The sequence below is a fragment of the Alloyangia pacifica genome, from assembly GCF_900116195.1.
GTDB lineage: Bacteria > Pseudomonadota > Alphaproteobacteria > Rhodobacterales > Rhodobacteraceae > Salipiger > Salipiger pacificus.
The window spans coordinates 1-57,299 of record NZ_FOZW01000009.1 but is presented as its reverse complement, the minus strand read 5'-3'; the positions used below and the strand labels follow the sequence as shown (position 1 = coordinate 57,299).

49 protein-coding genes and 1 pseudogene (1 of these 50 running past the window's edge) are annotated in these 57,299 nt (G+C 65.0%); 13 read left to right on the top strand and 37 right to left on the bottom strand.

The genetic code is table 11. The annotated features are described in order from the left end of the window. The 3 genes in view from puuE to BM397_RS18280 are tightly spaced (at most 52 nt apart) and all read left to right on the top strand, a layout consistent with a single transcriptional unit that may run on beyond the window. Positions 1-1,031, top strand: partial view of an allantoinase PuuE gene (gene puuE, locus BM397_RS18290; RefSeq protein ID WP_245696282.1) — the 3' portion only. 406 nt of this gene lie to the left of the window's left edge; only the last 1,031 of its 1,437 coding nucleotides appear in the window; its start codon lies off the left edge, out of view; it ends in the stop codon at positions 1,029-1,031. Further along, entirely contained in the window at positions 1,028-1,516 is a 489-nt protein-coding gene (locus BM397_RS18285; protein WP_092431454.1) for an ureidoglycolate lyase, read from the top strand. Before puuE ends, BM397_RS18285 begins: the two co-directional genes overlap by 4 nt. A 52-nt stretch (positions 1,517-1,568) precedes the next feature. After that, positions 1,569-3,032, top strand: a complete 1,464-nt coding sequence (locus BM397_RS18280; RefSeq protein WP_092431452.1) for a uracil-xanthine permease family protein — start codon at positions 1,569-1,571, stop codon at positions 3,030-3,032. A gap of 385 nt (positions 3,033-3,417) precedes the next feature. Here the strand turns inward: BM397_RS18280 and bhcD are convergent, their stop codons facing one another. The 4 genes from bhcD to bhcA form a co-directional block, all read right to left on the bottom strand. Next, positions 3,418-4,383: an iminosuccinate reductase BhcD gene (gene bhcD / locus BM397_RS18275; RefSeq protein ID WP_092431450.1), complete on the bottom strand. Its 966-nt coding sequence runs from the start codon at positions 4,381-4,383 to the stop codon at positions 3,418-3,420. Positions 4,384-4,494: 111 nt separating this feature from the next. Beyond that, positions 4,495-5,658 (bottom strand): 3-hydroxy-D-aspartate aldolase BhcC, encoded by a 1,164-nt coding sequence (bhcC, locus tag BM397_RS18270; protein WP_092431448.1) that lies wholly within the window; start codon positions 5,656-5,658, stop codon positions 4,495-4,497. Between the two features lie 3 nt (positions 5,659-5,661). Next, the gene (gene bhcB, locus BM397_RS18265; RefSeq protein WP_092431445.1) at positions 5,662-6,633 is read right to left on the bottom strand and encodes a beta-hydroxyaspartate dehydratase BhcB; all 972 of its coding nucleotides are present in this window, start codon (positions 6,631-6,633) and stop codon (positions 5,662-5,664) included. Further along, positions 6,633-7,823 (bottom strand): L-aspartate--glyoxylate aminotransferase BhcA, encoded by a 1,191-nt coding sequence (gene bhcA, locus BM397_RS18260; RefSeq protein WP_092431443.1) that lies wholly within the window; start codon positions 7,821-7,823, stop codon positions 6,633-6,635. The genes bhcB and bhcA overlap by 1 nt, the downstream gene beginning before the upstream one ends. Before the next feature lie 168 nt (positions 7,824-7,991). Here bhcA and bhcR point away from each other — a divergent pair, with 168 nt between their 5' ends. Beyond that, on the top strand, positions 7,992-8,834 hold the full coding sequence (gene bhcR, locus BM397_RS18255) for an HTH-type transcriptional regulator BhcR (RefSeq protein WP_092431441.1): 843 nt from the start codon (positions 7,992-7,994) through the stop codon (positions 8,832-8,834). Here bhcR and BM397_RS18250 read toward each other — a convergent pair. From BM397_RS18250 to xdhA, 6 genes are all read right to left on the bottom strand, one after another. Next, complete coding sequence (locus BM397_RS18250; RefSeq protein ID WP_092431438.1) at positions 8,815-9,690, bottom strand: bifunctional allantoicase/(S)-ureidoglycine aminohydrolase; 876 nt, start codon at positions 9,688-9,690, stop codon at positions 8,815-8,817. The genes bhcR and BM397_RS18250 overlap by 20 nt on opposite strands. 174 nt (positions 9,691-9,864) lie before the next feature. Further along, positions 9,865-11,202, bottom strand: coding sequence for a guanine deaminase (guaD, locus tag BM397_RS18245; RefSeq protein WP_092431436.1), 1,338 nt, complete (start codon positions 11,200-11,202; stop codon positions 9,865-9,867). A gap of 92 nt (positions 11,203-11,294) precedes the next feature. Next, a complete protein-coding gene (locus BM397_RS18240; protein WP_092431434.1) occupies positions 11,295-12,878 on the bottom strand; it encodes a permease family protein in 1,584 nt (527 codons plus the stop codon). A 67-nt stretch (positions 12,879-12,945) separates the two neighbouring features. Next, positions 12,946-13,773: a xanthine dehydrogenase accessory protein XdhC gene (gene xdhC / locus BM397_RS18235; RefSeq protein WP_092431431.1), complete on the bottom strand. Its 828-nt coding sequence runs from the start codon at positions 13,771-13,773 to the stop codon at positions 12,946-12,948. Continuing rightward, a complete protein-coding gene (xdhB, locus tag BM397_RS18230; RefSeq protein ID WP_092431429.1) occupies positions 13,770-16,094 on the bottom strand; it encodes a xanthine dehydrogenase molybdopterin binding subunit in 2,325 nt (774 codons plus the stop codon). The genes xdhC and xdhB overlap by 4 nt, the downstream gene beginning before the upstream one ends. Positions 16,095-16,106: 12 nt before the next feature. Beyond that, positions 16,107-17,558, bottom strand: coding sequence for a xanthine dehydrogenase small subunit (xdhA, locus tag BM397_RS18225; protein ID WP_092431426.1), 1,452 nt, complete (start codon positions 17,556-17,558; stop codon positions 16,107-16,109). Positions 17,559-17,730: 172 nt separating this feature from the next. Between xdhA and BM397_RS18220 the strand changes: the two genes are divergently transcribed. Further along, the gene (locus tag BM397_RS18220; RefSeq protein WP_092431423.1) at positions 17,731-18,633 is read left to right on the top strand and encodes a LysR family transcriptional regulator; all 903 of its coding nucleotides are present in this window, start codon (positions 17,731-17,733) and stop codon (positions 18,631-18,633) included. A 235-nt stretch (positions 18,634-18,868) separates the two neighbouring features. On the opposite strand, the gene BM397_RS18215 is transcribed toward BM397_RS18220, so the two are convergent. Further along, positions 18,869-19,276, bottom strand: coding sequence for a P-loop nucleotide/nucleoside kinase family protein (locus BM397_RS18215; protein ID WP_092431421.1), 408 nt, complete (start codon positions 19,274-19,276; stop codon positions 18,869-18,871). Between the two features lie 34 nt (positions 19,277-19,310). Here BM397_RS18215 and BM397_RS18210 point away from each other — a divergent pair, with 34 nt between their 5' ends. After that, positions 19,311-20,243 (top strand): IS5 family transposase, encoded by a 933-nt coding sequence (locus BM397_RS18210; RefSeq protein WP_092567405.1) that lies wholly within the window; start codon positions 19,311-19,313, stop codon positions 20,241-20,243. 377 nt (positions 20,244-20,620) lie between these two features. Here BM397_RS18210 and BM397_RS18205 read toward each other — a convergent pair whose 3' ends face one another. The 5 genes from BM397_RS18205 to BM397_RS18185 form a co-directional block, all read right to left on the bottom strand. Next, positions 20,621-22,291 carry a flavin monoamine oxidase family protein gene (locus BM397_RS18205; RefSeq protein ID WP_092430247.1) on the bottom strand — a complete coding sequence of 557 codons (1,671 nt, stop codon included), beginning with the start codon at positions 22,289-22,291 and terminating at the stop codon, positions 20,621-20,623. Beyond that, on the bottom strand, positions 22,288-23,634 hold the full coding sequence (locus BM397_RS18200) for an NAD(P)/FAD-dependent oxidoreductase (protein WP_092430246.1): 1,347 nt from the start codon (positions 23,632-23,634) through the stop codon (positions 22,288-22,290). Before BM397_RS18200 ends, BM397_RS18205 begins: the two co-directional genes overlap by 4 nt. A gap of 282 nt (positions 23,635-23,916) precedes the next feature. After that, on the bottom strand, positions 23,917-25,680 hold the full coding sequence (locus BM397_RS18195; protein ID WP_092430244.1) for a thiamine pyrophosphate-binding protein: 1,764 nt from the start codon (positions 25,678-25,680) through the stop codon (positions 23,917-23,919). A 56-nt stretch (positions 25,681-25,736) separates the two neighbouring features. Then, positions 25,737-26,564 carry an aspartate dehydrogenase domain-containing protein gene (locus tag BM397_RS18190; RefSeq protein ID WP_092430242.1) on the bottom strand — a complete coding sequence of 276 codons (828 nt, stop codon included), beginning with the start codon at positions 26,562-26,564 and terminating at the stop codon, positions 25,737-25,739. Next, entirely contained in the window at positions 26,557-27,276 is a 720-nt protein-coding gene (locus BM397_RS18185) for an aspartate/glutamate racemase family protein (protein WP_092430240.1), read from the bottom strand. Before BM397_RS18185 ends, BM397_RS18190 begins: the two co-directional genes overlap by 8 nt. Positions 27,277-27,416: 140 nt before the next feature. Here BM397_RS18185 and BM397_RS18180 point away from each other — a divergent pair, with 140 nt between their 5' ends. Further along, positions 27,417-28,382: a LysR substrate-binding domain-containing protein gene (locus tag BM397_RS18180; protein ID WP_092430238.1), complete on the top strand. Its 966-nt coding sequence runs from the start codon at positions 27,417-27,419 to the stop codon at positions 28,380-28,382. Between the two features lie 32 nt (positions 28,383-28,414). Here the strand turns inward: BM397_RS18180 and BM397_RS18175 are convergent, their stop codons facing one another. The 9 genes from BM397_RS18175 to BM397_RS18135 all read right to left on the bottom strand — a co-directional run bounded on the left by BM397_RS18175 (position 28,415) and on the right by BM397_RS18135 (position 37,708). Further along, positions 28,415-30,349 (bottom strand): TRAP transporter permease, encoded by a 1,935-nt coding sequence (locus BM397_RS18175; RefSeq protein ID WP_176806884.1) that lies wholly within the window; start codon positions 30,347-30,349, stop codon positions 28,415-28,417. A gap of 78 nt (positions 30,350-30,427) precedes the next feature. Next, positions 30,428-31,390: a TAXI family TRAP transporter solute-binding subunit gene (locus BM397_RS18170; protein ID WP_092430234.1), complete on the bottom strand. Its 963-nt coding sequence runs from the start codon at positions 31,388-31,390 to the stop codon at positions 30,428-30,430. A 477-nt stretch (positions 31,391-31,867) separates the two neighbouring features. After that, on the bottom strand, positions 31,868-32,638 hold the full coding sequence (locus BM397_RS18165) for a sulfite exporter TauE/SafE family protein (RefSeq protein ID WP_092430232.1): 771 nt from the start codon (positions 32,636-32,638) through the stop codon (positions 31,868-31,870). A gap of 103 nt (positions 32,639-32,741) precedes the next feature. Further along, positions 32,742-33,713, bottom strand: a complete 972-nt coding sequence (locus tag BM397_RS18160; RefSeq protein ID WP_092430230.1) for an ornithine cyclodeaminase family protein — start codon at positions 33,711-33,713, stop codon at positions 32,742-32,744. A gap of 6 nt (positions 33,714-33,719) precedes the next feature. Then, positions 33,720-34,640, bottom strand: coding sequence for an aminotransferase class IV (locus BM397_RS18155; protein WP_092430228.1), 921 nt, complete (start codon positions 34,638-34,640; stop codon positions 33,720-33,722). A 9-nt stretch (positions 34,641-34,649) separates the two neighbouring features. Continuing rightward, positions 34,650-35,435 (bottom strand): amino acid ABC transporter ATP-binding protein, encoded by a 786-nt coding sequence (locus BM397_RS18150; RefSeq protein WP_092430226.1) that lies wholly within the window; start codon positions 35,433-35,435, stop codon positions 34,650-34,652. A 15-nt stretch (positions 35,436-35,450) separates the two neighbouring features. Beyond that, on the bottom strand, positions 35,451-36,116 hold the full coding sequence (locus BM397_RS18145) for an amino acid ABC transporter permease (protein WP_092430224.1): 666 nt from the start codon (positions 36,114-36,116) through the stop codon (positions 35,451-35,453). Between the two features lie 7 nt (positions 36,117-36,123). After that, entirely contained in the window at positions 36,124-36,786 is a 663-nt protein-coding gene (locus BM397_RS18140) for an amino acid ABC transporter permease (RefSeq protein WP_092430222.1), read from the bottom strand. Between the two features lie 88 nt (positions 36,787-36,874). Next, on the bottom strand, positions 36,875-37,708 hold the full coding sequence (locus BM397_RS18135) for a transporter substrate-binding domain-containing protein (protein WP_092430220.1): 834 nt from the start codon (positions 37,706-37,708) through the stop codon (positions 36,875-36,877). 153 nt (positions 37,709-37,861) lie between these two features. On the opposite strand from BM397_RS18135, the gene BM397_RS18130 reads away from it, so the two are divergent. Together BM397_RS18130 and BM397_RS18125 are read left to right on the top strand one after the other, a co-directional pair. Further along, positions 37,862-38,545, top strand: a complete 684-nt coding sequence (locus BM397_RS18130; RefSeq protein ID WP_092430218.1) for a GntR family transcriptional regulator — start codon at positions 37,862-37,864, stop codon at positions 38,543-38,545. A gap of 50 nt (positions 38,546-38,595) precedes the next feature. Next, complete coding sequence (locus BM397_RS18125) at positions 38,596-40,353, top strand: chloride channel protein (protein WP_092430216.1); 1,758 nt, start codon at positions 38,596-38,598, stop codon at positions 40,351-40,353. Here the strand turns inward: BM397_RS18125 and BM397_RS18120 are convergent. Next, positions 40,335-41,282 carry a LysR family transcriptional regulator gene (locus BM397_RS18120; RefSeq protein WP_092430214.1) on the bottom strand — a complete coding sequence of 316 codons (948 nt, stop codon included), beginning with the start codon at positions 41,280-41,282 and terminating at the stop codon, positions 40,335-40,337. The genes BM397_RS18125 and BM397_RS18120 overlap by 19 nt on opposite strands. A gap of 318 nt (positions 41,283-41,600) precedes the next feature. Between BM397_RS18120 and BM397_RS18115 the strand changes: the two genes are divergently transcribed. The 4 genes from BM397_RS18115 (at position 41,601) to hglS (ending at position 46,604) form a co-directional block, all read left to right on the top strand. Beyond that, positions 41,601-42,179, top strand: a complete 579-nt coding sequence (locus tag BM397_RS18115; protein ID WP_143187068.1) for a hypothetical protein — start codon at positions 41,601-41,603, stop codon at positions 42,177-42,179. A gap of 20 nt (positions 42,180-42,199) precedes the next feature. After that, positions 42,200-43,711, top strand: a complete 1,512-nt coding sequence (amaB, locus tag BM397_RS18110; RefSeq protein WP_092430210.1) for an L-piperidine-6-carboxylate dehydrogenase — start codon at positions 42,200-42,202, stop codon at positions 43,709-43,711. A gap of 7 nt (positions 43,712-43,718) precedes the next feature. Further along, entirely contained in the window at positions 43,719-44,951 is a 1,233-nt protein-coding gene (locus BM397_RS18105) for a pyridoxal phosphate-dependent aminotransferase (RefSeq protein ID WP_092430208.1), read from the top strand. A gap of 273 nt (positions 44,952-45,224) precedes the next feature. Then, complete coding sequence (gene hglS / locus BM397_RS18100; RefSeq protein ID WP_245696227.1) at positions 45,225-46,604, top strand: 2-oxoadipate dioxygenase/decarboxylase HglS; 1,380 nt, start codon at positions 45,225-45,227, stop codon at positions 46,602-46,604. 146 nt (positions 46,605-46,750) lie between these two features. On the opposite strand, the pseudogene BM397_RS29530 reads toward hglS, so the two are convergent. The 11 genes and pseudogenes from BM397_RS29530 to BM397_RS18050 form a co-directional block, all read right to left on the bottom strand. Further along, positions 46,751-46,849: pseudogene (locus BM397_RS29530) on the bottom strand (ATP-binding protein); the annotation flags it as partial. A 346-nt stretch (positions 46,850-47,195) separates the two neighbouring features. Continuing rightward, on the bottom strand, positions 47,196-47,945 hold the full coding sequence (locus BM397_RS18090; RefSeq protein ID WP_092430204.1) for a hypothetical protein: 750 nt from the start codon (positions 47,943-47,945) through the stop codon (positions 47,196-47,198). 440 nt (positions 47,946-48,385) lie between these two features. Next, a complete protein-coding gene (locus BM397_RS29525; protein WP_218124930.1) occupies positions 48,386-48,487 on the bottom strand; it encodes a DUF2474 domain-containing protein in 102 nt (33 codons plus the stop codon). Next, a complete protein-coding gene (gene cydB / locus BM397_RS18085; protein WP_092430202.1) occupies positions 48,487-49,494 on the bottom strand; it encodes a cytochrome d ubiquinol oxidase subunit II in 1,008 nt (335 codons plus the stop codon). Before cydB ends, BM397_RS29525 begins: the two co-directional genes overlap by 1 nt. 1 nt (position 49,495) lies before the next feature. After that, positions 49,496-50,890 (bottom strand): cytochrome ubiquinol oxidase subunit I, encoded by a 1,395-nt coding sequence (locus BM397_RS18080; RefSeq protein ID WP_092430200.1) that lies wholly within the window; start codon positions 50,888-50,890, stop codon positions 49,496-49,498. A 376-nt stretch (positions 50,891-51,266) separates the two neighbouring features. Beyond that, positions 51,267-52,628, bottom strand: coding sequence for a sensor histidine kinase (locus tag BM397_RS18075; protein WP_143015432.1), 1,362 nt, complete (start codon positions 52,626-52,628; stop codon positions 51,267-51,269). Positions 52,629-52,825: 197 nt separating this feature from the next. Next, entirely contained in the window at positions 52,826-53,797 is a 972-nt protein-coding gene (locus BM397_RS18070) for a sulfotransferase family 2 domain-containing protein (protein WP_092430196.1), read from the bottom strand. A gap of 559 nt (positions 53,798-54,356) precedes the next feature. Further along, entirely contained in the window at positions 54,357-55,442 is a 1,086-nt protein-coding gene (locus tag BM397_RS18065; protein WP_176806882.1) for a glycosyltransferase family 61 protein, read from the bottom strand. Next, the gene (locus tag BM397_RS18060; RefSeq protein WP_092430192.1) at positions 55,435-56,166 is read right to left on the bottom strand and encodes an FkbM family methyltransferase; all 732 of its coding nucleotides are present in this window, start codon (positions 56,164-56,166) and stop codon (positions 55,435-55,437) included. The genes BM397_RS18065 and BM397_RS18060 overlap by 8 nt, the downstream gene beginning before the upstream one ends. A gap of 283 nt (positions 56,167-56,449) precedes the next feature. Beyond that, the gene (locus tag BM397_RS18055; protein WP_092430190.1) at positions 56,450-57,178 is read right to left on the bottom strand and encodes an anti-sigma factor; all 729 of its coding nucleotides are present in this window, start codon (positions 57,176-57,178) and stop codon (positions 56,450-56,452) included. Next, on the bottom strand, positions 57,175-57,285 hold the full coding sequence (locus BM397_RS18050) for a sigma factor-like helix-turn-helix DNA-binding protein (RefSeq protein ID WP_256218766.1): 111 nt from the start codon (positions 57,283-57,285) through the stop codon (positions 57,175-57,177). Before BM397_RS18050 ends, BM397_RS18055 begins: the two co-directional genes overlap by 4 nt. Positions 57,286-57,299 lie beyond the last annotated feature (14 nt).

The following is a 57,299-nucleotide window of genomic DNA, read 5'->3' as shown; positions in this document are numbered from 1 at the left end:
TCGAGCACAAGGACATGCCCGAGGCAGAGGAGCGTGCGCAGATCCGCGAGGCGATCCGCCTGCACACCCTTGTCACCGGCGCGCCGCCGCGCGGCTGGTACACCGGGCGCTGCTCGATGAACACCGTGCAACTGGCGGCCGAGGAGGGCGATTTCGCCTATATCGCCGACAGCTACGCCGACGATCTGCCTTATTGGAGCCGGATCGCGGGCAAGGACCAGCTGATCGTGCCCTATACGCTCGACGCCAATGACATGCGCTTCGCTTCGCCGCAGGGGTTCAACTCCGGCGACCAGTTCGAGAGCTACCTGCGCGACAGTTTCGATACGCTCTACGAAGAGGGCGTGGCGGGGGCTCCGAAGATGCTGTCGATCGGGCTGCATTGCCGCCTGGTCGGTCGCCCGGGGCGGGTTGCGGCGTTGAAGCGGGTGCTGGCGCATATGGCCGCCCACGAGGGGGTCTGGTTCGCCACCCGTGCGCAGATCGCCGATCACTGGGCGGCGGAGCACCCCGCGCCGACAGGTCCGCGCCCGTCCGAGTTGGACCGCGGCAGCTTCATAGAAGCCTTCGGCGGCGTCTTCGAGCACAGCCCGTGGATCGCCGAGGGCGCGCATGCGCTGGAACTGGGCGAAACCCATGACACCGCCCGCGGCGTTCATTCGGCGCTGGCGCGGGTGTTCCGCGCCGCCTCCGACGAAAAGCGTCTTTCGGTGCTGACGGCCCACCCAGACCTCGCGGGCAAGCTGGCGCAGGCGAGGCGGCTGACGGCGGAGTCGACCGCCGAGCAGGCGGGCGCGGGGCTGGATGCGCTGACCGACGCCGAGCGCGCCGCCTTCACCGAGCTGAACGCGGCCTATACCGAGAAATTCGGCTTTCCCTTCATCATCGCCGTGCGCGACAACGACAAGGCCTCGATCATGGCGGCCTTCCGACGCCGGATCGAGAACGACCGTCCCACCGAGTTTGCCGAGGCCTGCCGTCAGGTCGAACGCATCGCCGAGCTGCGCCTGCTGGACAAGCTGGGCGCATGAGCCGGATCGACGCCGCGCCGCTGACCGCCGGAGCCTTCGCCCCCTATGGCGAGGTGCTGGAGGCCGAAGGCGCGCCCGACCGGATCATCAACCAGGGGCTGTGCGGACGTTTCCACGACCTCGCCACGCTCGACGTTCTCGACGGCCGCGCCGGGATCAGCCTGTTCAAGGCCGAGCCGCGCAGCCTGCCGCTGCGCCTCGAGATGGTCGAGCGGCATCCGCAGGGCAGCCAGGCCTTCGTGCCGATGAGCCATGACCCGTTTCTGGTGGTGGTCGCCCCTGACGAAGGTGGCCGCCCCGGCACGCCCCGCGCCTTCCTGACCCGCGCAGGGCAGGGCATCAACTTTCATCGTGGCACGTGGCACGGGGTGCTGACCCCGCTCTACGCGCCCGGGCTCTTTGCCGTGATCGACCGGATCGGCGCGGGGCCCAACCTCGAGGAGCATTGGTTCGAAGAGCCCTACCTCGTTCACGCCACCGCGTGAGGACGCCGGCAGCAAGACCGGCCCTGCGCCTCAACAGGGAGCTGACCCAGACATGACCGACACCCGTATCGGAACGCCCGAGCAATTGCGCGATCCCAACTTCACCCCCGCCCTGCAGACGGCAATCCCGCTCGGCATCCAGCACGTGCTGGCGATGTTCGTCTCGAACGTGACGCCGGCGATCATCGTCGCCGGCGCGGCGGGCTTCGGTTTCGGCTCGAACAGCCCGGACTTCCCGGAGCTGCTCTACCTCATCCAGATGTCGCTGCTGTTCGCCGGCGTCGCGACGCTCCTGCAGACGATAACCGTCGGCCCCGTCGGTGCGGCGCTGCCGATCGTGCAGGGCACCTCCTTTGCCTTCATTCCGATCATGATCCCGCTGGTCGCGGGCAAGGGCGTGGACGGTCTCGCCGCCATGTTCGGCGGCGTCGTGGTGGGCGGCCTCTTCCACGCGCTGCTCGGCACGGTGATCGGGCGCATCCGCTTCGCCCTGCCGCCGCTGGTCACCGGTCTCGTGGTGACGATGATCGGCCTCGCGCTGGTCAAGGTGGGCATCGAATACGCGGCCGGCGGCGTGCCGGCCAAGGCCAGCGGCGCCGAGAGCTACGGCTCCTGGCTGAGCTGGTCGGCGGCGCTGGTGGTGCTGGCGGTGACGCTGGGGCTGAAGTTCTTCGCCCGCGGCATGCTGAGCATCTCGGCGGTGCTGGTCGGCATTCTCGTCGGCTACGCCTACGCGATCTTCGCCGGGCTGCTCTCGGTCGACGCGATCACCGCCTCCTGGCAGAACGCCGCCGCCTTCTCGCTGCCGCAGCCGTTCCGCTACGGGATCGAGTTCTCGGTGGCCTCGATCATCGGCTTCTGCCTGATGGCCTTCGTCTCGGCGGTCGAGACGGTCGGCGACGTTTCGGGCATCACCAAGGGCGGCGCGGGCCGCGAGGCCACCGATCGCGAGATCGCCGGGGCCACCTATGCCGATGGCGTCGGCACGGCCATCGCGGGCATCTTCGGCGGCTTTCCCAACACCTCGTTCAGCCAGAACGTCGGGCTGATCGCCATGACCGGCGTGATGAGCCGCCACGTGGTGACCATCGGCGCGATCTTCCTGATCGTCTGCGGGCTGGTGCCCAAGGTCGGCGGGGTGATCCGCACCGTCCCGATCGAGGTGCTGGGCGGCGGCGTCATCGTGATGTTCGGCATGGTCGTGGCCTCGGGCATCTCGATGCTGTCCGACGTGGATTGGACGCGCCGCAACATGGTGATCTTCGCCGTCGCGCTGTCCATCGGTCTGGGGCTGCAGCTCGAGGTGCTGAACGTGGCGCCGGGCGCACCCAATGCGCTGCAGCACCTGCCTGACACGCTGCGCATCCTCGGGGCCTCGGGGATCCTGCCCGCGGCGCTGATCGCCATCGTGCTCAACCTCGTGCTGCCGGAGGAACTGGCCGAGGAATCCACCGAAGAGGTCTCGGGCGGCATGGCCGGCCATCGCGGAGAGGAGCCGCGCGGCGAGAGGGTCTGACCCGATCGATCCTTGGTGGAAGCTGCGGCGCGTCCCTTCGGGGGCGCGCCGTTTGCATTGATGGCCTTGTGGATGATTGGCTCTGCGCTTCCGGCCGGTGAACGGTGCGCAACTGGCCCGGAAACAAGACCGAGGGCCGCCGGGCGCGCGGTCGTTCTTCGGTTCAAGCTCTAAGGTCGAAGCCGTCCCAGCGGGCTGGCGCTTCGTCGTCCTTTCGCGGGGAGGGTCATCCGGACCGGGTTCGAATAGAGTGAGGACCTCATGGGGCGGAGCGTCATCCCACGGGCAGCTGCTCACCCTGCGCGCGTTGCGCCTATTGGCCGGTCAAAGAGAAAGGGCGGAGGCTTTCGCCTCCGCCCTTGGCGTCAATAATTAAACGCGCGCGTCAGAAATCTACCTCGATCGCGATGCCCTTCTCGACCGCCAGATCGACCACCGCCGCGGCAACCGCGAGGTCCTGCAGGCCCACGCCGGTGCCGTCGAAGAGGGTGATTTCCTCGGCCGATCTGCGCCCCGGGTGCGCGCCATTGATCACCGCGCCAAGCTGGGTGATGGCGCTCTCGTCGATCAACCCCTGCGCCACCGCGTGCTGCGCCTCGCCGATCGAGACCGATTGCGCCACTTCGTCGGTGAACACCGTGGCCTTGGCCAGCAGCGCCGGGGAGACTTCCTGCTTGCCCTTCGTGTCGGTGCCCATGCAGGCGATGTGGCAGCCGGGCGAGACATGCTCGGCCATGAGGATCGCGTCGAAGGAGGAGGTGATCGAGATGATCACGTCGGCCTCACGCATGCCGGTCAATTCCACCGCCTCGAAGGGCACGCCAGCCTCGGCGGCCACCTTCTCGAGGTTGGGCAGCATTTCGGGATGCAGGTTCCAGCCGATCACCTTGTCGAAGTCGCGCTGCTCGAGCGCGGCGCGCAACTGGAAGGTGGCCTGGTGGCCCGCGCCGACCATGCCGATCACCCGCGCGTCCTCGCGGGCAAGGTGCCGGATCGAGACCGACGAGGCAGCGGCGGTGCGCAGTGCGGTAAGCAGGTTGCCGCCAACCATCGCCCTGGCCTTGCCGGTGTCGGGATCGAACAGGAAGACCGTGGACTGGTGGTTGATGATCCCGCGCTTTTCCAGATTGTTCGGCCAATAACCCCCGGCCTTTAGCCCCAGCGTCAGACCGGAGCGGTCGAACCCGCCCTTGAAGCCATAGAGCGCGTCTTCATGGCCGATCGCTTCGCGCACGACGGGGAAATTGTAGGCGTCGCCCGCGGCCATGGCGGCAAACACCTTCTCGACCGCGGCAAAGGCGGCCTCGCGGGTCATCAGGTCGGCAATCTCGCGCTCGGGAACGATGAGCATCGGAACTCTCCTTTCAAAGAAAAGACGCCCGCGCGCAGGGACAGAGGAGCGCGCGGGCGAGGCGTGCCCGGAAGGTCGGACCGGGCAGGGGCAACGGGAAACGGGGAAGGATCAGTAGGCCTTGCCGCGCGCGGAGACCGGCCAGAGCGTCTCGACCTTGCCGCCGCGAACGCCAACGTACCAGTCGTGGACGTTGGCGGTGGGATCGCAGTGGCCGGGCACCAGCTTCAGCTTCTCGCCGACCTTCAGCACGCCGTTCGGATCCGCGATTACGCCATGCTCGTCGGAACATTTGACGTATTCCACGTCGGTGCGCCCGTAGATCACCGGCAGGCCGCTGTCGACCGACTGCGCCTTGAGGCCAGCGTCGCAGATCGCCTTGTCGGATTTGGCGTGGCTCATCACCTGCGTGAGAATGAAGAAGGCATTCTCCCATTCGCCGTTGTCGATGCGGTTGCCGTCCTTGTCGCGGATCCGGCCGTAGTCGGCATCCATGAAGGCATACGAGCCGCACTGGAGCTCGTTGTAGACGCCGGAGTTGCTCTCGAAATAATAGCTGCCGGTGCCGCCGCCCGAGACCAGCTCGGGTTTCAGACCCACCGCTTCCAGCGCCGCCACGGCCTCTTCGACCTGAGCGATGGCGACGGCCAGTTTCTCGCGCCGTGCCTCGTAGCTGTCGAGGTGCTGCATCGCGCCCTGATAGGCTTGGATGCCGGTGAACTTGAGCCCCGCGGCGGCGTTGATGGCTTGCGCGATCTGCACCACCGCCTCGGCGGTGGTCACACCGCAACGGCCCGCGCCGCAATCGATCTCGACAAAGCATTCGAGCGTGGTGCCGTGGCGCTGCGCGGCCTCCGACAGCTCGGCGACGTTGGCGAGGTCATCGACGCAGACAATGATCTTCGCGCCCAGCTTCGGTAACCGCGCCAGCCGGTCGATCTTGCGCGCGTCGCGCACCTGGTTCGAGACCAGCACGTCCTTGATGCCGCCGCGCACGAAGACCTCGGCCTCCGACACCTTCTGGCAACACACGCCGATGGCCCCGCCGAGCCGCATCTGCAGCTTCGCCACGTCCACCGACTTGTGCATCTTGCCGTGCACGCGGTGGCGCATGTTGTGGGCGCGGGCGTAGTCGCCCATCTTGCGGATGTTGCGCTCGAGCGCATCGAGATCGAGCACGAGGCAGGGCGTCTGGATGTCTGACGCGTCCATGCCGGGCAGCGCCGGCACGTCATAGCCGACCTCGAGTTGGTCGAAAGTCACGGGTGCGTTCATGGCTCAGGCTCCTTGCGTCCAGGGCAGGCGGTCGAGATCGACATTGCCGCCGGTGATGATGAGACCGACGCGCTTTCCGGCGAAACGGTCGCGGTTCTTGAGGATGGTGGCAAGCGGTACCGCGCTGCTGGGCTCCATCACGATCTTCATGCGCTTCCAGATCAGCTTCATTGCCTCGATGATTTCCTCTTCCGAGGCGGTGAGGATGTCGCTCACGTGGGTCGAGACGAAATGCCAGGTCAGATCCTTGAGCGGCACCTTCAGCCCGTCGGCCACCGTCTCCGGCGCGTCGTCGGCGATGATGTGCCCGGCCTTGAAGCTGCGGTAGGCATCGTCGGCCTGTTCGGGCTCGGCGGCGATGACCTCCACCTCGGGGGCGAGCGTGGAGAGCGTCAGGCAGGTGCCCGAGATCATTCCGCCGCCGCCGATCGGGGCGAGCACCATGTCGAGCCCATCCGTCTGTTCCATGAACTCGCGCGAGCAGGTGCCTTGCCCGGCGATGACGCGGGGATCGTTGTAGGGGTGGACGAAATCGCCGCCCGTGGCCGCCTGCACCTCGGCAAAGACCGTCTCGCGGGACGAGGTAGAGGGCTCGCATTCTGTGATAATGCCGCCGTAGCCGCGCACCGCGTCCTTCTTGGCCTGCGGCGCGGTGCGCGGCATGACCACGTTGCAGGGGATGCCGCGCCGCCCGGCGGCGTAGCTCAGCGACAGCGCATGGTTGCCGGAACTGTGCGTGCAGACGCCCCGGGCCGCCTCGGCATCGGTGAGGCCGAAGACGGCGTTCGAGGCGCCGCGCACCTTGAAGGCCCCGGCCTTCTGGAAGTTCTCGCACTTGAAGAACAGCTGCGCGCCGGTGAGCTCGTTCAGGAAGGACGAGGTCAGCACCGGGGTGCGATGGATGTGCGGCGCGATGCGGGCGTGGGCCGCCAGCATGTCGTCATAGGTGGGGATGTTCAGCGCAATATCCTTCATCACGCGGCCTCCTTCCGGGCGAGCGCGGGGTTGGCGCGGTAGAAGTCCTGCGCCGCTGCGACGCCCGAGCCAAGCGCGATGTCGAGCCCGAGATCCTTCATGCACATCTCGGCGCAGGCAAGGCCGGAGAGGGTCATGACGTCGGTGAGGCTGCCCAGGTGCCCTATGCGGAACACTTTTCCAGCAACCTCGCCGAGCCCGGTGCCGAAGGCGACGCCGTAGGTCTGCGCCGCGTGGCTGACGATGTCGGTGGCGTTGAACCCTTCCGGCGTGCGGATCGCGCTGACCGTGTCCGAGTAGACCTCGGGCGAGGCGGCGCAAAGCTCCAGCCCCCAGGCGCGCACCGCGGCGCGCACCCCCTCGGCAATGCGGTGATGACGGGCGAAGACATTCTCCAGCCCCTCGTCCAGCAGCATCCGGCAGGACTCGTTCAGCCCGTTCAGCAGGCCGACGGCGGGGGTGTAGGGATAGGCGTTGTTGGCATAGCCCTTGGCCATGTCGGTCACGTCGAAGAAGGTGCGCGGCAATTTCGCGGTTTTCGTGGCTGCCATGGCCTTTTCGCTGAAACCGACGATGGCGAGACCCGGCGGCAGCATGAAGCCCTTCTGCGAGCCGGTGACGGCGCAGTCGACGCCCCAGTCGTCGAACCGGAAATCCATCGAGGCAATCGAGCTGACGCCATCGACAAACAGCAACGCCGGGTGGTCCGCCTCGTCGAGCGCGCGGCGCACGGCGGCGATATCCGAGCGCACGCCGGTGGCGGTCTCGTTGTGGGTGGCGAGCACGGCCTTGATGCGGCGGCTTTTATCGGCGGCGAGGATCTCGGCGTAGCGCTGCGCGGGCAGGCCTTCGCCCCACGGGGTCTCCACAACTTCGACGGTCAGCCCGTGGCGCTGGCACATGTCGATCCAGCGGTGGCTGAACATGCCGTTGCGCGCCGCCAGCACGGTATCGCCGGGCGAGAGCGTGTTGGTCAGCGCCGTCTCCCAGCCGCCGGTGCCGGTCGAGGGAAAGATGAAGACCTCGGCGCTGGCGCTCTTCAGCACGTGGCGCACGCCCTCGCGCGCCGGGTGCAGGATCTGCCCGAACAGCGGTGAGCGATGGTCGATCGTCGGCATGTCGCACGCCTTGCGCAGGCTCTCGGGGATGTTGGTCGGGCCCGGGATGAAAACGGGGTTCTGGAAGCTCATGGCCACCTCCTCTGGTCGCTGAGAGGCACCGTAGACCGGCTCATTGTACGAGGAAATTTTTTTGAAATCGTTTTTCAGAAATGAGATGATTAATAATATCAAGCGTTGTCAGATGCTTGATTTTTTCATATCGTGAATTCGGCTTTCAAATATAATGAAAGAAATTTGATGGATTCTCCGAAAGATGCCGAAACCAGCCCCCGCCGCGCCCGCGGCAGGCCGCGCGGTTGGGAGGACAACAGCGCGCAGAACACGATCAAATCGCTCGACCGGGCGATGGCGGTGCTGGACTACCTGAGCGCCCATCCCGGCCTGACCCTCTCGGAACTGGCGGGCGATCTGAAGCAGTCCCCGGCGACGGTCTACCGCATCCTGGTCACCCTCGAGGGGCGGCGGCTGGTTGAATTCGACTCCGCCGAGCAGCTTTGGCACATCGGCCCACAGGCCTTCGTCATCGGCGCACGCTTCCTGCGCCGCACCAGCCTCGTCGAACGGGCACGACCGGTCCTGCGCGGGCTGATGGAAGAGACAGGAGAGACAGCAAACCTCGGCATCGTGCGCGAGGCTTCGGTGCTGTTTGTCAGTCAGGTCGAGACGCATGAGAGCATCCGCGCCTTCTTCCCGCCGGGCACGTTGTCGCCGCTGCATGCTTCGGGCATCGGCAAGGCGCTGCTGGCCGAGATGGCGGGGGAGCGTTTGGAGAAGCTGCTGGCGCGGAAGATGGAGCGGTTCACCGCGCATACGCTGGCCGAGCCGGAGGCGTTGCGCGCCGATCTTTCGGCGATCCGGGCGCGGGGCTATTCCATTGATGCCGAGGAAAAGACGCTCGGGATGCGGTGCATCGCGGCGGCGGTCTTCGATGCCTCGGGCGAGGCGGTGGCGGGGATTTCCGTGTCCGGCCCGACAATCCGCATGCGAGAGGACATGACAGACACAACGAGCCGCGCGGTGATGCGCGCGGCTCAGGAACTCACGGCGGCGATTGGCGGGGTTACCCCGCCGGTGCGGTGACTTTTCTCGGGGCGGGCATGGGCTGCGTCGCGCCGGAGGGACGCAGCGCCATGTGCCGGTTCACGTCCTTGTAGAGCAGGTAGCGGAAGCGTCCCGGACCGCCTGCATAGCAGGCCTGCGGGCAGAAGGCGCGGAGCCACATGTAGTCCCCGGCCTCGACCTCGACCCAGTCCTGGTTAAGCCGGTAGACCGCCTTGCCTTCCAGAACGTAGAGCCCGTGCTCCATCACATGGGTCTCGGCGAAGGGGATCACCGCGCCGGGCTCGAAGGTCACGACGGTGACGTGCATGTCGTGGCGCAGGTCGCTGGGGTCGACGAAGCGGGTGGTCGCCCATTTGCCGTCGGTGCCGGGCATCGGGGTGGGGGCGATGTCCTGCTCGTTGGCGATGATCACCTCGGGGTGGGGCAGGCCGGGCACGGCCTCGTAGGCCTTGCGGATCCAGTGGAAGCGCAGGGTCTCGTCACCCTTGTTCCGCAGGGTCCAGAGCGTGGCGGGCGGCAGGAAGGCATAGCCGCCCTCGCGCAGCACATGGGTCTCGCCCTCGACGGTGAGCGTGGCCTCGCCCTCCACGACGAAGAGCACGCCCTCGGCGCCCGCGTCGGTCTCGGGATGGTCGGAGCCGCCGCCCGGCTGCACTTCCATGATGTATTGCGAGAAGGTCTCGGCAAAACCGCTGAGCGGGCGCGACAGCACCCAGAGCCGGGTGCCCTCCCAGAACGGCAGGAAGCTGGTGACGATGTCGCGCATCGTGCCCTTGGGGATGACGGCGTAGGCGTCGGTGAACACCGCGCGGTCGGTCAGCAGCTGGGTCTGCGGCGGGTGGCCGCCGGTGGGGGCGTAGTAATTGGTGGTCATTTCTGGTTCCGGTCGGAGAGGTCTTTGTGGTGAGTATGGGCAGCGGTCGCGCCGGGTGCGACAGGGCGAGAGCCGAAAACACTTTCTTGGATTCCGGTATAATCGCGCTCAGTCTTTCGGCATTCATGGAAAGACTGGCCGCAACGGCGGTGTCCACGCGGCAGGGCAGTCGCGTCAGGCCAGCTGCAACTCCGGCGCCTGTGCCGCGCGCCTTCCGTGCTTTTGCGGCACACCCGCCACATAGGTTTCGGCCACGGCGCGGTCATCGCCCAGCATCTGCAGCACGAAGAGCTCTTCGCTCAGCGTCCCGGTCCGCTGCATCCTCAGCGCCATGGGCTCGGTGGCCGAGGAATCGAGCACCACGATGTCCGCCTCGGTCCCCGGCTCGAGCGTGCCGATCTTGTCTTCCAGCCCCAGCGCCACGGCGTTGCCGCGGGTGATCCAGTGGAAGGCGTTAAGCGGGTGCAGCTTCTGGCCCTGTAATTGCAGCACCTTGTAGGCCTCGTTCAGCGTCTGCAGCATCGAGTAGCTGGTGCCCGCGCCGACGTCGGTGGCGATGGCATTGCAAATCCCCCGCGCCCGCAGCCCGGCGTCGTCGAAGAGCCCGCTGCCGAGGAAGAGGTTCGAGGTCGGGCAGAACACCGGTCGCGACCCGGTCTCGGCCAGGAGATCGATCTCGCGCGGCTCGAGATGGATGGAATGGCCGAGCAGCGCCTTGGGCCCAAGCAGCCCGTAGCGCTCGTAGACGCCGAGGTAGTCGGGCGCGTCGGGGTAGAGGCTCAGCGTATAGGCGATCTCGTCACGGTTCTCGGAAAGGTGGGTCTGCACGTAGCACTCGGGGTGCTCGGCGGCGAGCGCGCCGGCCATCTCCATCTGCTCGGGGCTGGAGGTGATGGCGAAACGCGGCGTGATGGCATAGCTGGCGCGGCCCTTGCCATGCCAGCGGGCGATCAGCCGCTTGGTCGCGTCATAGCCCGATTGCGGCGTGTCGCGCAGCGTCTCGGGGGCGTTGCGGTCCATCATCACCTTGCCCGTGATCATACGCATGTCGCGACGCGCGGCTGCAGCGAAGAACGCCTCGGCCGAAGCTTCGTGGACCGAGGCGTAGGCGACCGCGGTTGTGGTGCCATGCGCGCAAAGCTGGCCCATCAGCCACTCGGCCATGGCCTCGGCATGGGTTGGGTCGGCAAAGCGGGTCTCTTCGGGGAAGGTGTAGCTGTTCAGCCAGTCCAGCAGCTGCGCCCCCCAGGAGGCAATGACCTGCACCTGCGGGTAGTGGATATGCGTGTCGATGAAGCCGGGCATCAGCAGGTGCGGGCGATGGTCCACCACCGGTACCGCGGGCGCCTGCCGGGACAGTTGATCGTAGCTGCCCGTGGCGCGGATCAGCCCGCCGCCGACCAGGATCGCGCCGTCGTCGATGTAGCTGTAGGCGGTTTGGTCCTCGGGGCCCTGCGGTTCGGCGGTGAAACTGAGGATGCGCCCGCGCAGGAGCACTTGGTCGGTCTTCATGAGGGTACCTTTCGGCAGGCTTGGGGAGGAAGAAAGGAGGCGCGGGCCGGGGTTCGGCCCGCGCCGGTGGGCTCGGGATGCCTCTGCCCGGATCACTCCGCGGGCGCGGCAGGCGGCTCGTCGAGCACCACGTTGTCGTTCTGCGTCGCGCCCTCGCGGTGGAAGAGCGGGTAGATGTAGAGGAAGGCGGCGGCGATCAGGTAACCGGCCGAGACCGGACCGAGGGCGGGCCAGTGCAGGCTGGCACCGTGGATGATCCCCACCAGCGACATCAGCGCGGCGGCGAGCGCGAAGCCGCCCGCATTGCGGAACCGCCCGTCAATCACGCTTGCGACGATGGCACCCCAGATGAGCCCGGTCAGGATCGCGCCCTGGCTGAGCGAGAGATGCCCGGCGAAATGCGCGCCCTGCTGCAGCAGGGCCGCCGTCAGCGCTTCGTCGCCCAGCTGCGGCAGTCCTTCCACACCGGTCGCCCGCAGCGCGCCCATCAGCGCGCCCCATTTGATCATCAGGAAGGATGACACATGCGGCATCATCGCGATGGTGACGGCAGCCATATGTGCAGGTTTCACGCAATGGGCGGTGTTGGTGATCAGGCTCAGCGCCACGAAGACCAGAACCGGAGCGGCGGCGGCCTCGGGGATCAGGTTGTTGAGGAACGCGAGAAGCCCGAGGAAGGCGGCCAGCGGGATCACCAGCCCGACCCCGATGATGTAGCCCGCATGCGCGCCCATGCGCTTGTAGGCCGGATGGCCGATATAGGCGGTGGTGGGGAAGGGCGAGCCGAAGACCGCGCCGATCATGGTGCCGAGCCCGTCGGTGATCTGGCACACGCCGACCGGGTAGTGATCCCCGGCGCTTTCGGCGCTCTCGACGTTGTTCATCGTCTCGATGAAGTTGTAGATCTGCACCGGCACCAGCACGAGGAAAAGCTCGGGGTTGGCAAAGAGGTGCCGGATGCCCGCGATCAGATCACCCACATAGGGCAGCGGCGGGTAGAAGCCGGTACCCTCGAGGCTGATCCGTGCTTCGCCGATGCTGAAGGCCACGGCGGTGCCGACGATCAGCGCCAGAAGACCCGCAGGGATATTGAACGGCAGGCGGAAGCGCCCGACGAGCCCCCAGAGGATGATGATCATCGAGGCAAAGCCGATGTAGGGCTGCTCGAAGATCGTCGCCAGAGGCACGGTGCCGATGAAGACCAGCGCGATGCCGCAGAGCGTGCCGAGCATCCCGGCGCGCGGCGTGACGCGCTTCAGCCACGGCCCGACAATGGCCCCGAGCGCGGCGACGATACCGCCCATGAAGCCCGCGCCGATGCCGACCTGCCACGCCAGCATCGGATCGTTCGTGGCCCAGTAGATCGGACCGATGACCCCGAAGAGATAGACGAACATCACCGGCGTCGAGATGCCGTAGGGCAGTGCCGTGACATCGCGCCCATGCCGCGCGGCGGCGCGTTTGGCCAGCACCACATAGGCCGCGACGCCCGACAGGATCGCCACCGCCGCGCCGGGCAGGATGCGGCCATAGACGATCTCGGACGGCATGCCGAAGACGAACTGGCAGACACCCGCCAGCACCATCAGGTTGATCAGATTGTCGGTGAACAGTGCCCAGAAGGCACTGAAATCGCTGCGTGAGAACAGCTTGTAGGTGTAACTCCCTTCCCGCATGTGGGATCTCCTCGGGTTACTTGCGGTGGTCCCGCGCCGCCCGCTCCTCTTCGGGCGGACGCGGGGGTTACTCGGCGGCGAAAGCCACAGGCTGCGCCGCGCCGTGCTGGCTGGTGAGCGCGGTGAGCACCTCGGCTACGACAAACGCGGCGATCACCTCGGGGCGTTTGTCGCGGCTGCCCTGCGCGCCGATCGGGCAGGTGAGCGCGTGGGTCTCCAGCCCGTCGCACTCATCCCGCGCGAAGCGGCGGAACTTCTCGCGCTTGGTGGCCGAGCCGATCAGCCCGACGTAGCGCGCGTCCGATCGCTGCAGCGCCGCCGAAGCGCAGAGAAAGTCGAGCGCGTGGTCATGGGTCAGCACGATGAAGGCGCTGCCCGGCGGAGCCATGGCGATCTCGAGCTCGGGCAGCGGGGTAAGGCGCGTCTCGACCCGCGCGGCGCTCAGCGCCAGTTCCTCGGCACGGCTGTCGATCAGAACGCAGCGCACCGGCAGGTGCTGCAGCAGATCCGCCAGCGCCCGGCCCACGTGGCCCGCGCCGTGGATCTGCACCATCGGCAGCGCGGCGGCCTCCTCTGCCGCCCGTGCCCGCGCCGCGTGCCGGTCAGTTGCGCCCATGCGGGTGAGCGAGACCTCGACCCGCCCGCCACAGCATTGCCCGATCTCGGGACCGAGCGGCACGTCCAGCGTCTGCGCCAGATCGCCGCGCGCCAGCAGCGCCCGCGCCGCGGCGATGGCCCGGTGTTCGAGCTGGCCGCCACCGATGGTGCCATGGCGCGAGGTTTCGCCGACATACATCTCGCACCCTGCCTCACGCGGCGAGGAGCCGCGCACCCGGCTCAGCCGCACGCGGGCAATGGGCCCGGGTGCGCTCAGGAAGGCGTCGAGCGTGCTCATGACCGCCCCGCCAGCCGCTCGACCGCCATCAGCACGCGCTCGGGCGTGGCGGGGGCGTCGAGGCGCGGGCATTCGCGGTAGTCCGCGACACTGGCGACCGCCATCGACAGCGCCTCGAAGACCGAGATGCCCAGCATGAAGGGCGGCTCGCCCACGGCCTTGCTGCGCTTGATGGTGCGCTCGCGGTTCTGCGACCATTCGGCGAGGTTCACGTTGAAGACGCGCGGCCGGTCCGAGGCGAGCGGGATCTTGTAGGTCGAGGGCGCATGGGTGCGCAGCGCGCCCTTGTCGTCCCACCACAGCTCCTCGGTGGTCAGCCAGCCCATGCCCTGCACGAAGGCCCCCTCGACCTGCCCGCGGTCGAGCACCGGGTTCAGCGAGCGTCCGACGTCGTGCAGGATATCGGTGCGCTCGACGCGGTACTCGCCGGTCAGCGTGTCGATGGTGACCTCCGAGCAGGACGCGCCATAGGCGAAGTAGTAGAATGGCCGCCCCTTGCCCGCCGCGCGATCCCAGTGGATGTCCGGTGTCTTGTAGAAACCCGCCGCCGAAAGATGCACGCGCGCCATGTAGGCGGCCTTGATGACCTGCTCCCACGGCAGAAGCTGCGCGCCCACCTGCACATGCCCGGGCACGAAGCGCACCTCTTCGGGGCGCACGCCCCAGTGCCCGGCGGCAAACTCGACCAGCCGTGCCTTGATCTGATCGGCGGCATCGAGCGCAGCCATGCCGTTGAGGTCCGAGCCCGACGAGGCGGCGGTGGCGGAGGTGTTGGGTACTTTCTCGGTGGTCGTGCGGGTGATCTTGATGCGCTCGAAATCCACCTGGAAGGCGTCGGCCACCACCTGCGCCACCTTGGTGTTGAGCCCCTGACCCATCTCGGTTCCGCCGTGGTTGAGGTGGATCGAGCCGTCCGAATAGACGTGGATCAGCGCGCCTGCCTGATTGTAGTGGGTCGCGGTGAAGGAGATGCCGAACTTCACCGGGGTCAGCGCGATGCCCTTGCGCAGCACACCGCCCTCTGCGTTGAACACGAGGATGTCGCGGCGGCGCTGCTGGTAGTCGCAGCTTTCCTCCAGTTCCGAGACCACGCGTCCGATGATGTTGTCGGTGACCTCCTGGTGGTAGGGCGTCAGGTTCCGCCCGTCATGGGCGTCGCCGTAGAAGTTGGCCTTGCGCACCTCCAAGGGATCCTTGCCGAGCGCATAGGCGATCTCCTCGATCATCCGCTCGGCGGCGACCACGCCCTGCGGCCCGCCGAAGCCGCGGAAGGCGGTGTTCGACACGGTGTTGGTCTTCATCGGGCGGCTCTGCAACCGGACGTGCGGGTAGAAATAGGCGTTGTCGGCGTGAAAGAGCGCGCGGTCGGTGACCGGACCGGAAAGGTCCGACGACCAGCCGCAGCGCGCGGCAAAGCTGCCGTCCACCGCGCGGATGCGTCCCGCGCCGTCGAACGCCACGTCGTAATCAATGATGAAATCATGCCGCTTGCCCGTCGCCGTCATGTCCTGATCACGGTCGGGGCGGATCTTCACCGGGCGGTTCAGGCGCTTGGCGGCCATGGCGGCGACCACGGCAAAGAGGTTCATCTGGCTTTCCTTGCCGCCGAAGCCGCCGCCCATGCGCCGCACGTTGACCACCACGGCATTGCTCGGCACGCCGAGGACATGCGCCACCATGTGCTGCGCCTCGCTCGGGTGCTGGGTCGAGCAATGCACGATCACGTCCTCGTCCTCGCCCGGCAGGGCAAAGGCGATCTGCCCCTCGAGGTACATGTGATCCTGCCCGCCAACCGAAAGCCGCCCCTGCAGCCGGTGCGGCGCCGAGGCCATCGCGGTCTCGACCTCGCCGCGCTCCAGTTTCAGCGGGTCGGTGATCAGCGGATAGCCCGCCTCCTGCGCCGCGATCGGGTCCAGCGCATGGGGCAGCACCTCGGCCTCCACCTTGGCGAGCGCGGCGGCCCGGCGGGCGGCGTCGCGGGTCTCGGCAATCACCGCAAAGAGCGGCTGGCCGTGAAACTCGATCTTCTCTGTGGGGAAGACCGGCTCATCGCCGCGCCCGGTGGGGCTGATGTCGTTGTGGCCGGGAATATCGGCGGCGGTGAGCACATCGACGACGCCGGGGGCAGCGCGCACGGCGGAAAGGTCGATCCCCTTCAGCGTGGCATGGGCCACCGAGGACACACCGAGATAGGCGTGCAGCGTCCCGATTGGTTCGGCGATGTCGTCGGTGTATTCGGCAAGGCCGCGCACGTGCTTGATCGCGCTGTCGTGCTGGCGATCCTCGTGGACCGCGCCGCGGATGTTGGGCTGGTGTTTCATGTCTCTCCTCCCTCAGGCGCTCAGGCGGACGGGCTGGCCATCCTGTTCGAGAAAGAACCGCCGCAGCAGGTTCTGGGCGACGCGCATCCGGTAGTCGGCGCTGGCCCGCCAGTCACTGAGCGGGGCGAAATCCTCGGCCATGGCGCGGGCGGCGGCGGCAAAGCTGGCCTCGCGCCACGGCTGGCCCAGCAGCGCGGCCTCGGCCCTGGCGGCGCGCTTCGGCGTCGCCGCCATGCCGCCAAGCGCGATGCGGGCGCCCTGGATCACTCCGCCTTCGACGGTGACGCTGATCCCGGCGGCGACGGCAGAGATGTCTTCGTCGCGGCGCTTGGAGATCTTGTAGGCACCGCAGCGACTTGCGCCCGAGGGCAGGGGGATGCGGATGCTCTCGACGAATTCGCCGGGGCGGCGGTCCTGCTTGCCGTAGTCGATGAAGAAGTCTTCCAGCGGCAGGCTCCGGCGGGCGGCACCGTGGCGCAGGGTCACCTCGGCGCCGAGCGCGATCAGCACCGGGGGCGTGTCGCCGATGGGCGAGCCATTGGCGATATTGCCGCCGATCGTGCCCATGTTGCGCACCTGCCAGCCGGCAATGCGGTCCCAGTACTCCGCGAGATGCGGCAGGTGTGCGGCGATCAGCGGCTGCAGGTCGGAATAGCTGACGCCGGCGCCGAGGGTGATCGCACCGTCGCCGACCGAGACCGCCTTCAGCTCGGGGAGATGCGCAATGAAGATCGCGGGCGAGATCGGGCGCAGGAACTTTGTCACCCAAAGGCCGACATCGGTCGAACCGGCGATCACCGTGGCCTGCGGATGCTCGGCATAGGCGGCGGCAAAGTCATCGAGATCGGCGGGCAGGATGGCGCGGTTGTCCTCGGGGCCGGTCTCGACGCGGCGCCCGTCCTTCAGCGCCTCGAGCGCCGCCGTCACCCGGGCCCGCTCCTGCACAAGACGGTCCGCTTCGGGCGTGCCGTAGTCGCTCACCGCCACGGCAGCGCGGATGATCGGCGCGTAGCCGGTGCAGCGGCAGAGGTTGCCCTGCAGCGCGGTCTCGACCTGTGCCTCGGTCGGCTGCGGGACCTGCATCCAGAGCGCATAGAGCGACATGACGATGCCCGGCGTGCAGAAGCCGCATTGCGCGCCGTGATGTTCAATCATCGCCCGCTGCACCGGGTGGAGCGCGCCGTCCGGGCCCGAGAGATGCTCGATGGTCACCACGTGGCAGCCGTCGAGCGAGGCGGTGAAGCGGATGCAGGCGTTGACTGCCTCGTAGCGCAGCGCGCCCTCATGCAGGCGGCCGACGAGCACGGTGCAGGCGCCGCAATCGCCCTCGGCGCAGCCTTCCTTGGTGCCGGTGAGCCGGCGTTCGAGCCGCAGGAAGTCGAGCAGGGTCTGGGTGGCCGGGACCTCGGGCAGGCTCACCGTCCGTCCGTTGAGCAGAAAGCGGATCTCGCTCCGGTGCGTCATGCATCCCTCCGTGGCTGAGCATGTGACTGGGTCTTCGGAGCGGACGCTAGCGGAAGGTACTCTCAATGAATACGCGCGGTTTCGCCAAGGACTTTATACGGATCGTTGATAATAATCTGTCGCGGACCGTAGTATGCCGGGGCAGGATGACCAGAGGCCGAGGAGCGGAGCGATGCAATACATCGAAAGCCTGCGGGTTTTTGTCCGGGTGGTCGAGCTTGGCAGCATCACCTCGGGCGGGCGCGACCTGCGGCTGACGCCGGCGGTGGCGAGCAAGCGGATCAAGGAGCTTGAAGGGCGCCTTGGCGTGCGCCTGTTCAACCGCACCACCCGCTCGATCACCCCGACCGAGGTCGGACGGGTGTTCTACGAGCAGGCGCGGACGGTGCTGGCCTCGGTGGATGAGGCCGAGGCGGTGGTGGCGAACTTCTCGGAAACGCCGCGTGGGGCGCTGCGGGTGACGGCGCCGCTTGGGATCGGACGGCGGATCATCGCGCCGCTGGTGCCCGCGTTCACCGAAAAATACCCCGAGGTGCAGGTGCAGATGCGCCTGTCGGACCGGCTGGTCGACATGATGGGTGAGCGGCTCGACGTGGCCTTCTTCCTTGGCGTGCCGAAGGATTCCAACTTCAAGCTACGGCACATTTACGATTGCCCGCGCGTGCTTTGCGCCGCACCTGCCTATCTCGAGAAGCGCGGGGTCCCCGCGACGCCCGAGGATCTGCTCGGCGGGCGGCACAACTGCCTGCTGCTGCGCTATCCCCGCTCGCCCGAGTATTTCTGGCAGCTCCAGACCGCCACCGGCTTGCGTCGGCTGGAGGTGGAGGGACCCTTCGATGCAGACGACGGTGACGTGTTGACCCGTTGGGCGCTGGACGGCCAGGGCATCGTCAACAGACCTCGGATCGAGGTTGCGCAGCACCTGCGCAGCGGCGAATTGATCGAGGTTCTGCCGGACACGCCACCGCTACCCTCGACCCTGGGCTGCCTGTTCCCGCATCGGAAGCTGCAGGATCCGAAGATCAGGCTCTTCGTCGACTACATGGCCGAGGCCGTGAAGGCGTCAATTTCATAGTGCAAAATTTCGAATTATCCGCTCGAAACCGTCTCACAGGCAATCTGCAAGGAACTCGAGAAGTGCCGATCATGCATTCGACCAGGCTTAATCAGGTGCCAGGCGCGGTTGTTGGACCTCCGATGCGGTTCTTGCGGCTTATCCACTCTCGATCACCCCATCGGGCAATCTACCGCTTCGTCTTCCGCAAAAGAAGGGACGCCTCCCGCGGGCGCTAGGTGTCGGGAGCGAATGGTCAGGCCCCACATCGCCTGAGAAATTGCTGCGCTTTGTCCCGCACGGTTTTTGGAGTGCCAGACGCGTCGACGGCGTCCCAAAGCATTTCTCCCAGGTCGCCCGCGAGCTGCGCGCCCAGAACCGCCACATCTGCATCCGACGCATCCCCTGTCCCGGCGCGTACTCGGTGGGTGAGAACCGCCTCGGATGCGGTCAACCAAAGGCCCTGGAAGGGAACCCCGGTACGGGCTGCAACGGCCGCGGCAGCGGTTCTCATGAACGGGCTGGTGAAGGTCGCATCCAGGATCACCGTCTGGCCCGCTCGAGTCAGCGTTTCCGCCCGCTCGAACATCTCTGCGTAGACCGCCTCGCGCCGGTCGGGCGTGTAGTTTTCGGACGGCTTTGTTGCGCAAAGGCTGAAGGGGATTCATCTCGCGAATCCAGCGTGGTAGCTGGCTTGCATGAGCAGACCCATCCCGCCGGGCTACAAGACTAAGAACTGGCCGACCTACAACGAAGCGCTGAAGCAGCGCGGCTCCCTGACGATCTGGTTCGATCCGGACATGGTGTGGGTGCCGCCGCCAACCGGCAGGCGAGGTAGGCAGCCGCGGTATAGCGATGCCGCGATCCAGACGTGCCTGACGATGAAGGTGCTCTTCGGCATGGCCCTCAGGCAGACGACCGGGTTCGTGGAGAGTCTGCTCCGCCTGGTCGGCCTCCACTGGACGGTGCCGGACTTCAGCACTTTGAGCCGGCGCCAGAAAACCCTGTCCGTGTCCATCCCCTACAGAGGCTCGCACGGGTCGCTGAACCTGCTGATCGACAGCACAGGCATCAAGGCGGAGGGCGAAGGCGAGTGGCACGCGCGCAAGCATGGTGGCGCGAAACGCCGTTTATGGCGCAAGATCCACATCGGCGTCGACGAACAGACGCTGGAGATCAGAGCTATCGAGATCACTGGCAGCACCGTTGGTGACGCGCCGATGCTGCCCGAGCTGCTTGATCAGATTCCCGCCGAGGTGGAGCTCGGCTCTGTCACCGCGGATGGTGCCTACGACACACGCAAGTGCCACGACGCTGTCGCCGACCGGGGCGCCTATGCAGTCATACCGCCACGCAGGAACGCGAAACCGTGGAAGCCTTCGACTGCAGGCGCCATCGCCCGGAACGAGGCACTGCGCGCATCGAAATACCTCGGCCGTGCAATCTGGAGAAAGTGGAGCGGATACCACCGCCGTAGCCGCGCCGAGACGAAGATGCATTGCGTGAAGTTACTGGGGCAGAGCCTCATGGCACGTGACTTCGAACGCCAGGTCGCCGAACTCCAGATCCGCGCTGCCGTCCTGAACGGCTACACCGCGCTCGGCATACCTGTCACCGAGCCCATGGGGTAAGTGCGTCTGGGGAAAGGGGAGGTCCGGGCTTCACCCTCTTTGCGCAACAAAGCCCATCTATCCAGATGTTCGAGAGGCTGTTCGCGGAAATAACTAAGAGGACGGCCCAAAATTTTGTTGATACGAATTACATAATTTCCCTTACGCGAAACATAACTATGTAATGGTGCGCGCTACCCTCAAGTGCGACTCCCATTAGAAAACAGATGGTTATCTACTGGAGAGAGCTTGCCATGGGACGTCACCGCACCGTAGGCCTTCACCCTGGTAGAACACTGCCGACCATGCATTGGTGTTTGCCCCCAGACCACTCGGCGATGTCAGTTCCCCGCGCGTGCGGAAACTGCGCGTCGTGGGCCGGGGTTGGATATTGCCGGTCACAAAAATGCCGAGGATGGAACGGGATCGGTCAGGGTGACCGGGCCGATTTCGGGATAGAGGTCCCCGGGACCGGGATTTTCCGCGAGACTGGCGCCGCCCAAGTGGCTCAGTATGCCCCAGACCGCATTCAGCGCGGTCTGCACTGCGCCCTCGGCCCAGGCCGGCGTCCAGCTGATCCCGTCTCCGGCAAGGAACACTCCGCGCTGGCTGTCCGGCATTTCCGATTGCATGAAGTGGCCGTAGACCCTGTGGTTGTAGCGGTAGTGACCCGGCAGTGCGCCCTTGAAGGCCCCGAGGAAATTCTCGTCCGCCTCCCAGCTCACACACTTCGGCGCACCGCGGATGTGGCGCGCGATATCGACCGTCGGGTAGATTTGCTTCAGTGCCTTCAGCGCGAGCTCGGCGCGGGCTTCCGCGTTCAGCGGCAGGACCTTCAGCGCGTCGGTCATCCACGCATAGCTCAGACAGATCACACCGGGCTTGTCGGGACCGTTGTCGAAGAGATAGGTGCCGCGGGTCAGGCGATCGGTCAGCGTCATCGACAGCACCGGTCGCCCGGTCGCGGGGTCGAGGTCGTTCCAGAACGGCCGGTCCGTCATCACGAAGGTTTTCGCGGCCTGCATGTACCGGGTGCGGTCGAGCGCCATCCATGTCTTCTGGTTGAACAGCGCTTCGTCGGTATCGATGGCAGTCGTCAGAAGGTGGCTGTGGCAGGTGACCAGCACCGCATCATAGGTATCTACGTTGCCCCACTGATCGGTGAGCAGGGTCCGCCCGGCTGCATCGCGCGAGAGCGCGACCGCACGCGACCGGGTCGCGCCGCCGTTCAGCGACGCGAGCGAGGTCTGGTCGGGCCAGTGCACGCAATCGGGTTCGGCGGACCAGAGCCTCCTCAGCATCTGCTCGCAGCCGCCCTCGACGAGGTGCTGGTCGTCGTCGAAGCCCAGCAGGTTGACGCGCAGGATCTCGAGCATGGAATTCGGGAAGTCGCTGTCCCAACCGCCGGTGCCGAAGCCCACCTGGCCGAAGATCTCGCGGTGGCGGAAATCATGCGCACCGAACGCCTCGGACCCGGCGATGAAATCGTAGAAGGTCCGCTCATCCCATTGCGCCACGAGCGGATCCCAGAGCGCCTTGAGGCGAGCGGTGTCCCTTGCCCGCAGGGCTTCCTGCAGATCCGGGAAGCCAACCTGATCAGTCAGCGCCTTGTCGTAGGCCTCGGCGATGTCGCGGTAGGCCGGCGGCAGATCGTCGAGGCTGCGGGCAAAGAAGGTCTGCCCTTCGAGGTCGATCACGGTGGAGCCGGCCGCAGGTGTCAGCGGGTTCGGGAAAGGCCGGGTCTTGCAGCCCACCATGTCGAGGTAGTGGAACATGCCGCGCGACGAGGTCGGAAAGCGCATGGCCCCCATCTCGGCGACGATCCCGTCGCTGCCCTCGAACACCTCCGAGCGCAGCCGCCCACCGAAGCGGCCCGATTCATAGAGGACCGGTCGCAGGCCAAGTTTCATCAGTTCGAACGCGGCCACGATCCCCGCAACACCGGCCCCGATGATGGCCACCGGTGTGCCGTGCATGTCACGGGGGAGCTTGCCCAGACCGGCCGGGTTCTTGATCCAGTCATCATAGGCAAAGGGAAAATCCGGGCCAAAGGCGGTGGTCGCGTTCATGCTTCTCTCCGAATGGGGTGCAGGTCTCGCCCAGGCTGTCCACCGGACACCCGTTTCGTTCCGCGTCCACGCCACTTGAAGCGGGCGGCGGCAAAGGGCGAGATCTCGATCGGCGGGGTACGGCCTGCGACAAGCGCGGCCACTATCTCGGCCGTCATCGGGCCGGCTGCGAGACCCATATGACCATGACCAAAAGCATGGACGATTTGTTGACAGCCACTCGCAGGCGAGATCACCGGCTTTCCGTCAGGGGTAGATGGGCGGTTGCCCTGCCAGCGCCGCAGCGACGGGTCCTCCGGGTCCATCTTGAGCCCGGGCCATGTGCGGTTGAGGTGTCGCAGCAGGATATCCGAGCGTCGCCAGTCCGGCGCGGCATCGTCGCTCGCCAATTCGACCTGGCCCGAGGCCCGCAAGCCATGGGCAGTGATCACGTTCGCCATGCGCCCCTCTTGCGGCATGACCGGAATGGAGAGATCGATCGCGGGCGCCGGGACTTCGACATAGTAGCCCCGCTCACTTTCCATCGGCACCCGGTCGCCGGCCCGACGGGCAAGCGGCTTGGACCTGCAGCCACAGGCAATGACCGCGGCGTCGCAAGGGATGGTCCCGTCTTGGGTCTCGACACCCAGCAGCACGCCATCGCGGATATCGAACCCGGTAGCCCTGGACCGTCGCAGCGTGGCCCCCAGCCTCCGGGCCTGATCGGCCAGAGCCGCGACATAGGTGCCTGGGTCCACGCAATGTGCGCCTTCGTTCACGAGGATTGCGAAGGTGTAGTCCGAAGACAGCGCAGGCAGGTGCCGGTGAAGTTCGTCAGCTCCCAGTTCCGTCATCTTCACGCCCAGGTCCCGGCGCACCTCCCAGGCAAGCCTTTCCTTGGCCATGTCGGCCCGATCGATAAACGCGTGGATCAGGCCAGTGCGGCGGATCAGCTCGGGTCGGCCCATGCGCCCCGCGATCTCGGCGTGCCGCTCCGGAGCATCCCGCAGCAGCGTCGAAAGCGCCGTGGCGGTCCTGCGGAAGCGGGCCTCTGTCCATCCCGACAGAAGGAAGCGGACGAGCCAGGGCGCAAGGCGAGGAAGGTGGCGCCAGCGTATCGTCAGCGGCCCGGTCCGGTCGAACAGGTACCCGGGCACGTTGCGCCACAAGCCCGGCCCAGACATCGGGATGATCGACGCCGGGCTCAAAAAGGTGCCATTCCCGAAACTCGGCGAATGCGGGCCGCCCGGCTCTTCGGCCTCAAGAAGCGTCACCCGGTGACCGTCCTCGGCGAGGCGCAGCGCGGCCGAAGCGCCGATGATCCCCGCACCGATGACGACGACATGTTTCGAAGTGGGCTCCATGACAATCCTGCTCCGGGTTGACGAGGTTGTTTCCATACTCCGCGGACGGTCAGGGTGAGCCTCCCCTACCCTGCCCTCTTCGAGCTCGCCGCTGTCCGAGCCGCAAGAAAACGTGTTCCCTCTGTTGTGCCGCGCGCGACAGCCTTGGAACACTTGGAAAAAACTCGCGCTGTCATGATCTGCAGTCATGAATGCAGCCGCTGGTCTTCGTGCTTCGCGGTGTTCGCAGAAAGCAACGGGCGGGCCGTCGGGCCCGCCCTGTACCTCGGAAAGAGGGTGAACTCAGAGGTAGCTGATCTCTTCAGCAGCGGTACTCAGCGGATCCTTTCCCATCTTCGAGAGCCACGAGTACACCGGCGGAACGCGGTCCGCGATGGATTCCACGTGGATGTCGATCAGGCAGGGCCCCTTCGTGTGATCGAAAGCCTGTTTCAGCGCATCGTCGAGGCTGGCCGCGTCCTTTGCCGTCCATGCGGTCAGGCCGAAAGCCTCGGCGATCGCCTGTCCACGCGGCGGCATGAAGTCCACGCCGAAGCACTGGTTGTGACCACGCAAGCGGTGCAGACCCTTGATCCAGCCGAACGTGCCGTTGTTGAACAGCAGCAGGATCGCCGGAACCTGCAGGCGCACGAGTGTTTCAAGTTCGCCGACCGACATCCCGAAAGAGCCGTCGCCGAACATGCCGACCGGCCGTCGCGACTTGTCGGCAAACCATGCTCCGACCGTCGCAGGCAGGGCGGAGCCAAGGCCGCCGAAGGCCCGCGGGATGGCGAACCGCGTCCGCGGGTCCTGCAGCTTGAGGAACCGGGTCATGTGCGGCGTGGGCGTGCCCGCATCCGAATAGATCAACGCCGGCTTGCCATATGCCTCCAGCGCCTCGTTGAAGCAGCGCACGGCGCGTTCTGGCCGGAGCGGGGACGAGTCTGCGCCGAGAAGGCTCTCTGCGTTCTCCCAGAACTCGGCGCGCATGGCATTGAGCTCGTCCACCCAGGGCTGGGTGCGCGCGGCCTGCTCCCTGTCGGGGTCAGCCCCGGCCAGCTCGTTCAGCTTGCGCAGCACCAGCATCGCATCGCCCGGCACCGAAAGCGCGTTTTCGTAGTTGTTCGCCATGATCTCGGGATCGATGTCGATCTGGGCGACGCGCTTGTTCAGCGTGATCTTGGGGAAGGTCCAGCCGATGGTCACCACCGAGCCCATCTTGGAGCCGACGAACAGCACGAAGTCCGCATGTTCCAGCGCCCAGTTCGCATGGGGATGAAAGCCGTTGTCACCGATCACGCCCACGGCCAGCGGATGGTCGTCGGGCATCGTGCCCTGGCCGGTCATCGTCGTGCAGACGGGGATGTTCAGCTTTTCCGCAAGTTCGGTCACGTCCGGGCCGGCGCAGGCGCGGTTGACACCGCCGCCCGACACGATCAGCGGCTTCGAGCTGGCGCGGAGCAGCTGCAGCAGCGTGTCCAGCTTCTCCGGCGCGGGCAGGGTCGGGTAGGCAGGGAATTCCCTGCACTCCTCTTCCACGTGCAACGACACGCGCGCCGGGTCGACCTCGGCCATCAGCATGTCCTCGGGGATCTGCAGGTGCACGGCGCCGGGTTTGCCCGAACATGCCACGCGGAAAGCCCGGCGGATGATCTCGGGCAGCTTCTCGGCCGATTTGACCTGCACCGACATCTTGGTGATCGGATCGAACAACCGGGCGCAGTCCAGTTCGGTCAGCACGCCGCGGCCCTCGCCGGGAAGCGGGATATCGATGGTCAGCAGGATCACCGGAACCGAAGAGGAATTCGACTCCGCGACCGGAGGGAGCGAATACATCGCTCCGGCGCCCGACGGGCATTCGAAGACACCGGGCTTCTTCGTGAACCGACCGTAGGCATCGGCCATATACCCGGCCGATCGCTCGTCCCGCGCCATAACGTGCCGGATCTCGTGCTCGCGTCCCTGAAGCGCCTCGTAGAAGGGCACGTTGGTGTCGCCGGGCACACCGAAGACGACCTCGACGCCGTAGCCGACCAGCATTTCAACAAGAATATCCGCGCCGCGCATATCTCTCTCCTGTGTATGGGAATTGGCCGTCGGGCCGCATGTTGTTTTGTTTCGGGTCAAGACCCGACGAGAATTGGAGCCAGGCGTCCACGCAGCGCGGCAAGGATGCTGGGCGCGACGATCCGCGAGGTTTTGGGGTTGGACGACGGCAGGTTGCGGCTCTCGAGCGACAGCCCGATCTCGTCCCCCTCGATTTCAAGCTGATGGATCGCGCCGGGAATATCCGGGTCCATCCAAAGTTCGATCGTCGTGCGTTCGAAACCGATGCCGGCGAGGCTGATGGCGACCGCGACGTTCAGGTGCCTCGGGAAGGCGCGCGCTGCATCCGCAGCGGTGCCTTCGAAAACCTTTACCTGCTCCCGCGGAGGATCGTTGCGGAAGTCGAGCCCCTGTTGCAGGACATAGGCTTCATTCGCCAGAGACCCGGGCTTGATCCGGCACTTGAGGTGCACCCGATGTATCGTGCCTTCGGCGGCAGAGCGGAGCATGTCGAGCCCCGGCATCGCGCCGGTGGCGATCTGAACGCGTGCACCATGACACCGGGCGAGTTCCTCGAGGTCGGGCACGGCAAGGAACCCGCCCGCGCTGACGCAGATAAGCTCCCTGCCCTTGCGGGTGACCGCATCGACGATCTCGGGGATCGCGGCCCCTGTGGCGGCCTCGACGACGAGATCACAGTGATCGGCGAGCTGGGCGAGGGGAACGACCGGCACCTCCGGCGCGAAGGTATCGAGATGCGCGCGTGCCTTTTCCAGGTCACGCGCGGACACGACCGACAGCGCGACACCGGGCACCTTGCCTGCGACCAGCGCCTCTGCGACGGCCCGGCCCGACTGGCCGAACCCCGCGAGACCTACTCTCAGGGAGTCCGTGCCGTCACGCATAGCGCCGCGGGTTCCGTGCCCTGTAGAACGTGTTGATCAGAGTGTTCACGTCGAAGACCGGCAGGCCTGCCTCTTCTGCCACATAGACCGAGAAGGGGCACATGTTGGTGCATTCGAAGAGGATGGCGCCGGGCGTGTCGCAGCTTGCCATGAAGTCGCGCGTCATCTGCACCATCTCTTCCTTCAGCACGTCGAACCGCAGGCTGGGTTGGTTGCCGATATAGGTGGCGGGGAACTCGGCATCGGGCTTCATGCCCTGAACCTGGACGGGGATGTCCTTCATCGACCAACCGACGCCCCTGAAATGGTCGTCGTTCAAGTTGTGCGCGCGTTCGGTGAAGACGCCGATGACCTGCCCGGGCGGCAGCATGGCGTGGATCAACGGCGCCTGAAGCAGGGAAGAGGTGAACACGGGGATATTCACCGAAGCGGCAAGGGGTTTCTGGAACGGCGCCAGGAATCCACAGCTCGTGGTGATTGCCTTGACGCCCTCGGCCTCCAGCTCCTGGGCGGCCTCGATGAAGGGCTGGATCAGCGCCTCGTCCGGGTGCTCGCCCATGATGCGGCTCGTGTCCGCGCCTTTCACGGTCTTGTACCTGACCGGGAAATCGTAGGTGCGCGCATTGCCGATGTCGCCGACCGGGCGAGGGAAGATCGTGTCCAGCATCAGGACACCGATATCCTGACCGTAGTTCGTGTAACCGCCCTGCATTGTATCTCCTTCAATGTCTCGCTTGCGCCCGGCACCAGTGCACCTGCGCGGTTGGCCCGATCACCATTGCCTCCGGGACGGAAAGACGACGGATCGGAGGCCTTCCGGGAAACTCTAACTTGCGGGCGTTATGAGCAAAAATGTTGATTACGCAGCCAAACATGATCTATTCGCATGCTATGCCCAGATTCCTTCCGAGCCTCTCCGCCCTCGCCGCCTTCGAAGCCGCCGCGAAGTATTCGAGCTTCACGAAAGCCGCCGAAGAGCTGAACCTTACCCAGAGTGGCGTGAGCCGTCAGGTGAGCGCGCTCGAGGATTTTCTGGGTGTCCGACTCTTCGACCGCTTCGGACCGCGGCTCGTGCTTACGGCTGCGGGCCGCAGCTACAGCGCAGCGCTGACAACCAGCTTGAACGATCTGGAGGCGGCAACGAACGACGTGGTACGCGGGTTCAAGGCGAACTACGCGATGCAAATCGGCGTGCAGGCCGGACTGGCGAACCAATGGTTCGTGTCGCTGATGAAGAAGTTCCTGCTGCAGGCTCCCGAGATCAAGGTGAACATCCAGGCGATCAGCCAGAATGCCGATACCGATCTTGCTGCCCTCGACGTGGCAATCCTGCGCGGCCACGGATCGTGGCAGGACATGACATCGTATCACCTGATGGACGAGACGGTCATCGCGGTAGCCGCCCCAGAGCTGATAGACCCGAACCAGAGCTACAAGCCTGCGGATATCGAGCGTTTCACGCTGATCCAGAGCTCGCACCGACCGGACATGTGGAAGCGCTGGCTGCGGGAGCTCGGCGAACACTACCAAGGCGAGATCAGCGGCCCCAGGTTCTCGCAGACGTCAATGGTCATCTCGGCCGCGCTGACGGGGATGGGACTGGCACTCGTGCCGTACATCATGGTTCAGGAGATGATCGCCCAGGGGCGGCTCGTTGCCCTGATCGATCTCCCGGTGTCGATCGGATACAAGTATTTCGTGGTCCATCCAGAGAACAAGTCGAGCTCCAAGGACGTGCTGCGCTTCCGCAACTGGCTGCTGCGGGAAACACAGCAACTCCGGCGCGATGTCGCGCCGGAGCCTAGAAAGCCGACCTGACCGGAACTTGTCAGGCGTGCGCTGCGCTGGACTCACCCGGTCGGGGCCAGACTTTCGCCTCGCGTCTTCACTCGCCAGACCAGGGCCAGCGCCACCAGCAATACGACACAGATCGGTGCCCTGATCTCGACCGCGACCGAATTGCTGAAGGCAATCGCGACGGCAATTCCCACCGCGAGCATCCGCGTGAGCCAGCCCAGGTGCCCCCCCCAGTAGCCGACAGAGGCGATGCAGACGAAGATGGCCGACGTCAGGCACATCCCAAAGACTTCGACGGTCTGGTACAGCGGGCCCTCCCACATGATCGCGGGTGTGAACACGAAGGCGAATGCGACGATGAGCCCGCCGATGGACAGCTGCCAGGCCTCGAAACCCGTCTTCAGCCCGTCCGCCTTGGCAATCACCGCCGCTGCATAGGCCGTCACGGAGACCGGCGGCGTCGCGTCTGCCAGGATCGCGAAGTAGAAGACAAAGAGATGGGCGCCAAGCATCGGAGCACCGAGATCGATCAGGATCGGGGCGGCCACGACCGAGACGATGAGGTAGGCCGGTGTGGTGGGGACGCCCATTCCAAGGAACAGGCTGATGAGCGCCACTAGGATCGACGCCTTCCAGAGCGACCCGTCGGCAAAGTTCTGGACGATGTCCGAAATTGCCACGACCAGCCCCGTGGTGGTCAGGCCCGCGACGATGATCCCCGCGGCTCCGACCGCCAGGGCAACGACCGCGATCATCGTGCCCGCCTCGTAGAGCGCGGTGACGATCTGTCCGGGACGCAGGCCCTGGCTCGGGCGCAGCCATGAGAGCACGATGACGGCTCCAATCGACAGCAAGCCGGCGAAGGTTGTCGAGAAACCTTGCAGCAAGGCCCAGAAGAGCACGATCAGCGGCAGCATCAGATGGCTGTTGGAGAACACCGTCCGCCAGCTGGGAAGATCCTCTTTCGCCATCCCGGCAAGACCCAGGCGCTTGGCCTCGAGATGCACCATGATCAGCATGGTGACATAGTAGAGGAGCGCGCCGAGCGACGCCGCGATGATGACGCTCTTGTAGGGGATGCCGGTCGTTTCGGCGATGATGAAGGACGCCGCGCCCATGACCGGCGGCATGATCGCCCCGCCGACGCTGGCCGCCGTTTCCACACCGCCGGCAAATGCGGGGCGATAGCCGAGCCGCTTCATCAACGGGATCGTTATCGCGCCTGTAGAGACGACGTTCGAGACCGAGGAACCGCTGACCGTGCCGAACAGGCCCGAACTGATCACCGCGACCTTGGCCGGACCGCCGGCCGAGCGTCCGGCGACCACTTCTCCAAGTTGGGAGAAGAGCTGACCGGCGCCGCTCAGGCGCACGAAGGCTCCGAAGGTGACGAAGATCGCGATCAGCGTGGCAGATATGCCCATGAGAGGGCCGTAAACGCCTCGGCCACTTATGAGATACATCGTCTCGACGACATGATCGAGGCTCATCCTGCGGTAGCCCCAGAGACCGGGCAGATAGTGCGCCGTGAACATGTACACGATGACCAGCGCCGTCAGCGCTGCCAGGATCGGGGTGAACGCGCGGCGCACGCCCTCGATGATCAGACAGACGATCAGGATCCCGAGCCAGAGCTGGGGCATCGTCAGGGGCGTCAGGAACTCGGTCCGCTCGTAGATCAGCAGCGGGTTCACGTACATGTAGAGACTTGGAAGGATACTGAGCCCTGCAAGAACCCAGTCGAGGGGGCTTGGCGTATTGTAGGACGACGGTTCGGTTGACGCTTCGCCCTCCCCGACCTCGACAATCTCGCCCGTGCTCCTCGCGGGAAACAGAAGGAAAACCAGAGGGAGGAACAGCATGAGGTGCAGGGCGCGCAGTTCCAGCGGTTCCGGCCAGCCGAACCCGGCGTAATATAGATGAAGGGCAGTGGCACCGACGGTCCAGACCTGAACCAGACGTCCTGTTTTTCCGTGCAGGGTTCTCATTGCGGAAGCTCCAGAAATCGACATCGCAGCGGCGTCGAAGGTCCGCTGCGATGCTTGGTTGTCTTTGTTCAGGTCGACTTACTTGAACCCGGCTTCCTCGAAGGCGCGTGCCGCTCCGGGGTGGAGGGGAAGTTCCATCTGCCAGGCCGTTGCGGGGTCGAAGCCCTCGAGGCTCGAGTGGATGCCGGGAAACTTCGGCTGGCTGGCAAGCAGGGCCTTGGTGAATTCATAGACGGTGTCTTCATCCACGTCGGTCGACGCCAGCAGCATCGTGTTCATCACCGGCACAGAGACGTCGCCGTCCTGGACGTTCTCGTAGGTTCCCGCGGGGATCGTCCCCTTCGAGTAGCCGTAGGTCGACACGAGGTAATCTTCCAGCTCTTCGGGGAAGTCGACGAGCTGCGCGTCGCGCCCGGCTTGGCTGATCTCGATCACCGCCGCGCCCGGCAGGGACAGCGCGATGAACAGATAGTCGACCTGGCCGTCCCGCAGGGCCGAGACGAGGTCGGAATAGTCGCCCTGCACGATCTTGCCACCCTCCTCGCGGATCTTCTCGTAGGACGTGTCGTAGAATTCCATGACCCGCTGGAAGGTCAGCTCGGTCGAGTCGCCGTTCTTGGGCACGCCGATCCGCAGGTTCTCGGATTTCAGGGCCTCTTCCAGCGACTTGGTCTCGCCGTTGGCGCGGATGAAGTGGAACATGTTCTGATTGATGCCGTTGGCGACGCCGCTGACCTTTTCGACCTCGTGATCGTAAGGCTCGGTGCCCTTCATCGCGGCAAAGGCGAGGAAGTCGATGCCGAAGCCGAATTGGCTGATGCCGGCTTCCAGCTTCAGCGGGTTGTCCTTGCCGCCGCCGGGCACGACCTTCAGCGTGAGGTCGGACTCGTTCATGATCTCCGACGCGAGCCCGCTGGCCACGCCGTACCACCCGGCCCCAAGTTGTCCCGTCGTCCATTCAAGAGCCTGTGCACCTGCCTGGCCCGTGTTGAACGACAGCAGCGCCGCGGCGGTCATCATTGCCTTGAGAGTGAATTTCATTTGGTACTCCACTGTTGAGGGTGGCGGTTTATGGTTCTATGCCGACCCGTTTCTGTGATCCGACCGGCGGAAGTGGTCTGCGCCGGGAAAGGATTCTGGTTTTCCGTTACGGTAGGCACCGAGGGTGTGTCGGAAAAAACTCGTATTACACATGCAATCATGAACTTTAGTCATCGTCGCATTGTCACTCGTCGCCACCCTGGGCCAAATCCCCATATCCATCTGTTATTTAATGACAAATAGCAGAACCTTTTCGCGCCGCTCAGGGAGATGACGTGGTCGAGTGACCGCGTGCAAAGGATGTAGCCGAGGCAAATGCCTCCTAAGAAGCAACCTGCCGTGAAACGCTCATCACGTGTTGGCCTTGTCCGGGACTTGCAGGCCGGCGGTGGAGCCGCGCTCATTCACGCCGGCCCCGCTGCTGGACTCACGCGACGAAGCCGGCACGCCATTGTCGCGACGGAGTTGACCTCGCCGCTAGCGGAGATGGTCCCACAATGGCAGGCCAAGACACACTGCGACGAGGATCAGGATGCAGGTCGAGAGCTTCACGAATTCCGGCGTTGCGAAGCGGTAAAGTCGGCCACCAGCCAGAACACCGGCGGTGAAGGGCATCCCCGCCAGGACACTGAGGGCGGCAATGTCGAGCGACAGAAGACCACTCCCAAGATAGACGACAAAGGCCAGCAGACTGACGATGACGAAGTAGAACAGGATATTGGCGCGGCGCTGCGCAACCGATCGGTCGACACCCATCCAGAACGCAACCACCGGAGGGCCGCCGATCTGGGCCACGCCGCTCATGACTCCCGAGAGAACCCCCACACCGGAATATACGAGCGGGCCTGTCCGCCCCCTGTAGGTCCGTCCGCTCACCACCAGCGCCAGGGTCAGCAAGATCGCGCCGGATATACACCATCGCAACAACTCAGGATCACCCTGCAGCAGAAGCGTCACGCCGAGGGGCATGCCAAGAGCGGCCCCGAGCAGGATTACGAAGTTTGCCGGCTTCTCCGCCGTGCGCCAGGAGCCGCGCAGCGTCGGAAGCCCACCGAGAAGATCGATCACCAGCAGGATCGGCGCCGCACGCGCCGGGCCGACGACCATTGCCGCAAGGGGGATGAAGACCATTCCGGAGCCGAAGCCCGCAAAGCCCCGCGCAAGCCCTGCGAGCAGGGCCGCGGCGGCAAGGCTGGCGATCTCTATTGGAGACATATCAAGGATCGAGGAGAAGAAATGCGGCGTCACGGGAGAGCTCGTAAAGGGCGCAGGCCTCGGAGAGCGCGCCGATCTGCAGTGGGGTCAGGGACAGGAGGAAGTCTCCGCCGGGGTGGCCCGGCGGAAACCGTGTTCAACGCTCGAGCTCGATTCCGACACCCTGCTCGCGGGCGCGGGCTTCGACCAGTCGCGCAACGGCGATATCTGCCAGCGAGATACCCGAGAACAGCATCGCGGTGCGCTGGTCGGATGACGGCGGCTTGTCCGCGCAATGCTGAGCCAGGTCACCGAGTTCGGCGTCGAAGCGGTCAGGCACCAGCATGACGCCATTGCGCCCGCGGGTCTCACTCTGCTCGAGGTCATCCGTCGCGACGAAGCCGAAGGCCCCTTGCCAGCTTGCCTCGATCCAGGAGCGCCCAAGATCGACCGCGCCCGCAAAGGCACCCGGAACGAGCCATCCCGCATCGAGGAACGGCCGAAGGTCGCCCGACGGCGGCACGGTCGAGATGACCATTTCCCCCGCCTCGACCGCGGCGCGCGGGTCTTCGGTGACAGACGCCCTCAATCCGAGTTCCGCACAATGTGCGGCAAAGCTCTCGGCGGAGCTGCGGCGGCGGCTGAAGGCAACAACCCGCGTCAGAGTCGGACGCACGTGGCGCAGGGCCGCGAGATGGGTGCGCGCCTGCAGCCCGCAGCCAATGAAACTGACCGTCCGCGCGCCGGCAGGAGCCAGGTGTTCTGCCGCCAGCGCCGTGCAGGCGGCCGTCCGCACGCCGGTCACCCAGCTGCCGTTCATGATCGTGCGGGGTTGCCCGTCCTCGATCCCGCTGAGCAGGATCGTCGCATTGATCGTGGGAAGTCCGCGCCTTGCGTTGCCCTTCGAGACACCGAGCCACTTGCAGCCTGCGGTATCCACGTCGAGCGCCGCACCGACCAACGCCTCGACCACGTAGCCCGGTCGCGGCGGGATCGAGAGCTTTGGCTTCATCAGCGTGCGCCCTGCGCTCTTGTCGCGGAACATCGCGCCGACGCAGTCATGAATATCGGCAACGCCGATATCCAGTGACGCGATGTCCGAGGCGCTCAGGTAGAGCAATCCGGCCATTCCGGATCAGTCCGCGCAGCTTTCGCGGACCCAGTCCCAGTAGATCTTGGTGATCTGCTTGGTGATCGGGCCGGTCTTGCCGTCGCCGATGATATGGCCATCGACCTTGTTCACCGGGGTCACGCCGCCAAGCGTGCCGGTCACGAAGACCTCATCGGCGGAATAGACCTGCGCCAGGGTGAAATCGAGCTGCTTCGCCGGGCCGATGTGCTCGCCGTAGAGGTCGAAGACATGCCCGCGGGTGATGCCGTTGAAGCTGTACTTCCCGGTCGAGGTCCAGAGCTCGCCCTTGCGCACGATGAAAAAGTTCGTGGAGTTGCAGCTGGCGACAAAGCCCATCGGGTCGAGCATCAGCGCCTCGTGCGCGCCGGCGTCGATTGCCTGGATCAGCGCCTGGATGAGGTTCAGGCGGCTGTGCGAGTTAAGCCGCAGATCAAAGACGTCGGGGCTCGAGCAGCGGAAGGTCGAGGTGAAGAGCGTCAGGCCGGTCTCGGTCTGTTCAAATTTCGGCTTTTTCAGTTCCGCGATGATGATCACGGTCGCCTTGCCGATGGTGAAGCGCGGGTCCTGGTTCGGGGTGGCCTTGCGCCCGCGCGAGATCATCAGGCGGATGTGCGCGCCGTCGGTGAGCCCGTTCTTGGCGCAGGTCGCCATGATCGCGTCGATCACCTCCTGGCGGCTCATGCCAATGTCGAGACTGATCGCCTTGGCACCTTCGAACAGCCGATCCATGTGCAGATCCAGCGAGAGCAGCTTGTTGTTGACCAGCCGCATCCCTTCCCAGACGCCGTCGCCCAGCACGAAGCCGCTGTCGAAGACCGAGACGGTGGCCTGGTCGCGGTGAACGAAGTCGCCATTCACGTAGATCAGCACATCGTCGTTCTTCTTGTCGCCGATATAGCCCTGTGCGCTCGAATATTCCTGCATCTTGCTTCCTTAAAGAGAGAATTCCGACGACCGTGCGATGAAGGCACGGGTCCGTTCGGATTGGGGGTTCTTGAAGATTTCCTCGGCCGTGCCCTGCTCGTGGATCTTGCCGTCGTAGAGAAACAGCACCCGCGTCGCGAAACGGTAGGCAAAACCGAGCTCATGGGTGACGAGGAGCATGGTCCGCCCCTCCTCACCCAGCGTGTTGATGGTGCGCAGAACCTCGCCGACCAGTTCGGGGTCAAGCGACGAGGTAGGCTCGTCGAAGAGCAGGATCTCGGGCGACATGGCGATCGCTCGGGCGATCGCGACCCGCTGCTGCTGGCCACCCGAGAGCTGCGAGGGGAACGCATCGAGCTTCTCGTGCAGCGCGACCTTGGTCAGCTCCGCCTCGGCGATCTGCCGGGCTTCGCCCTTGGATTTGCCAAGCACGGTGACGAGGCCTTCCATCACGTTCTGCAAGACGCTCATGTGCGGAAACAGGTTGAACTGCTGGAACACCATGCCGACCCGCTTGCGCACGTCGCAGAGCGTTCGCGGCGAATAGACGACGGATTCCTTGTCGCCGTCCTTTCCGACGACCCGCCCGATGCGGGTGCCGTCGAGGTAAATCGCGCCGGTCGTGAGCGTTTCCATGAAGTTCAGGCAACGCAGGAAGGTGCTCTTGCCGGAGCCGGAGCCGCCGATGATCGCGATGCGCTCACCGGGCGCGATGTCGAGATCGATGCCCTTCAGAACCTGGTTGGTTCCGAAGCTCTTGGTCAGCCCCTCGACTTTCAGGATATGATTTTTCATGGCGTTTTCCTTGGCTCAGCGCTTACGCGCCAGGTGGCGCTCGGCCATCATCGAGGCGAAGCTGAGCGGGTAGATGATGCACAGGTAAAGGATGCCGACCGCGGTCAGGATCTCGAGAGGCCGGTAGTATGTCGCCGAGAGCAGCCTTCCCTGGTACATCAGGTCGTGCACGCTGAGCACCGAGGCCAGCGAGGTGATCTTGGCGACCTCGACCGCGCGGTTGGTGAAGGCGGGCAGCATCCGGTCGAAGACCTGCGGCAGGATGATGCGGCGGAAGATCGCCTTGTCACTCATCCCGATGGCGCGGGCGCCTTCCCATTGGCCGCGGGCGATCGACTGGATCCCCGAGCGGTAGATCTCGGCGCAATAGGCGCCAGTGTTCAGCGTAATGCCGAGCACGGCGGCGGTGAACGGGCTGAGCTGCGCCCCGATCAAGATCGGAAAGGCATAGAAGAACCAGATCAGCTGGATCAACGCCGGGATGTTGCGGAAGAACTCGACGAACGACCGGCCGGCGACCTGCAGGGCGCGGACGCGGCTCATCTGCGCCAGAGAAAGCAGCATGCCCAAGATCAGGCCCAGCACGAGGCAGATCAGCGTAAGCTCGATGGTCACGACGATGCCGCGACCGAAGACCGGCATGCTCGACCAGATGATACCGAAGTCCCATTGATAGTTCATGTCGGCCTCACACGTGGGTCAGACGCCGCTCGACCCGTCGCGCCAGAAGGCTGAAGGTGAAAAGCAGGCAGAAGTAGATGAGAGCGACCACGGTGTAGACCTCCATCGGGCGGTAGGTCTGCGCAGAGATCTGCGTCGCGCTGTAGAGCAGCTCGCCGTAGGCCAGCGTGGACGCGAGCGAGGTCGTCTTGATGAGTTCGAAGGTGCGTTCGATGAAGGGTCCGACCATGCGCAGGGCCGCCTGCGGCAGGATCACCCGGCGCAGCGTCTGGAACCGCGTCATGCCGATGGCCGCACCGCCTTCCCACTGCCCTTTTGGCAGCGACAGGATCGCACCCCGGAACACCTCGCAATAGAAAGAGGCCGACTGCGTGGTCAGCGCCAGCACGGCGGCTTCGAGTGGTCCCATGCGGATGTCCGCGACGATCGGAAGCGCATAGTAGAACCAGAAGAAGTGCACGATGCCGGGCGTGTTGCGGTAGAAGTCCACGTAGATCCCGGCGGGTATCCGCAGCCAGGCCAGTCGCGACATCCGTCCGGTCGCGATGATCGCACCCAGTATCACGCCCAGTCCGATCGAGATCGCCGCGATCAACAGCGTCCCGCCCAGGCCCTTCAAAAAGAGAGGCCATTGCGCCAGTACGACGCCGAAGTCCCATTCATATGCCATGTGGCTTGGTCTGTCCTCGGAAGGGGGGCGGCGCCCGGTGGTCAACTCAGGGGCGCCGCGCGCTTCAATGTGAAAGAGTCCGGGCGGCTTAGTCCCAGTTCTCCTTGACCAGGCCGGGGACGCTGGCCGGGTCGATGCCCTTCGACTTGATGTAGGTCTCGAAGATTTCCTCGGTCTTGCCCGACTCGTAGAGCTTGCCGATGAAATCGTTGACCCAGGTCTTGAACGAGGCGTCGTCGCTCTTCATCAGGCCGACGCTGGTCGGGATGGCGTAGACTTCCTCGGGCAGGATGACCTTGCCCATGCGGATGCGGGACACCTGGACGACGAGCGCAGGGTGGAATTGCGAGACGACATCGACGCGGCCCGACACGAAGGCGGCGATCGCCTCGTCGTTGCTGGCGAACCGCTCGAACTTCGCGTTTTTCAGCTTTTCAGTCAGCACCGTGTCGACGTTGGTGCCAAGCGTGACGCCGATGCGGACGTCGGACTTGTCGAAATCGGCCCACGACTTTGCGGTGCTGTCCTCGGGAACGAGTGCGCCCATCGCGTAGTAGAACAACGGCGTGTCCGGGAAGTCGATCGCCTGCTTGCGGGTCTCGGTCGGGTCGAGCACGAACATCACGTCGATCTGGTTCGCCTGGATGCCCGCCACGCTGTTGCCCCAGGTGGTTTCGACCATTTCGAGCTCGACGCCCAGGTCAGCCGCCATCAGCTTGCCGATCTCGACGCCGACGCCCGACCACTGCTCGGACATCGGGTCCTTGTAATACCAGGGATCCGCGCTTGCGGCACCGACACGCAGCACCCCGCGTTCCTTGACATCCTCAATGCTCGAGGCGGCAAGCGTGACGTTCGGAACGAGGCCGAGGAGCATGCCGGTGCCTGCGGCGCTAAGGATCGATCGTCTAGTGAAGTTCATTTTCCAGATACCCTGCTGTTTGATCGTTTATGATTGTCAACAATCGATCATCTGCATTATAATGCAATGACAAATTGCCCCGCTGACAGGGGGGCGGCGAGGCTTTACACAAGAACGCCTTTCTTTTGGGCGAATACTGCTGGAGATGCGCACATGCAGCCCTTGAAAAAAAGAACGTTCAGGGAACAGATCGTCGAGGAGTTAAAGAACTCGATTCTGAACGGCAGCCTGCCTTTGGGCAGCCCGGTCGTGGAGGCAGAGCTGGCGAAGCAATTCGGTGTCAGCCGTGGCCCTCTCCGGGAGGCGTTGCGCCACCTCATCGAAGAGGGCTTCCTCATCACCATCCCCTACACGGGTACGCGCGTCGCGACCTTGTCACTGGATGACGTGCGCGAGGTCTTTTCGCTTCGCGCAGAACTCGAGGTCTTCGCCTTCAAGCTCATCTGGAACACGCGAGACGAAGACTTCCGGAATGCGCTTCAGCAACTGCACACCGACCTGAAGCAGAGCATCGAGAAGGGTGACGAGGACGCGGCAATCGCCATCGAACTCTCCCTCCACTCGCTGGTTTACGAACGCTGCGGGCACAAACTGCTTTTGCAGACCTGGCAATCGCTCAAGGCGAAACTTCAGCTCTACTGGGTCACGCACCACCGGGTGCATGGGCGCAGGGGCCCGCGCATCGACGCCCATGAAGCATATGTGAGCCTGGCACTCGGCGACGATTTCGATGCGCTTGCCGAAGAAGTTCGGGCACATATCCTGAACGGCTTTGCCCGCACCGAGGCGTTCCTGGTGGCGCGCGAACAGGCGTCCAGCGGTCAGCAGGCCAGCTGACCAGCTGCGCGGGCCTTCTCCGCTTTTGCCAAGGACAGAGTGACCGATTGATGCTCCGCCGACCCCGGACGAAACTGCGCGCAGCGCTCGGCCGCCTGCACGCGCCTTCGCGCTTTCGCATTTTCGTCCGGCGCAACGAGATTGCCTATACGCTGATCGCCGCGGCGGTTGGAGCGGTGGCCGCGAGCAGCGTCGTCGCCATGCAGGAGGCGCTGCATCTGCTCAGCCATCTCGTGTTCGGACAGCCAGGCGCCATCAGCGCCACGCAGGGCCTTGCGCCGCTTCGCGCCTTTGCCGGGCCAGCCGCCGGGGGCATCGTGCTAGGGCTGTCGTGGTTCGTCGGACGCCGATGGTTTCGGCACATCGCCGATCCCATCGAGGCCAACGCGGTTCGCGGGGGGCGTATCGGTCTTCCGGGCAGCTTGTTCATCACCGGCCAGACAATCGCCTCAAGCGGGTTCGGCGCCTCGGTAGGAATGGAGGCGGCCTATACGCAGGCCTCCGGCGCGATCGCCTCCCTTCTTGGCCAGGCCCTCCGTCTGCGCCGCGAAGATCTGCGTCAACTCGTGGCGGCTGGCGCCGGCGGGGCGATCGCCGCGGCTTTTGATGCGCCGCTGACCGGCGCCTTCTACGCGTTCGAGCTGGTCCTCGCGACCTACTCGGTCTCGGCCCTCCTGCCGATCCTGGCGGCATCCATCACCGCCACGAGCGTTGCACGGGCGCTTGTCGGTCCGCACGGCGAAAACCTGCATTACGCCGGGGACATTCCGGTCCATTCCTACCTGCCGATCCTGGTGCTTTCGGTGGTTGCGGCAGGCATCGGAATTGCCCTGATGCGATCCGTCACGCTGATCGAGCAGGCGTTCCGAAAGAGCCCGCTGCCACCGTGGCTGCAACCCATGCTCGGCGGTGCGCTGGTCGGTGCGATGGCCATCGCTAGCCCGCGGATCCTGTCCTCGGGCCATGGCGCCATGGGCGTCGTGCTGTCGAAAGATCTGGCACTGCCCATGCTGGCCATGATCTTCGTGCTGAAATGCGCCGCCTCCGCGATCTCGATCGGCTCGGGATTCCGCGGAGGCCTGTTCTTCGCGTCGCTGCTGCTCGGGGCGCTACTCGGCAAGATCTTCGGCATCCTTTGGATGCTCGGTCCCGGCCTCGACCTGCCCATCGTGGTGCTGGCCGTTATCGGCATGTCGGCCTTCGCCACCACCGTCATCGGCGCACCGCTCGCGGTCAGCTTTCTAGCGCTGGAAACGACGATGAGCCTCCCGCTTGCGCTGGCGGTGCTCTTTTCGGCGCTGATTGCCACGGCGATCACGCGCAACTTCTTCGGCTACAGCTTCTCGACCTGGCGTTTCCACCTGCGCGGAGAGACCATTCGCTCGGCCGCGGATGTCGGCTGGATCCGCGATCTGAGCGTTGGCAAAATGATGCGCCGCAGCACTTCGGAAATTCCGGACACGATGCGCATCTCCGAGGCGCGGCGCCGTTTTCCCCTCGGGGCCACAAAGGCCTTCCCGCTGAGCGATACCGAGTGCCGATATTCCGGCATCTGCCTTACCGCGGAGCTGCATTCGGACGAGTTGGAAGACACAGAGCCCGTCTCGTCGATCGCCCGCTTTCGCAATGCCTGGCTGACCCCGGAGCTCAACGTGCGTGAGGCGATCAGTGCCTTCGCCCGGCATGAGGCCGACAGCCTGGCGGTGCTCGGGCCCGGCGATAGCGTCCTCGGCGTGCTCAACGAGCAGTACTGCCTGCGCCGCTACGCCGAAGAGACCAACAAGCGCCTCTACCCCTCACGATCCTGAGCGGCCGGCTCGGACAACCCTTTCTCCATTCCCGGTTCCCGACGTGTGACCTGCCCCAGGAGCCAGTCCTGGAAGAGTTCGGCGGCCTTGCTGGTCCGCTTACGCTCTGGCTGCACGATGTAATAACTGTATTCGGTGGCCATCGCGCGGTCCGAGACCGGGATCAGGGCGCCGCGCGCGATCTCGTCCTCGATGAGGTAGGAGGGCAGAAGCGCCAGCCCCATGCCCGCCACCGCTGCCGAAATGATCATGGAGAACTGGTCGAAACGGATACCATTGTAGGCGTCGCGCGCGCCCTCCCCCTCGCGGTCGAACCAGTCCTGCCACAACTTCGGCCGGGTCGTCAGATGCAGTCGCGGAGAATCCTCCAGCGTTTGCCCGCGCTGCAACCTTGCCGCGAGGAAGGGGGCAGCGACCGGCACCACCACCTCGCTGCACAGGAAAGTCGCGACCGCGCCGGGCCAGCTTGGCTGGCCGTAGTGGATGGCCAGATCGAAATTGTCCTCGTCGAAGCTGAATGGCTGCCCCCGCGATTCGATGGTCAGCGCGACGTCCGGCGCACTCGCCGCGAAGGCACCGAGCCGCGGGATCAGCCAGCGTGTCCCGAAGGTCGGCAAGGTTGCCACCCGCAGCGGCTGCCTCCGCTGGCCAGCCGCCATTGCGCCGATCATCATCCGCTCCGCACGGGCCAGGAGTTCGCGCACCTCGGGAAGAAACCGCTCTCCGGTTTCCGAAAGCACGACCCGCTGGCGCACGCGTTCGAACAGGCGAAGCCCCGTCTGCGCCTCGAGGTCACGGATCTGCCGGCTCACAGCGCTTTGCGTCAAGCTCAGTTCCTCGGCAGCACGGGTGAAATTGCCATGCCTCGCCGCGCATTCGAAGGTCTGCAGCGTTGAGATGTCCGGAACAAGGCGCCTCTGCATGTTCATTCCCATATCGCATCAAGTTGCAAGATATTGGCATTATACATCCGCTCTTGAGCGGGTGATAGTTCCCGCAGCGTATCATCACGCCATCAACTCTCGTCAGCACTCCCCCTTCAGACTGGCGCCTTTCGGACCGCCGCCCCTCGCGGGCGGCATGACATCAAGCGAACGAATTCCGACCCCATGAGTCCCCTCCCCGGCTCCCACATGTTTGCGCTCCCCCTTGGCACGCTCCGCGGTCCAGATCAGGCGCGCTGGATCAGCGGCCTCCTCGCATATGTGAGGATCGGCGGGCTTGTGCCGGGCCAGGCAGGTGGGTCGGTGCTGGCGCTGACGAGCATCTTCGCGGTGCTTGGCCTTGGCGTTGCGGCCGCGATCGCGCTGCTGATGCCTCAGGCCCTGCCGCGGGTCGAAAACGCGCTTCTTCAGGGCGCCGCATTCTCAGCGTTTCTTACCTCGCTGGACCTCATTCGCGGCCATGTGCGTGCATCGAAGATCTTGGCACGCGCTACGGCGCGGATCTTTGCTGTTCCGGCGCAACTGCAGGCTGCCGCGATGACATACGGCGCCCAGATGCTCGCGGTCCTGTTCATCATTGGCACGATCGGGATGCTACCTGACATTGCCAATTCTCAAGCCGCAGGGGCCAACCCGAGCGGTCGCGCCCCGCTGGACGCCGACGCGCTGACGCTCACCGCCCTGCGCGGGACCATCATGATGACTGTATGGAACCCGATCGGCGTGGGCTTTGCCATCGTCACCTCGGCCATGTCCATCATTTCGGCGCGCCATCTCGGCGTCTCGCCCAGCCGTCTGTCCTTTGCCGTCAACCGCGGTTTCACGGTCTACGGCCTTCTGGCTGCGGCCAGTCTCACCTCTCTCACCTACGCTTTCGAATAAACTAAAGGAACTTGCGCAAAATGACCCTCACCACCGAAGCCAAATCCCTGCTTCTCTCGCTCGGCGTGGCCGAGGCCGACTTCTCCGGTGGCACGATGCCGAGCTACAGCCCGGTGACCGGCGAACAGATCGCGACCCTGCCCGTCGACACGCCCGAGACCGCCGCCGCCGCGATCGAAAGGGCCAAGGCCGCTTTCAAGGACTGGCGTCTTGTGCCTGCCCCCAAGCGCGGCGAACTGGTCCGCCTGCTCGGAGAGGAACTGCGCGCCTCGAAGGAAGCCCTCGGCAAGCTCGTCTCGATCGAGGCCGGAAAGTCGCCCTCCGAAGGACTCGGCGAGGTGCAGGAGATGATCGACATCTGCGACTTCGCCGTCGGCCTGTCGCGCCAGCTCTACGGCCTCACCATCGCCACCGAACGCCCCGGCCACCGGATGATGGAAACCTGGCATCCGCTGGGCGTCGTGGGCGTCATCTCGGCCTTCAACTTCCCCGTCGCGGTCTGGTCCTGGAACACCGCGCTGGCGCTGGTCTGCGGCAACCCGGTGATCTGGAAGCCCTCCGAGAAGTCTCCGCTGACCGCGCTGGCCTCGCAGGCGATCCTGAACCGCGCCCTGGCCCGTTTCGACGGCGCACCGGAGAACCTCAGCCAGGTGCTGATCGGCACCGGCGAGATCGGCAACGCGCTGGTAGAAAGCCCCGATGTCCCGCTCATCTCGGCAACCGGCTCGACCCGCATGGGGCGCATCGTCGGCCCGAAGGTGGCGGCGCGCTTTGGCCGGTCCATCCTCGAGCTCGGCGGCAACAACGCCGGCATCGTCTGCCCCTCCGCCGACCTCGACATGGCCCTGCGTGCCGTGGCCTTTGGTGCGATGGGCACCGCCGGCCAGCGCTGCACCACCATGCGTCGCCTCTTCGTCCATGAGAGCGTCTATGACCAGATCGTGCCTGGCTTGAAGAAGGCCTATGCCAGCGTCACCGTCGGCAACCCGCTGACCTCGAGCGCGCTGGTCGGCCCGCTGGTCGACAAGCTGGCCTTCGACGGCATGGAGGCCGCGCTGGAAGAGGCCAAGGCCGCTGGCGGCGTGGTTCACGGCGGCGCCCGTGCGGACGTCGAGGGCGATGCCGCCTACTACGTGCACCCGGCCCTCGTCGAGATGCCCTCGCAGACCGGCCCGGTGACCGAAGAGACCTTCGCCCCGATCCTCTATGTCATGAAGTACACCGATTTCGACGAGGTGCTCGAGCAGCACAACGCGGTCGGCGCGGGCCTGTCGTCGTCGATCTTCACCACCGACCTGCGCGAGATGGAGACCTTCCTCTCCGCGCGTGGCTCCGATTGCGGCATCGCCAACGTCAACATCGGCACCTCGGGCGCCGAGATCGGCGGCGCATTTGGCGGCGAGAAGGAAACCGGCGGCGGTCGCGAGAGCGGCTCGGACGCCTGGCGCGCCTACATGCGTCGCGCCACCAACACCATCAACTACTCGCGCGAGCTGCCGCTGGCGCAGGGTGTGACCTTCGATATCGACTGAGGGTGTCATGACCGTTCGATTTGCACAGCAGGCCGGGTTCCGCCCGGCCGCGCGGATGGCCGAGGTCGGGGTCTCCAAGATCCTGGCGATCGGGAACCGCGCCGCGGAAATGAAGCGGGCCGGCCGGCCGACGATCATTCTCGGTGCCGGTGAGCCGGATTTCGACACGCCCGATCACATCAAGCACGCGGCGGCGGAGGCGATGGCCCGAGGCGAGACGAAATACACCCGCCTCGACGGCTCGCCCGAGATGAAGGCGGCGGTGATCGAGAAGTTCCGGCGCGACAACGCGCTGGAGTTCTCGGCCGACGAGATCACGGTCTCGACCGGGGCCAAGCAGGTGATCTTCAACGCCTTCATGGCGACGCTCGATCCCGGGGACGAGGTCATCGTCGCCACCCCCTGCTGGACCAGCTACATCGACATCGTCAACATGGCCGAAGGCACCGCCGTCGAGGTCCCCTGCGACGACGCATCGGGTTTTCGGCTGACCCCCCGGCAACTCGAGGCGGCGATCACCCCGAAAACCCGCTGGGTACTGCTGAATTCGCCCTCGAACCCGACCGGGGCGGCCTATTCGGCGGCGGACTACGCGGAACTCGCCGAGGTGCTTCGGCGCCACCCGCACGTCTGGCTCATGGTCGACGACATGTACGAGCACATCGTCTACGAAGGCTTTGCATTCGTCACGCCGCTGCAGGTCGCTCCCGACCTGCGGGATCGGACGCTGACGATCAACGGCGTCTCCAAGGCCTATGCGATGACCGGCTGGCGGATCGGCTACGGGGCCGGCCCGGCGGCGCTCATCAAGGTGATGGCGGCAGCCCAGAGCCAGTCGACCTCGTGCCCCAGCTCGATCTCGCAGGCCGGTGCCGTCGCGGCGCTCACCGGGCCGCAGGACTTCCTGCCGCTGCGCGCCGCCGACTTCCAGAAGCGGCGCGACCTGGTGGTCGCAGGGCTGAACGCGATCGACGGTATCACCTGTCGGGTGCCCGAAGGGGCGTTCTACACCTTCGCCAATTGCAGCGGGCTGATCGGCCGGACGGCCCCGGACGGGACGTTGATCGACAGCGACACGACCTTCTGCAACTGGGTGCTCGAGACGGCGGATGTGGCCATGGTTCCCGGGGATGCCTTTGGCGTCCCGAACTATTTCCGCATCTCTTACGCGACCTCCGAGACGGAACTCACCGAGGCCCTCGCCCGGCTGACGCGGGCGTGCGCGACGCTCTGCCCCTGACCAGCAAGACGGCCGGGCGCGCGAAGGGTGCCCGGCGCAACCAAGACATCGGTCGCCCGCGCGGGCGACCGACCGGCGGCAGCCTCGAACACCCGAGATGCCGCATCCTTCCCGCCCTGCCGACCGCGCAACCGAAAACCACGCGCGGCCGCTTACATGTCAAGCAGCATCCCTGCGCAACCGGCATGCGGCCAGTCCGGACCATCCCTGTGGTTCCGATGCGCCGAAGACCGGCCCACGCACGACGCGACACCCACCGGAGGCCCGACGCCCTTGTCCCATCTTGATCCCAACGCGATCCGAACGCTTTTTTCCCGTGCCATGTCGACGCTCTACCGCGACGAGGTGCCCGCTTACGGCACGCTGCTCGAGCTGGTGCGTGACGTCAACGACGCCACCCTCGCAGCTCACCCCGCCGAACGCGCACGCCTCGAGGAGCTGGGCGAGCTCGACCGCATCAGTGAGGAGCGCCACGGCGCGATCCGGCTGGGCACCCCGCAGGAACTGGCGACGATGCGCCGGCTCTTCGCGGTGATGGGGATGTTCCCGGTCGGTTACTACGATCTGTCCGTCGCCGGCGTCCCAGTCCATTCCACCGCCTTCCGCCCGCTCGATGACGCGGCACTGAACGCAAATCCCTTCCGGGTCTTCACCTCGCTTCTCCGCCTCGACCTGATCACGGACGACGCCCTCCGTGCCGAAGCGCAGAAGGTCCTTGAGGACCGTCGGATCTTCACCGAGGGCTGTCTCGAGTTCATCGCGCGCGCCGAGGCGCAGGGCGGTCTCTCCGCCAAGGACGCCGAGGCTTTCGTCGCCGAGGCGCTTGAAACCTTCCGTTGGCACCCCGAGGCCAATGTCAGCCACGCGCTCTACCAACGCCTGCACGCAGCGCACCGCCTCGTGGCCGACGTGGTGGCCTTCAAGGGACCGCATATCAACCACCTCACGCCGCGCACCCTCGATATCGACGAGGTCCAGCGCCTGATGCCCGAACGCGGCATCGCGCCGAAAGCGGTGATCGAGGGCCCACCGTCTCGCGCAGTGCCGATCCTGCTGCGCCAGACCTCTTTCAAGGCGCTCGAAGAGCCCGTTTCCTACAGCGACGGCGTCACCACGGTTGCCGGCAGCCACACCGCGCGCTTCGGCGAGATCGAGCAGCGCGGCCTCGCACTCACACCGAAGGGCCAGGCGCTCTATGACCGTCTGCTGACCCAAACCCGAGAGATCGGGCGCCCGGCGGCCGACGGCTCCAACGCCAGTGACTACATGGAGACGCTGGCGCGGGTCTTCGCAGAATTTCCCGATGATCTTGAGACGCTCCGCGCAGAGGGCCTCGGATACTTCCGCTACAGCGCAACCGGCAAGGCGGCGACAGGCGCCGACCTGTCGCGCGACGCCTCCGCGCTTGTCGCCGCAGGGGTCCTGCGCGCCGATCCGATCATCTACGAAGATTTCCTTCCCGTCTCCGCCGCCGGAATTTTCCAATCCAACCTCGGCGACGAGGCCGCCCAGAGCTTTGTCGCCAATCCCAACCGCGACCGCTTCGAGGCCGACCTCGGAGTGCCGGTCGTCGATCTGCACCAGCGTTACGCCGAGGCCGAGGCGGCCTCGCTCGCTCAGGCGCGCGCCGTTCTCGGTCGTGCGCATGCCTGATCCGAAGAGGGGGCCGGCAATGCTCGCCTGATCCCTGCCCGCCATTGCCACCGACACGATGGAAGCCCGCGGCATCACTCCCGCGCTTGACGTGTCGCGTGGCATGGCGGTGATTTCTCCGGTCACCGGCGGGACCGTGGCGACCCCCACAGCAACTCGGCGCCGGTCTTTGACATAGGCACGAAACCCAGCTCATCGATGATGAGCAGTTTGACGGAGGCCAGCTGCTTCTGGAGTCGCAGGAGCGCACCGGCAAGGACTCGGCCCGATTGCACGCGCTCACTGGCGCCAGCCCAAGGGGGCCGACATGGGGTGCCCCGCGACTGATCGGGGACCGACATACAACATACATTCTGTATCCCGGTTGAGGCTGACCACGACGACGATGATCGATATTGCCTCAGGTCGCGCGTGTCGTTCAGTGACCGGTCCAAAGCGCGCCTCAACTGCCCCGGAGTCGCATAAGCGCCACTATGCGCAAAAGAACAAATATCGAGCATTTGACTTGCCGCGCCCCGCCTGCGGCACCCGCTCAAAGGACAAGTCTCTGACAGAATCTAGCAAGGTCTGCGGCGCGGACCTGGAGCAAGGCTAGGCCGCTGGTCGTTTCCGGGTCCGCGCTGCGAGGCCGCGCATGACTTGCTCGAAATCGCCCTCCGCAAAACGTGCGACCCCATTGTGAGCGGCGCAGACGGACTTCGTGCCGCACCACCGCGCCCCAATATCCTCGAGCCAGCGGCAGAACTTCTCATTCGACCCTTCTTCGGCCTTCATCGCCGCCCCTAGCGTGGGATGCAGGACGAGCCGCGGTACGTACCCGCGCAGCGCTCCTGGCACAGGAAGAACATTCAGAGTGTCGTCAACGTGGAGAGACCCGCTGGCTGGATGAAACGCCAGGAGCGAGCCCGCGTGCACCTTCTCGTTCTCAGAGAAATACTGGATGCCGGCTGGCAGCGAAAATTCGAGGTCTCGAGAATACTTCTCCGCCACAGATGGGCTTTCCACATTTTCAGCTTCCCAGGGCACCGAGGCACAAACACGGCGATGCCGCTCAGAGCCGTAGAACTTCGCATCTGGGAAATCCCGTGCCATGGCAGCGCAGTGCAGCGTGTGGAACGGATGAAGGTTGAGAACCGCCTCCACCAGACTGCCATCCTGGGTCAGCCCCATGACGAGCTCGCGGATTTCGCCATTGAGCGCGTAGCTGTCGAGAAACACGAAACGACCGCTCCGCAATCGAACGATCGAGACTTGCGTCCCGATGTTGACGATCCCGGCCACTTTCATGGTGCAACGGATATTCCAGAATCCGCTCCCGAGGTTGACCAACCTGCGTGTCAACGCTCTCTCCCCTTGTGATCAGGCGCGACTTTCCATCGCGTATTCTGCTTGAACCTAGGCCAGTCACATCGGATGACCAGAACCGGAGAGAAAACTCCGAGTGAGCCCTAGCCGACTTGAGAGCCACCATAGGTCGAGCGCCACAACGCATGACTGTGCCTCGTCAAGATCCGAAGGTCGGGCGGCCTTCGGGGCACTGAAACACGTAGGCCTCTCAGGCTTCATCGATCGACAGCACTCACGGCCCCTGTAGCAAAGAGCCGCGCGCGTGTTCTGACGCGACAGGTTTTCCAGAGCCCGCCAATTCACCACGGTCTTAAAGGAGTTCGCGCACTGCGGGTGGACCGCGACAAGGGAACTGGCTCAGCACGTGTTGGGATCTTGCTGACGTCGGATTCCCTCAAGGTGGGAGAAGAATTATTCGGCGCGATGCCCCCCTCTCAGTAGGGCAGTACAACCCGGATCAGCAGCGCCAGCGTGCCGACACAAACGACCCCGGCGACCCAAAGGCCGACGAACCAGAGCAACCGCCTCCCCCGCATCAGTGGTAGCCCTCGGAAGGATCGATCTTTCCGCGAAACACCCAGTAGGCATAGGCGGTATAGGCAAGGATGATCGGGATCAGGATCACCGTCCCGACCAGCGCGAAGGCAAGGCTGCTGTCGGGGGCCGCGGCCTCGACGATGGTCAGCGAGGGCGGCACGATCATCGGATAAAAGCTGATGCCGATGCCGATGAAGCCGAGCACGAAGAACCCCAGCGCCGAGAAGAACGGCAGCCGGTCGCCACCGCCGCGCAGCCCTTTCCACAGGCCCGCCGTGCAAAGCAGCACGAGAAGCGGCACCACCACGACGAAGGCCAGCGACCCGCCAGTGAACCAGCGCTCGAAATAGACCTCATCCTGCAGCGGGGTGAAGATCGACACCAACCCGAGGAAAACCAGCGTTGCCAGCCCGAGCGGCTGCGCGACCCGGCGCATCCGATCATGGATAGCTCCCTCAAGCTTCATCACCAGCCACGTGGCGCCGAGCAGCGCGTAGCCCGTGGCCACCGCCAGCCCGGTGAGCAGCGAAAACGGCGAGAGCCAGTCCCACCAGCCGCCGGCATAGGCGCGGTTCACCACCTCGATACCCTGCACCAGACCGCCAAGCGCCATGCCCTGCGAGAAGCCCGCCACCAATGAGCCGCCAAAGAAGGCAAAATCCCACAGTCGCTTCCAGCGTTTCGTTCGCCAGCGGTACTCGAAGGCGACGCCGCGAAAGATCAGCGCCAAAAGCATCAGGATGATCGGCACGTAGAGCGCCGGCATGACCACCGCATAGGCCAGTGGAAAGACCGCGAAGAGCCCGCCGCCGCCCAGCACCAGCCATGTCTCGTTGCCGTCCCAGATCGGCGCCACCGAGTTCATCATCACGTCGCGGTCCTGCTCGGTTCGGGCCAGCGGAAACAGGATGCCGACGCCAAGATCGAACCCGTCGAGGATCACGTAGACCAGCACCGCAAAGGCGATGATCCCGGCCCAGATGAAGGAAAGCTCCACTCCGAACATGTCAGTCGCTCCTGTTCTCGGTGCTCTGCGCGGGCCCCGGCATGATCCCCGCCGTGCGGATTGGCCCGTCGCGCAGCCCGAGCCGCGCCGTGTCCGGCGACTTGCGCATCATCCGCAGCAGGTAGAAGGTGCCCGCCCCGAAGACGAAGAAATACACGACGACAAAGCCGATCAGCGATGTGGTCAGCGCCGGCAGGTCCAGCGGCGAGTGGCTCTCGGAGGTGCGCAGCAGGCCGTAGACCGTCCACGGCTGGCGGCCGACCTCGGTGGTTATCCAGCCCGCGAGCACGGCGATGAACCCCGCCGGGCCGAGTGTCACGCAGGCACGCAGCAGCCAGGGATCGCTGTAGAGCCAGCCGCGCCAGCGGGCCCAGAGCCCCCAGAGCGCCAGCCCGAGCATGGCAAAGCCGAGCGCCACCATCACCCGGAACGACCAGAAGACGATCCAGACGGGGGGCTGATCCTCGATGGGAAACTCCGACAGCGCGGGGATCTGCCCGTCCCAGCTGTGGGTCAGGATCAGCGAGCCCAGATGCGGGATCTCCAGCGCGTAATCCAGTTCCTGGTTTTCCTGATCGGGGATCGCGAAAAGCACCAGCGGCACACCGCCCTCGTGGCTCTCGAAGTGGCCCTCCATGGCGGCGATCTTGGCAGGCTGGTGTTCGAGCGTGTTGAGCCCGTGCTGGTCGCCGGCGAAGATCTGCAGCGGCGCGACGATCACCAGCATCCACATGGCCATCGACAGGCTCTTCTTCGACACCGGGTGGCCGGGGGTCTTCAACAGCTGATACGCCGAGGCCCCCCCGACCACCAGCGCGGTGGTCAGATAGGCCGCCAGCACCATGTGCACCAGCCGATAGGGAAAGGAGGGGTTGAAGACGATCTGCCACCAGTCCTCGGGCACGAACTGGCCATTCTCGGCGATGGAAAAGCCCGCGGGCGTGTGCATCCAGCTGTTCACCGCAAGGATCCAAGTGGCCGAGATCAGCGTGCCGAAGGCGACCATGAACGTCGCCAGCATGTGCAGCCCGTCGCCCACCCGCTGTCGCCCGAACAGCATGATCCCCAGGAAGCCCGCCTCAAGGAAGAAGGCGGTCAGCACCTCGTAGGCCATCATCGGCCCGATCACCGGCCCTGCCTTGTCGGAGAACACCGACCAGTTGGTGCCGAACTGGTACGACATGACGATGCCCGAGACGACGCCCATGCCGAAGGCGACCGCGAAGATCTTCTTCCAGAAATTGAACAGGGAAAGGTATCGACCGTCCCGTGTCCACAGCCACGCGCCGTTCAGCACGGCAAGGTAGCTTGCCAGCCCGATGGAGAAGGCGGGGAAGATAATGTGGAATGACACCGTGAAGGCGAACTGTAGCCGGGCGAGGACTTCTGCGGTCATGGGAACTTCCGTAGAACGTTTGGCTATGGTGGGAGCTAGCCCCTTCGGCGCGCGGGACAAACTGCAGCCGCAGGCACCGCTCTGCCGGCCCTGCCGGACAGCCCAGGGTTTGCTTCGTTATGGTCGTATTACGGGCCGCGCCTCGGGTCGGATCACCCAAGGGCCATCACGGTCCCGTCACCGGCAGCGGATCATCGCCGCCCGCCTACCTTGGATCGCAGTCAGCGCGCAGGAAAGACGGTGCGCGGGACGATATGCCGGACCCTGAAATCCGCAAGCGCGTCCTGCCCCGCCGGTCAGGTTCTGCCATTCCCGCAGCGGCGATCGACAAAGATGGCGCGCGGAGCGGCCCGGGCATCATGCCCGGGTCAGCGGATCAGCCCTGCAGCGGAAACTCCACGCTCCAGGTGAAGCCCTCGCTCGCATAGTCGGCCCGTGTCTCGCCCCCCAGCGTGGATTGCAGCATCGCGCCGGTCAGCGTCGAGCCGAAGCCCGTCCGCGTTGGAGGCGAGACAAACGGCCCGCCCCGCTCGCGCCAGACGATCTGCAACTTTCGGCCATCCGCGGACAGTTGCCAGCAAATCGTGAGCCTGCCCTGCTCGTCGGACAGGGCACCGTATTTGAGCGCATTCGTCGTCAGCTCATGGATCGCCAGCGCCAGCGATTGCGCCGCGGCGGCTGGCACCAGCACTTCGGGCGCACCGCGCAGCCGGATGCGCTCTCCGATCAGATGCGCGACGTGAGGCAGCTGCGAGCGCAGCAGCGCTTCGACATCGATGTCCTGCCAGCTGCGCTGGACCAGAAGATCCTGCGCCGCCGCCATGCTCTCGAGCCGGCTCTGGAACACCGGAAGGAAGTCCTCGGGCCGGGACCGCGCCGTCTGCCGGCTGATGGCCAGGATGAGCGAGACCATGTTCTTGCTGCGGTGGTTCAGCTCGTGCAGCAGGGCGTCGATCGTCTCCTGCGCCTTGCGCGTCTCGGTGATGTCCTCGACGATGGCGGCAAGGCCGGTCACCCGACCGGCGGACTTGATCGGGAAGAAGTGCTCTTTCCAATAGCGCCGCTCGGAGGGTCGGGCCGGCGTGACGCCCGAGATCTCGACGTTGCGCCTGACGAGGCCGCTTGTGAGGATTTCCTGCAGCAGCTGGGTGACCCCGTCGATGTCATGCACCTCTGGAAGCAGTTCCTTGGGGGTCTTGCCGATATGCGCCTCCGGCGGCAGCCCGTTCATCTCGGCCAGCAGCGGATTGATCTTCACGAACTTCAGATCGCGGTCCCAGATGCCAATGCCGACGGGGGCGTCGCTGAAGACCGCGTCGAGGATTTCCGCATCCGCGGGCGGCCTGTCGCTGCCATCAGCGCCCGGCCCTCCCGTCCCGCCGCACGACGCCTCGACAATCTCGGTGACATCCATCTCGACGCCGGACAGCCTGACCGCGGACCCCTGCGCGTCCCTGACAACCCGCCCACGGTCTAGCACGTGACGTACGCGCCCGTCGGGACGCAGGATCCTGAAGCGGTGCTCGAAATGATCGGCGCGGGCACAGACCTCCTGCACTTCGCGGCGAAGGCGGTCCCGGTCCTGCGGGTGCACCAGCGCATAAAAGGCCTCAGCGTGCTCATCCACACGCGTCAGCCCGTAGAGCTGCACCAGGCCCCTGCTCCAGAGCAGCCTGTCCTCCCCGACATGCCATTCATAGCTCCCCGCCCCGGGGATGCTGTCGTCGGTATTCAGCACAGTCCGTTCCAAAGTAACCCCTTCGGCTGATCTCCAGAACTCCCCCCCGCGGTCGTGATCGACCGCGGTCTCTCCTGCTCGAAACCGAGATCTAGCGGGAACGGGTTGGGGTAAAAAGGGCGGAGTTGCAACAGCGCAAGAATTTCGATGGTCGACGATGCTTCAGCATCTAGCCCCGACCACTCTCCGGGGTCAGCTCATGAGGCTGGATCGGTCAGGAAATAGACCTTCTCACATATGTCGTAAAAGCGCTGATCCCAGAGGGTGAACTCCTCGAGGATGTCGCGCTGCCGCATCGACAGATCGTCCAGAACGGAAGAAATGCTGGCCCTACTCGGCGCCACGTTCTCGCGCTTCTCGACCGACGAGGCGATTATGCCCTTCGCATGAAGGCGCTTGGCGAAATCGGCAAAATGCTCGGTAAGCCCGAAGGTCATATTGGGTGCGAAGATATTTGACAGTGCTTCTGAGAACAGCTGCGGAAGAACATGACGGTCACCGGGTGCCGCACGGGTAGAGGCAATCCGGCGTACCTGACCGTTGTCGGTATCGACCACTCTGTAGGGGTTCTCCGAGCAGAACTCGAGATATTGGCCAAAGCTCATGTCCCGCGTGTTCAGCATGTTGTAGAGCGGATGCGTTTTTTGACGCTTGGAGTAGCGATAGAGGCTCAGGATGCGGTCCTTGGGCTTCCGCAGCACCGTAAGGTAATGGCATTGCTGCGACAGAAGCTCATCGATCCCATGGTTCAAATGACCATGGATCAGCTTCAGAGATGCACGCTGTTCTGGGGGACGTTTGAGCAGGATGTTCTTTTCGTTTTCACTAAACGCGAGCTTGTCCTCCCGGGCCACGTCCCTGGACAGCATTGCTGAAAGCGATGAGCCTGCTGTCTTGGGCACATGCAGGTGGATCAGCGTCTCGGCCTCCTTGAGGCTCACGGCACGCTTGCCGCCGCAATTGGAAGGCGCAATTTCCTGCACCATCGCCTGAAATGCCGGGGCAGCCCAGTAGGTGCGACGCAGTTGGGCGAGTGTCTGATGGTTTTTGAGCTTGCGTGCGACCTCGGCTTCAGTGGCGCCGCGCCCGAGAAATACGCGGTTGGCAACTTGAATGTCACGGGCAGACAGCTCGCCCAGAAACGGGTCCGCATTTGTTTTTTCGGTCATTGCGTTGTCCCGAATGCTGGTTCGTCACGGTAATTTCATCAAGGTAATGAGGTGAGCTTCACCAAGGACGGAAGGCACTCGCAAGCATTGGCTACGGGGCTGTACCTGTTGAGCGATTTTTTGCGACAGGTTCGGTGAAAATGTATACATTCCTTAACATGCCAGCGTCTGGATGCGCACATGGAAATCGCTGCAAACGTCGCGGCAAAGCGCCTTGAATTTCCCTTGGCGCGGCTCAATGCTAGCAGGCCAGCGGGCGCAAGTTTCGCGCTGTTCCAGGGCTTGTTGCACATCTCGTTGAAGAGGTTTCAGTCTTAGAAACCTTAAGGTTAGATCGTTCGCATGCAGACGCCTTGCGCTGCGCTGCCCCGGGTTTTCTGGACCGGCGCCGTTCGGCCGCCCGCAACCCGCCGCGCCAACACTCGGGGTCATCTCTTGAAGACCTGTTCCCGATGGGTCCGGCGAGCCAAACATGCTGCCAATGTGACCTTGGGCTGGACAGCCTGCTCTTCAAGCGGATCTCGCGCCCGTTGCGCTTCCCGGAGCCATAGTGGCCGTGTCAGGGAACGACATCACCATCGGGTGCCATTCTGCCGCGTTCGATAAGTGCGTCTCGAACGGCCTGATCCGGGAGGTCTGTCCACGCGCCGTTGGACACAAAACCTGCGGCCTGCAGAGTCGCGCCCAAGTCGACAAAACTCAGCTCGCCGAAGGCAAACCGCTTTCGGGTGGATGTGTCGTTGCGCAACCATTCTTTCTTGATCGCGTGAATGACCAAGGGAGTCGTGCCCATGAAGGAACCGACATGGCGCACCAGAAGATCGACTGCGCTGGATTTTCGTCTCGCGATGATGGCGACGCGCTGTGCGCGTGGCATGGCCATTGCTAGAAGATGCAAGGCCGATCCATCTGCCGCAATCACATGGCGCGCGGCCCGATAACGGGCAATCTGGTCCTCGAGGCTATGCGCTTGCGGATGGAAGATTTCATAGCCTTCCTCGGCCAACAATTTCTCGAGACAGGTTTCACCCAGAATCGAGCCGAGTTCGGGGCCCAGCCGCGATCGGCTGATATAGAGCTTCTCGGAACCATTTGGCATGACCTGCGCGGCGAAACGCGAGGCAAACTGATCCCGGACCTTTTGTGTGCCAGCCGCGATCTCACCCAGACCCAATCCTTGGCCCGGGACGATCAGGCGCTCTACACGCGTCGGAGCCCTGAGGACACGCACTGGCACATCCACGCCCAAGAGGTCAAAGAACCGCCTCTGAAAATTGTTCAGCTTCCTGCCGCGTGGCCGTTTATGGGTGAAGACGATGCCTGCAATCGGCTCCTCGGTCGCGTCGAGCGCCCAAAGGCGGCCCGTGCTTTCGGTCAGGAAGTGACCAAAATGCGAGCGCATGACCCCGCCCCAAAGCCACCGGCCCGTCAGGGTGTTGGTCACGGTCTGCGGCATCTCGGGCGCGATCGTGAGGGCGCGATGTTTGCGCCACGTCGCCCCATGGTGGCAATACCGTCCCTCAGCATCCAGCACACCACAGGCTTGCACGAACCCGGGCTGCACGGGCGGCAAAACGGTTGCATGCCGCACGTTTACGATTTGCTCGGACCAGCCCCCGGTCGACAGCGGCTTGTCTTCAGGCATCGGCGTCATCAGCCTGGCCAGACGTCCGAATACAGGCCCACACCGTCTTGGTCGAAACCTCCGTCTGTTTCTGAAAGCCAGCGCGCCTCAGAAACCTTTTGCACGCGCGCATCCCCCCGGGGCCGTAGACCTTGGGGTGGAACTCCAAGACGATCGCACGGAAGCCGGACAGATCTGCGTGGCGCAGCAGGTCAAGTTCGCCGCCTTCGATATCCATGACCAGCACAGTCGGTTTCAGGTCGCCGCAGACCACTGAAAAGCTGGAGGTCGGAACCTCGACCTGCTCTTTCGGGCGCTTGCTATCGGTGTGCAGCAAAGACGAGCCAAGATAGCTTTTGTGAAGGTAGAAGGGCAGCGAGGCTGGCGCATCAGGCGCGGTGACCAGCACCGCGTTCTTCACGGAAATCCGGTCGGTCAGACCGTTGAGTTCGTATAATTCTTCTATGACCGGGATCAGGTTGGGATTCGCCTCATAGGACGCGACCTTGACCGGCTTTGCGTTGGCGGCAATCACCGCACCAACCAAGCCGATACCGGATCCGATCTCAAGCACGACATCCTCTTCGCCGACGATGTGCAGGCTGGCTTTGATCTCCTGTCCTTCATATTTCCCGGATCTGATCCGGGCGGCCCGACCTGCGTGGACGAACTTGGAGGCGGGCACTTTGATCCCACAGAAGTCGGCGGCGATCCCGGGTGCCGCGAGTGCGAGTTTTTGGTCCAAGTTTCAGCCCACAGTTAGAAAAAGTTGTCGTTTCACAATCTTTTAGATCACCACGCGATACCTTGTGAATGGGGCGAAGCTGTGGACACAAGGTCATGGCACGAACGCCTGGCACCTGAGCTTGCCAGACGATGCCAAATTCAGCGATGGCTCTTGGCGCGATGCGCTGTTCGGCGATGGTTGCACGCAGGTTCTCTCATCGAGCGCGACGACTACGGGGGCCTCCGGCGATCACCTTTCGGTGCCTCCCAACCCCAACGGATCGCGAGACACTACGCCTGTCTTAGGTCACCGGCTGCTTGGCCAGCCCCTTGCCGAGGATGGGTCCGGTCGGCAGGTTGGTGGGCGAGCCGCCGGCGGGCTCGAAAGTGATCTCATAGAGCTGCGTCGGATGCGGCTCGGGCAGGCCTTCGATACTCAATACGCGTGACAGGCCGGTGGAGAGCAGGCCCAGCGAGACGGGCGGTCCGTCCTCCTCGGGTTTGGTCCAGACCTGCATCACCTGGCCCGCGGGCACGTCGGGTCGCTCGAGCAGGGTCACGCGGGTGGTGTTGTCCGGCGCGCTTTCGACAAGCGCGATGGCTTCGCCGCGGTCATCCAGCAGCACCGCCACGACCAGGGGGTCAGGTGGCGTGAGCAGCGACCAGCCCAGCAGGCAGGCCAGCAGCAGGCTGGCGGCGATCCCGGTCACGGCGGCGCTGCGCCAGCGGGTCAGGCGCGCGCGCAGCGGGGCAAGGTCGATCACCTCGGCACCTGCCGTTTCAGGCTCCGGCGGAGGCGACGTCTCGTCCGATAGATCCAGCCGCGGCGCGAGGCGCTCCCAGAAATCTACCGGCAGCGGCAGGTCGTCGGCGGTCTCGTCGAGCGGGGCGAAGCGGCCACGCGCGCTTGCAAGCCGCGCCGCCACCTCGGGGTCGCGCGCGGCGAGCTCCTCCAGCCGCGCGGTATCAGCCTCCGAGGCGAGCCCGAGCACAACCTCGTCGATCAGCAGATCAAGAGAACGGTCCGTCATGACAGGCACTCCCTCAGCTTGAGCAAGCCGCGCCGGATACGTGCCTTCACCGTGCCCAGCGGCGTTGCCAGCCGCCCGGCGATCTCGCCGTGGCTGTGCCCGAGCACGTAGGAGGACAGGA

What these genes read in the sequence shown, in the direction of transcription:
- BM397_RS18210 (WP_092567405.1), top strand. Translation starts at nt 19,311, where the DNA reads ATGAGCAGACCCATCCCGCCGGGCTACAAGACTAAGAACTGGCCGACC.
- BM397_RS18205 (WP_092430247.1), bottom strand. Translation starts at nt 22,291, where the DNA reads ATGAACGCGACCACCGCCTTTGGCCCGGATTTTCCCTTTGCCTATGAT.
- BM397_RS29525 (WP_218124930.1), bottom strand. Translation starts at nt 48,487, where the DNA reads ATGCGGGGGAGGCGGTTGCTCTGGTTCGTCGGCCTTTGGGTCGCCGGG.
- bhcR (WP_092431441.1), top strand. Translation starts at nt 7,992, where the DNA reads ATGGATTCTCCGAAAGATGCCGAAACCAGCCCCCGCCGCGCCCGCGGC.
- BM397_RS18220 (WP_092431423.1), top strand. Translation starts at nt 17,731, where the DNA reads ATGCAATACATCGAAAGCCTGCGGGTTTTTGTCCGGGTGGTCGAGCTT.
- bhcD (WP_092431450.1), bottom strand. Translation starts at nt 4,383, where the DNA reads ATGCTCATCGTTCCCGAGCGCGAGATTGCCGACCTGATGACCCGCGAG.
- xdhB (WP_092431429.1), bottom strand. Translation starts at nt 16,094, where the DNA reads ATGAAACACCAGCCCAACATCCGCGGCGCGGTCCACGAGGATCGCCAG.
- BM397_RS18125 (WP_092430216.1), top strand. Translation starts at nt 38,596, where the DNA reads ATGCTCCGCCGACCCCGGACGAAACTGCGCGCAGCGCTCGGCCGCCTG.
- BM397_RS18170 (WP_092430234.1), bottom strand. Translation starts at nt 31,390, where the DNA reads ATGAAATTCACTCTCAAGGCAATGATGACCGCCGCGGCGCTGCTGTCG.
- BM397_RS18160 (WP_092430230.1), bottom strand. Translation starts at nt 33,713, where the DNA reads ATGGCCGGATTGCTCTACCTGAGCGCCTCGGACATCGCGTCACTGGAT.
- BM397_RS18135 (WP_092430220.1), bottom strand. Translation starts at nt 37,708, where the DNA reads ATGAACTTCACTAGACGATCGATCCTTAGCGCCGCAGGCACCGGCATG.
- guaD (WP_092431436.1), bottom strand. Translation starts at nt 11,202, where the DNA reads ATGAAGACCGACCAAGTGCTCCTGCGCGGGCGCATCCTCAGTTTCACC.
- BM397_RS18175 (WP_176806884.1), bottom strand. Translation starts at nt 30,349, where the DNA reads ATGAGAACCCTGCACGGAAAAACAGGACGTCTGGTTCAGGTCTGGACC.
- xdhC (WP_092431431.1), bottom strand. Translation starts at nt 13,773, where the DNA reads ATGAGCACGCTCGACGCCTTCCTGAGCGCACCCGGGCCCATTGCCCGC.
- BM397_RS18070 (WP_092430196.1), bottom strand. Translation starts at nt 53,797, where the DNA reads ATGACCGAAAAAACAAATGCGGACCCGTTTCTGGGCGAGCTGTCTGCC.
- BM397_RS18185 (WP_092430240.1), bottom strand. Translation starts at nt 27,276, where the DNA reads ATGCAGGGCGGTTACACGAACTACGGTCAGGATATCGGTGTCCTGATG.
- cydB (WP_092430202.1), bottom strand. Translation starts at nt 49,494, where the DNA reads ATGTTCGGAGTGGAGCTTTCCTTCATCTGGGCCGGGATCATCGCCTTT.
- BM397_RS18140 (WP_092430222.1), bottom strand. Translation starts at nt 36,786, where the DNA reads ATGGCATATGAATGGGACTTCGGCGTCGTACTGGCGCAATGGCCTCTC.
- xdhA (WP_092431426.1), bottom strand. Translation starts at nt 17,558, where the DNA reads ATGACGCACCGGAGCGAGATCCGCTTTCTGCTCAACGGACGGACGGTG.
- BM397_RS18120 (WP_092430214.1), bottom strand. Translation starts at nt 41,282, where the DNA reads ATGAACATGCAGAGGCGCCTTGTTCCGGACATCTCAACGCTGCAGACC.
- BM397_RS18155 (WP_092430228.1), bottom strand. Translation starts at nt 34,640, where the DNA reads ATGCAGGAATATTCGAGCGCACAGGGCTATATCGGCGACAAGAAGAAC.
- BM397_RS18065 (WP_176806882.1), bottom strand. Translation starts at nt 55,442, where the DNA reads ATGCCTGAAGACAAGCCGCTGTCGACCGGGGGCTGGTCCGAGCAAATC.
- BM397_RS18105 (WP_092430208.1), top strand. Translation starts at nt 43,719, where the DNA reads ATGACCGTTCGATTTGCACAGCAGGCCGGGTTCCGCCCGGCCGCGCGG.
- BM397_RS18200 (WP_092430246.1), bottom strand. Translation starts at nt 23,634, where the DNA reads ATGGAGCCCACTTCGAAACATGTCGTCGTCATCGGTGCGGGGATCATC.
- BM397_RS18130 (WP_092430218.1), top strand. Translation starts at nt 37,862, where the DNA reads ATGCAGCCCTTGAAAAAAAGAACGTTCAGGGAACAGATCGTCGAGGAG.
- amaB (WP_092430210.1), top strand. Translation starts at nt 42,200, where the DNA reads ATGACCCTCACCACCGAAGCCAAATCCCTGCTTCTCTCGCTCGGCGTG.
- BM397_RS18280 (WP_092431452.1), top strand. Translation starts at nt 1,569, where the DNA reads ATGACCGACACCCGTATCGGAACGCCCGAGCAATTGCGCGATCCCAAC.
- BM397_RS18190 (WP_092430242.1), bottom strand. Translation starts at nt 26,564, where the DNA reads ATGCGTGACGGCACGGACTCCCTGAGAGTAGGTCTCGCGGGGTTCGGC.
- BM397_RS18150 (WP_092430226.1), bottom strand. Translation starts at nt 35,435, where the DNA reads ATGAAAAATCATATCCTGAAAGTCGAGGGGCTGACCAAGAGCTTCGGA.
- BM397_RS18180 (WP_092430238.1), top strand. Translation starts at nt 27,417, where the DNA reads ATGTTGATTACGCAGCCAAACATGATCTATTCGCATGCTATGCCCAGA.
- bhcC (WP_092431448.1), bottom strand. Translation starts at nt 5,658, where the DNA reads ATGAACGCACCCGTGACTTTCGACCAACTCGAGGTCGGCTATGACGTG.
- BM397_RS18145 (WP_092430224.1), bottom strand. Translation starts at nt 36,116, where the DNA reads ATGAACTATCAATGGGACTTCGGTATCATCTGGTCGAGCATGCCGGTC.
- BM397_RS18080 (WP_092430200.1), bottom strand. Translation starts at nt 50,890, where the DNA reads ATGACCGCAGAAGTCCTCGCCCGGCTACAGTTCGCCTTCACGGTGTCA.
- BM397_RS18195 (WP_092430244.1), bottom strand. Translation starts at nt 25,680, where the DNA reads ATGCGCGGCGCGGATATTCTTGTTGAAATGCTGGTCGGCTACGGCGTC.
- BM397_RS18250 (WP_092431438.1), bottom strand. Translation starts at nt 9,690, where the DNA reads ATGACCACCAATTACTACGCCCCCACCGGCGGCCACCCGCCGCAGACC.
- BM397_RS18055 (WP_092430190.1), bottom strand. Translation starts at nt 57,178, where the DNA reads ATGACGGACCGTTCTCTTGATCTGCTGATCGACGAGGTTGTGCTCGGG.
- bhcB (WP_092431445.1), bottom strand. Translation starts at nt 6,633, where the DNA reads ATGAAGGATATTGCGCTGAACATCCCCACCTATGACGACATGCTGGCG.
- BM397_RS18240 (WP_092431434.1), bottom strand. Translation starts at nt 12,878, where the DNA reads ATGCGGGAAGGGAGTTACACCTACAAGCTGTTCTCACGCAGCGATTTC.
- BM397_RS18285 (WP_092431454.1), top strand. Translation starts at nt 1,028, where the DNA reads ATGAGCCGGATCGACGCCGCGCCGCTGACCGCCGGAGCCTTCGCCCCC.
- bhcA (WP_092431443.1), bottom strand. Translation starts at nt 7,823, where the DNA reads ATGAGCTTCCAGAACCCCGTTTTCATCCCGGGCCCGACCAACATCCCC.